We start from the raw sequence: 49722 nt of genomic DNA, 5'->3' as shown, positions 1-49722 counted from the left end.
GCCGCCCGGTTCACGGGCGGCGCCGGCCGGCACGGTGAGTTCTAGTGCCGTAACCGCCTGCCTTTGCCCCGTATTTCGGCGTTCAGACGGGTGGATCGTGGTACCGGCGCCCTGCTGGGCGCTGAAAGACGCGGCGAAGGTAGGCGGTTACGACACTAGGTCCGCACCACTCCCCCGACGATCGGCAGCACGACCTTGCTGACACCGAGCGACACGTCCAGCGCGATACCGGAGGCGCCGGTGTCGGTGGCGACGTAACCGCTGTGGTTGGTCACGATCACGATGCCGATGCGGTGCCCGGCCGGGATCAACGCGTCACGGGCGTGCATCCGCCAGCTGACGTCAGCGGTTCCGTTGGTGGGCAACGGGGTTGACGTCTCCAGCGACGCGCGGTTCTTCGCGTCGATGGAGCCCCGGGTCAGCATGGTCGCGGTGACCGCCTGCACCGAGACGTCCGGCGGACGGGCGCAACCGGTGCGCTGCCGCAGGTCCGTTCGCGTGCAGGTCTCGGTGGAGAGCTGGATCGGCGAACGGTCGGTCAGCACGGCCTGGGTGCTCGGGCCGTAGTCCACGAGCAGCGCGGTGAGCGGGGTCGAGGGCCGGTTCGAGGCGATGCGGGCGGTGATGTGCACCTCGCCGGACAGCCGGGCGGGTTCCGTGAGCGGTGGCGTCACGTAGACGAGCCGGCGGGAGTCGGCCGTCTCCGGGTTGGCCATCATCATCGACTCGCTGAGGTTCGCGTTGTCCCGCAACGGTTGCGTCCCACCGGCGGCCGGCGTGGTGGTCAGCGAGCCCGCGAAGCCACCGGCCGCCGGACCGAAGTGCAGCGTGGTGTCCTGCGTGCCGGGCTGCGGCCAGGCGGCGTGCCGTTCCCAGCTGCCGTCGGGCCTCTGGACGTCGGCCATGGGCTCTTTCATGATCCCGTTGTCGACGCCCTTGAGCCAGTGGTCCATCCACAGGCCCATGACGCGCTGCCACTCGGCCTGGCGGAACGAGATCGGGTCCAGGTGCCCGCCGCGGTGCAGCCAGATCTTGCGCTGGACGCCCCGGTCGGCCAGCTCCTGCCACCAGCGGCCGAACTGCGACGGCTTGACGTTCCAGTCGGACTGGCCGTGCACCACGAACACCGACGCGGACACGTTCTGCGCTGTCTGGCGGTAGTCGCGGGCCTTCCAGAACGACGTGTAGTCGTAGGTCTCGTCGCCGTCCTCGCGGGAGAGCCGGTCGCGGACCGCCTGGCATTTGGCCTTCTGCGCGGCGCTGACCACGTAGTTGGCGAGGTACGTCGGGTAGTTGTTGGAGTGCGCGCCCCGGTAGGCGATGCCCTGGTCGCGGGAGTACTCGTACCAGCTGGAGATCGCCGCGATCGGCACGATCGTCTTGACGCCGGGGATGTTCGCCGCCGCCGCGGCGTTGGGCAGGGTCCCGTTGTAGGACACGCCGAGCATGCCGACGTTGCCGGTGCTCCAGCCGGCGGTCGCGGGGCTGCCGTCGGCGTAGAACGCCTTGGCGCGACCGTTGAGCCAGTCGACGACGGCGCGGACGCTCGCGGTGTCCTCCGGGCCGCCGGTGGTCGGGCAACCGGTCGAGCGCGAGGTGCCTTGCATCTCCATCTCGACGACGGCGTACCCGCGCGGCACGAAGTACTCGTCGTACCAGCGCTTGAAGCCGCGTGGCACGTTCGTCGCCATCTCCGCGCCCAGCCCGTAGTACGGACTGGCCTCCATGACGATCGGCACCTTCTCGGCGGTGTCCGGCCGCATGACGTCGGCGGCGATCCGGTCGAGCTTGCCGTCCGCGTCACTGTCGATCGTGGACTCGACGTACACCGTCTCGGTGACCGCGGCAGGGGCTGCGTCCGAGACTGGCGTGATGATCGTTCCGGTCGCGAGCAGTATCGCCACGACCACGTTGACCCTTCGCATGAGCTCCTCCGTTTGAGGGCCCGTTCACCAGCAGGGGTGGCGAATCGGGCCCTTCAACGGATCTCACCGAATGCGGCGATGTCACCGGTACGGCCGAAAGGTCTGGACAATTACCAGTTTCAGGCGGCGACGAGCTCCTTGTCGCGGCTGGGCGTCTTCACCTTGGGCTTCTTGTTCGGCAGCGAGAGCCGGAAGACCTTGCGCCACGCCGAGAACACCTGCTTGGGCAGCGGTCCGGTGACGTACTCCAGCTCGTACTTCTCGAACAGCGCGCGCACCTTCACCGCGACCTCGGCGTAGCGGTTGCTCGGCAGGTCCGGGAACAGGTGGTGCTCGATCTGGTGCGACAGGTTGCCGGTCATGAAGTGCATGGCCTTGCTGCCGCTGATGTTCGCGGAGCCCATCATCTGGCGCAGGTACCACTGGCCGCGCGTCTCGCCCTTGATGGACCGGCGCTCGAAGACCTGCACGCCCTCGGGGAAGTGCCCGCACATGATCACCGAGTGCGACCAGAGGTTGCGGATCAGGTTCGCCGTGAACGTGGCGGCGAGCGTGGTGAGGAACGACGGGCCGGACAGCAGCGGGTGGATCACGTAGTCCTTGAGCACCTGCTTGCGGATCTTGCGGCCGACCGCGCGAGCACGCGCGCGGAACTCGGGGTTCTTGCGGCGGCGCTTGTGCAGGTTCTTGCCGAGCTCCAGGTCGTACGCGGCGATGCCGTACTCGAAGAAGCACGCGTTGATGAAGTTCCACAGCGGCTGGCCGAGGTGGATCGGGTGCCACTTCTGGTCCTCGTCGACGCGCATGATGCCGTAGCCGAGGTCGTTGTCCTTGCCGATCACGTTGGTGTACTTGTGGTGCAGCTCGTTGTGCGAGTGCTTCCACTGCTCGGCGGGCGAGACGTGGTCCCAGTCCCAGGTGGAGGAGTGGATCTTCGGGTCGCGCATCCAGTCCCACTGGCCGTGCAGGATGTTGTGGCCGATCTCCATGTTGTCCATGATCTTCGCCACGGACAGGCCGGCGGTGCCGACGATCCACGCGGGCGGGAAGATCGAGAACAGCAGGATGCCGCGGCTCACCAGCTCGAGCTTGCGCTGCGCCGAGATCACCTTGCGGATGTAGGCGGCGTCCTTCTCACCTCGGCTGGCGATCACCTCGTCGCGGATCGCGTCGAGCTCGCGGCCGAGCTCCTCGATCTGCTCCTCGGTGAGGTGAGCGGTGGGGTCGATGGCGGTCATGTGGCTCGCTTTCGGGGGGACAGTGGCTGGGGGCTGGCCACTTCGCGGGAGGAGGAAGGTCTGTGGTGGTGGCTAGCGTTCGAGCTCGCACGGGCCGGCCGCGGCGGAGACGCAGGTCTGCACCAGCACTCCCGGCTCGGCCTCGGTGATCTCACCGGTGCGCAGGTCGCGGACCGCGCCTGCCTTGAGCGGCGTGCTGCAGCCGAAGCAGATGCCCATGCGGCACCCGGACGGCATGAGCACGCCTGCCTCCTCGCCGACGTCCAGCAACGGCGTGGCGCCGTCCGCGTCGACGGTCTTGCCGGTGGTGCCGAACGTGACCTGCCCGCCGTCGCCGACCACGACGACGGTGGGGCGGAAGCGTTCGGTGTGCAGGCGCTCGGCGACGCCGTGCTCGGCCCAGTGCGCTTCGGCGGCGTCGAGCAGGCCCGTGGGACCGCAGGCCCAGGTCTCGCGCTCGGCCCAGTCGGGCACCAGCTCGTCGAGACGGGTGATGTCGAGCATGCCGTCGGTGTCGGTGTGCAGCTCGGTGAGCCGCAGCTTCTTGTCCGCGACCAGGTCGTGGAGGTCGTTGCGGAAGATGACGTCCTTGGACTGCGGCGCGGAGTGCACCATGACGACGTCCTGGAACTCGGTGTCGCGCAGCATGCCCATCACGGGCGTGATGCCGCTGCCGGCCGTCAGGTAGAGCACCTTGGCGGGCTTGGTCGTCGGCAGCACGAAGTCGCCGGTGGCCTGGTCGAGCTGGATCAGCGTGCCCGGTTTCGCCCTGCGGACCAGGTAGTTGCTGACCTTGCCGTCCGGGATGGCCTTCACGGTGATCGTGATGCGACCGTCCTGGCGGTTCGTCGGCGATGTCACCGAGTAGGCGCGCCACAGACGCACACCGTCGACGTCGACGCCGACGCGGATGTACTGACCGGCCACGTGGCCTCGCCAGCCCTTGCCCGGCCTGATCACGATGGTCGCGGCGTCAGGGGTCTCCTGGTGCACGGCCTCGATGCGTCCTCGCAGGTCGGCACCTGCACGAAGCGGGCTGACCAGGTCGAGGTAGTCCGACGGCAGCAGCGGCGTCGTGACCATCTCCAGCAGTTTCCACGCCCTGCTGCGAAGGGCGGCACTCGTCATGACTCCAGCTTGATGCGCCTCAGGGCGTAAAGTCCTGTCCGCAGGACGTGAATCTGATCGACTAATTTGTTCGCGGGGAACAAAACGTGAGCCACGCAATCCGGAGAGCCACCGAACTGGCCCTCGACGAGACGACGGTCACCGCGCTGCGGGCCGCATTGAAGACCACCGCAGACGAGGTCGTCGAGGCCATCATCGACGAGGTCCCTTCCTACGCCAACGCCCTGTCCGGGCGCATGGGCGGCACCATCCGCCGGGCCGTCCGCACGGCGCTGGGACACTACCTCGACCTGGCCAGCGGCATCGCCACGGGCGGCGACGCCGGCGACGCAGCCTACGAGCTCGGCCGGGGCGAGGTGCGCGACGGCCGCTCGATGGACGCCCTGCTCAGCGCCTACCGCGTGGGCGCCCGCGTGGCCTGGCGAGGCCTGGCCGCCGGCGCCGTACCGGCCGGTCTGCCCGCCGCAGAGGTGGCGAAGTTCGCCGAGCTGACCTTCGCCTACATCGACGAGCTCTCGGCCGCCAGCGCCGCGGGCCACGCCGACGAACTGGCCGCGCGGGGCCTCGCGCACGAGCGCCACCTGGAACAACTGGCCCGTGACCTGCTCTCCGGTGCCGGCACCGACGTCCTGCTGGCCTCCGCCCAACGCGCCGGCTGGCAGCCGCCCGTCTCGCTGACCGCGGTCCTGCTGCCCGCCGCCCAGGCCCGTCCCGCATATCGGCTCTTGGATCCGAGCACCCTGGTCCTGGACGACCTGCCGGACGCCGTTGGCGTGCTGCTCGTGCCCGACGCCGACCGTGCACATCTCTTGCGGCAGTTGACCGACCGTGACGCCGTCGTCGGCCCAGCCCGGCCGTGGGCCCGTGCGTCCGCTTCCTACGCACGTGCCGTACGCGCGCGTTCGCTCTCCCCCGACATCCGCGACACCGAGGAGCACCTCGCCGAGTTGGTGCTGACCGCTGACGTGGACGCCTACTCCGACCTGCGCACGCGCGCGCTCGCACCGTTGCGGACGCTGCCGGCCGGCACGGCGCGGCGACTGGAGGAGACGCTGCGCGCGTGGCTGCTGCACCAGGGCAGGAGGGATGAGGTCGCGACGACGTTGTTCGTGCACCCGCAGACCGTTCGCTACCGGATGTCGCAGCTGCGCGAGCTGTTCCCGGATCTCGGTTCACCGCAACGGGTTCTCGAACTCACGCTCGCGGTCGGACTGCGTCCCTAGCTGACCAGGCCGTTGCGGTAGGCGTAGACGACGGCCTGCACCCGGTCCCGCAAGTCGAGCTTGGTCAGGATGCGCGACACGTACGTCTTCACCGTTTCCTGGCTGATCACCAGCGCGGCGGCGATCTCGCTGTTGGACAGGCCTTCCGCGATGAGCCGGAGCACCTCGAGCTCGCGCGGTGCGAGCGGGCCCGCCACCCCTGGCTCGGCGGGCCGGATGCGCGCCGCGTACCGGCCGACGAGCTGGCGGGTCACCTCGGGCGCGAGCAGGGCGGCCCCGCTCGCGACGGTCCTGATGCCGTGCAGCAACTGCGCCGGTGGGGCGTCCTTGAGCAGGAAGCCGCTGGCACCGGCGCGCAACGCCTCGTAGACGTACTCGTCGAGGTTGAACGTCGTCACCACGAGCACCTTGACCGGGTCGGCCACGCCGGCGCCCGCCAGCAGCCTGGTCGCCTCGATGCCGTCGAGCACCGGCATCCGCACGTCCATGACCACCACGTCCGGTGCGAGCCGGGCCGCGAGGTCGACCGCGGCCCGGCCGTCGGCGCACTCCCCCACCACGGTGAGGTCGGGCTGCGCGTCGATGATCGTGGCGAACCCGGTGCGGATGAGCGCCTGGTCGTCGCAGACCAGCACGCGGACCGGTGCGGTCACGCCGGGTTTCCCGCGGGGATGCGGGCGCGGACCACGAAGCCGCCGTTCTGCTGTCCCGCGGAGAACTCGCCGCCCAGCACGTCGACCCGCTCGCGCAACCCGGCCAGGCCCCTGCCGCTGCCACCGGACGCCGCGGACGCCCGGACGCCTTCCGTGCCGACCTCCACGGTGATCTCCTTCTCGCCGTACCGCACGCGAACGGTCGTCGGACTGCCGTGCGCGTACTTGAGGGCGTTCGTCAACGCCTCCTGCACCACGCGGTAGGCGACGGCCTCGGCACTGCCCGCGTCCCGCGCCGCCGTTCCCTCCTCGGCGAACTCCACCGGCTGACCTGCCTGCCTCGTCTGCTCGACGAGGGTGGTCAGCGAACCGATCGAGAAGGTGCTGTGATCGGGGTTCAGCAGGTCCAGCAGGTGCCGCAGGTCGGTGAGCGAGCGCCGCCCGGTGTCCGTGATCGTCTGCAACGTCTGGTCCAGCCGGTCCGGCGACGCGGTCAGGTACCGCGCCGCCTCCGCCTGCACCACCATCGCGGTCACGTGGTGGGTCACCACGTCGTGCAGCTCGCGGGCGATCGAGGTCCGCTCCGCGACGCGGGTGGCCTCGGCGACGTGCCGGCGGCGTTCGGCCTCCGCCTTGCGGGACAACCGCAGCCAGGCGCCGATGCCCCACGCCGCGGCCAGCGCCAGGTAGAACGTGACGAACCCGGCCACCCCCTCGGTCGACCCCTCGCGGTCCAGTGCGACGGCCAGCACCGCGTACGCGACCGTCGCCGTGATCACCGTGGTGCGCCGGTGGTGCGCCAGGTGCAGGCCGGTGCTGATCAGCGCGATCGGCAGGGCCGTACCGGCGACGGTGTGGTAGCCGCGCAGCTGGTCGACCGCGAACGCGACCGACACCAGCGCGAGGCAGACCAACGGCCAGCGCCGGCGCACGACCAGCGGCAGGCATTCGAGCGCGATCACCGCGGCGGCCAGCGCGTCCATCGGCCGGCCAGGCAGCTCGCCGAGCTGGGTGCCACGGTTGTGCAGCGCGGGGATCAGCGAGGCGAGCACCAACGCCAGCGCGAGCGGGGCGTCCTGGACCGTGACGTCCCAGCGGCGCCACCGGCTGATCACGCGGCTCACCCGGCGAGCGTAGCGGCCGGCGTCGCGCGACCCCGGCGCGGTACGACGTTGCCCCTGCGCTTGGCCAGCCACAGGAAGACCGCCGTCAGCACCACACCGGCCAGCAGCGAGTAGATGCTCGCCTCCGGGCCGAACGCCCCGCCGCTGACGAGGGAGGGTCCGGACGTCGCGGCGTCCAGCAGACCCTGCGGAGCGTCCGTGCCGGAGACGCTCGTGCTGAAGAGACCGCCCTGGGCGAAGTTCCAGCCGAAGTGCACCCCGATCGGCACCCACAGGTTGCGCGTGGCGGCGTAGACCGCGGCGAGCAGGAAGCCCGCCTCGACCGCGATGGCCAGGGCGCTCCACAGCGTGGCGTTCGGGTTGAACACGTGCGCCAGCCCGAACAGCAACCCGGTGAGCGCCAACGAGATCCACGTGCCGAGACGTTCCTCGGCGATGCGGAAGAGGACGCCGCGGAACAACACTTCCTCCGTCACCGAGGCGGCCGCCGCGAAACCGAAGATCGCGACGGCGCCCCCGACCGAACCCCAGCCGCGCACCTCGTAGCCGCCGAGGAAGTAGATGTTCACGAGCACGGCCACGAACATCGCGAGTCCGATGAGGACACCCCGGCCGAGAGCGGCCGGGGCACCCTTCAGCGCGACCTCGACCGGCTCCCGGCGTTCGGTCCGGCGCACCACCCAGGCGTACGCCACGAGCGTCAGTGCCGCCGTGGCGAGGCCGAGGACCAGCGTGGGCACCGGTGTCCAGCCCATCGCCTGGACACCGGCACTGCCGGCCAGTGCCACCAACACGACCACTACGAGCTGCTTCACGAATCGCATGACCAGGAACGCTAGGGATTTCGCGGTCTCGCGACGTCACCGCTCGGTGGACATCTGCACGTAGCTCGCACGGGGGACATCAGCAGTACTGCGCCTCCTTCCCGATGGCCTCGTACGGACAGTCGGCGCGGTCCAGCAGCTGCAGCACCGCCTCCTTGTTGCGGGCGGTCTGCGCCGGAATCACCTCGTCGGGCGGGTAGAACCCACCCCCGCCGCCGGAAGAGCCCGGATACATCTCGAACGTGTACGAGAACACGCCCTGCGAACCCCACAACCAGTCCCGGATCGAGCCGTCGGTGATGTAGAGATCGCTGGCCTGCTGCGGCGTGTACCCGTTGGTGCCTGCCATGGACTGGCCGATCGTGGCGAACGTGTCGCGTTGATCCTTCGTCATGCCGGGCGCGACGTCGTCGTAGGTCCACCCGAACGGCCACATGACGAGCTCGCTGTAGGTGTGGAAGTCGATCGACGCCTTGATCTGCTGCTTGCCGCCGACGACGCGGCTGCGCACGAAGTCGGCGACGACCTTCACCTCCGGCGCCGACTCGGCTCGCGCGCCGCGGTACGTGTCACTGCTCGGGCTCCCGGACGAACCACCGCAGCAGCCCCACTTGAACGACCAGTTGCGGTTGAGGTCCGTGCCGATCGCCGTGGAACCGGTGTTGGGCTGCCGGTTCTTGCGCCAGCTGCGGTAGCTGCCGGTCGCGATGTCGTACTCGCCGCCATCAGGGTTGACGTCGGGCACGATCCAGATCTCGCGCGAGTCGACCAGGGCCCGCACTCGCGGCTCGGTCGACTCGGTGAACAGCTTCACCAGGTACAGCGCCATTTCGACGGTCAGGTGCTCGCGCGCGTGCTGGTGCGCGGTGAACAGCACCTCCGGCTCGTTCTCGTCCACGGCCACGTTGTCGCTGATCTTCAACGCGACGATCTCGCGGTTCTGGTACGAGCGGCCGATGACCCGCTTGCTCAGCACGCCGGGATAGCGGGCGACCGCCTGGTCGATCTCGGCGGTCATCTCGGCGTAGTTGTGGTAGTTCGCGTCTCTCGCCGGGAAGTCGAACGGCCCGACCGCCGCGCCGTCCTCGGTCCGCGTGGGCACCTCCTCGACGCCGAAACCTTGTGCTCTCATGGCACGGACCTCGGCCTTGGTCGCCGTGACCACGACCGTGCCGTGCTCCTCGACCTCGTCAATCGCAGCACCGATGCGGGCGATCTGGCTGCGCTGCTCGACAGTGCGCACACCGCTGACGGCGTAGGCAGCTGTGCCGTTCTCGGCTGGTGCCGCGAGCGACGGGGTGGCGATGGTCGCGAGGGCGATGGTGAAGACCAGGACTCTTCGTTTACCCATGCCTCAGCACGGTCCCAGGAACGCGCGGTGGCGGGCAGGGCCGTTCGGGCGGACCCGAACGGCCCACGCCGCGGTGATCAGTAGGCCTTGATCTCGGTCAGCCCGGTCTTGAAGCCCGCAGCGTGCGTCATCACCACCCGCAGCCGCTGGGTGTTCACGGGGTTGAACTTCACGAGGTTGTAGTTGGCGCGCGGAACCGCAGGTGTCCTGGTCTGCGCACCAACGTCCGCCCACGCACTGCCGTTCCACTGCTGGACCGCGTACGAGGCAGGCGCCCGGTACCGGTTTCCCGCCCGGTCGTCGCGGAAGTACAGCCGCACCTCGCTGACCGAGCGCACCTGGCCGAAGTTCAGCTCGTACCAGTCGGATCCGTTGGGCGAGCCGGACGAGCCCCAGATCGGTTCGTTGGTCGGGAACCCGTCCACCGCGGCGCCGACCGAGGTGCCGGACGCGGTGTAGGAGGCCGACGGACCGGTGGCCAGGTTCGGCCGGGAAGAGGTCAAGTCCACGCCGGCCTTGGCGAACACATCGACCACTCGCGGGCTGTTCTGCACGACGTCACGTGGCGCGCGCACGCCGGGAGCCGCCGACTGGTAGACCACGGAACCGCCGGACGGCAGCGTAACGGAACCGGAAACCGGGTCGTAGAGCACGCGCGTCAGCCGGTCCACGGTGAAGGCGCGCGTTCCGTTCAGGTATACGGAATAGCCCTGCGGGACACCGTTGTAGCGGGGCACGCCGTCGGCCGGGTCGTCCCACACGACGCTGAGGTCCGCGTTGCGGTGCCGCAGGTTGTTGACCGCGAAGTGCGACCAGCCGATGTTGATCGGCGAGAGCTCGATCAGGCCGTCGGTGCGCGGACGCAGGCCGGCGGCATCCTCGATGACGGTCCAGTTGCTGCTGCCGAGGATGTTGTGGTGGATCCACGACCGGTACTGGATCGTGCTGCCGTTCCAGTCCGCCCAGAACTCGTTGGCGTCCGGCCACTGCGTGTTGCCGCCCACGTACTGCGCCCAGGCGTTCCAGTACAGCAGCTTCTTGTAGTCCTCCGCCGTCATCCACTGGTTCGGGTAGTTGCGCAGCACCGAGGAGTACAGCCGGAACTGCACGGTCGAGTTGATCGTGGAGAAGTTGTTCGAGCCGGGATGTCCCGCGTTCGCCGCTTCCTGCTTGTCCTTCTGGTTGGCCGTGTAGAACGGGAACACCGGGTACTCGGCCGGCTGGGCGAAGAGCCGCAGCGCCTGCTTGTACTGGTCGGTCGAAGGCATCAGGCCGACGGAGAACGGGTAGTAGTTGTTGATCTCCTTCCACGGCACGTGCGCGTTCGTGGGCACGTGCTTGTGCTCCAGCAGCTGCCGCGACGGGTTCCACAGAGTGTTGATCACGCCGGAACGGATTCGGTCGGCGAGCGCCTGCATCTCGGCGGCTTTGGCGGAGTTCCCCGCCAACGTGTAGGCCTGTTGTGCGGCAACGGTTCCGGACCACACATACGCGGTCTCCGCGCGGTCCATCCTGCCCGGCCGCCAGTGGAACGACACCGCGTCGGCGTCGTTGCCGGTGAGCGCGCCCCAGTCGTACTCGATCACGCCGTTGTTGTTGGTGTCGTAGTAGGACAGTTGGCCCTTGGCGTCGCCTTCCGCGTAACGCGCCAGCTGCGCGGCGATGGAGGGCTGGCCGCCATGGATCTGGTAGCTGCGCCACGCCGCCTCGGACACGTACTGGGTGTAGGAGTTCGACCAGTTCTCCGGATCGCCGGGGTTGTCCATGAACCGGCCACCACGGGACGTCTGGCCGATCGAGAGCCACGGGCCGTACGAGTAGACGGGATCCCGCAGGTACTTCAGATCGTCGATGTGCATCGGCTGGGTCAGCACAATCGCGTTGTTGTAGCCCGTGACACCCTCGATCGACACGGGGAACTGGTAGTCCTGACCGGGGATGTCGACGTCGAGGTGGTTGAAGCGCATCAGCCACCAGCGGTAGTAGATGCTCTTCTTGATCGCCGGGTCCGGCACGTCGATGTACGGGATGTTGTCGGCCCACCAACGGTTGTACGCGCGCACGTGTGTCGCGAACGCGGAAGACGGCGAGTAGCCCCGGTACGCCTCGTACTCAGCCGAGGCCTCCGGGATCTCGGTCGTCGGGAAGCCCATGACCACCTTGGTGGACACGGTCTGCCCGGCGCCGACCGTCACCGAACGGTCCAGGCCGCCGTTGTTGACGTTGAAGCCGTCACCGGCGAGGCGCGGCCGGATCGTGGTGAGGTTGTTCTTCACTGGCCGGCTGCCGGTGAGTTCACTCCCGGAAGCTGTTGTCGCGTAGGGCGAGGTGGCCCGCAGTTGCAACGTCGCTGACGCGCCGCCGGTGTTGACGACGGACAGGTTGGTGACCGCGACGTTGTTGTGGGTGATGAACTTCGTCATCTCCACCCGGATCGAGCCGCTGGTGAAGACGCTCTTGTAGTGGCTGGGTTTCTGCACTCGCGAGGAGACCTGCTCGGTGAAGGTGCCGGGCGACACCGCGACCTGGTAGGCGTTCTGGCCGCTGATGTCGTCCCAGTACGCGGACCGGCCGCCGAAGCCGATCACGCCGGGGTTGTGCGTGTACATGAACAGCCCGCGGCCGCGCGTCATCAGGAAGTTCCCGGACGGGTCGTTGCCGGGACGAGCGAGCAGCCGGTCCATCCAGAAGTCGGTGCCGCCGCTCTCGGCGTCGTAGATCGCGCGCATGGTGCTGCCGGTGTTGTACTCGACCGGAGGCGCGGGGATCGACGGGCCGGTGAACGCCGGATAACCGATCATCTGCGCGGCCGAGGCCGGACCGAGCCCGGCAGCGACCAGCACCACGGCCAGCACGGGTGCCGTCAGGCGGCGAAGGCTTGCCATTCCAGGACTCCCGTCGAGAGGCCGGTCTTCGCGGTGATGTCCAGCCGCAACCGGGTGGTGGACACGGTGGAGAAGGTGCTGGTGTTGAAGGTGTTCGCGGCCGTCCCGCACCCGCCGGGCAGGTCGGCGTAGGCGCTGCCGGTCCAGTACTGCAGGCGGCAGGAGGCGGGCAGGTCGATGCCCTGGTCGTCGTCGAACCAGTAGACGGCCGAACGGTTGACCGAACGCGCGGACGGCCAGGTGTACTCGAGCCACTGCGTGCCCTGCTCCGGCCAGTTGCCGTAGACGAGGTTCGAGCGGTCCGCTGAACTCGACGGCGTCGCACCGTTGTTGACGGCGGCGAGGTTCTCCCAGGGCGACACGTACGACGTGCTCGCCGTGGCGCTCAACGCGATATTGCCGCCTCCCCCACCACCAGGATTCGGCGGTGGACCGGCAACCGTCTGGACGACCCGCTGCATCGTGCCGTCGGCGTTGAAGTGCAACAGATCCACGGCCACGGACCGGCGGAAGTTGCCACCACCGGGCGCCTGAGCGTTGTGGTAGACCATGTACCACTGGCCGTTGAACTGCGCGACGCCCGCGTGGTTGGTGGTCGACGAGACCTGGCCGAGCACCACACCGCGGTGCGTCCACGGCCCCATCGGGTTCGTGGCGGTGGCGTAGCGCTGGCAGGCGTAGCTGGACGACGTGACACAGCCACCGGTGTCGTTGGCCGCGTAGATCATGTAGTAGAGACCGTTGCGCTTGAACATGAACGGCGCTTCCCAGAAGTTCGCGAGCCCCTGCGGCGTCACGGCAGGGCCGTCCAGCTCGATCATGTTCGGCTTGAGCTTCGCCGCCCGCGCGCCCCAGTAGCTGCCCCAGTAGAGGTAGGCCTGGCCGTCGTCGTCGGTGAAGACCGTCGGGTCGATGTTGAGCCCGGACGAGTTGGGCGTGCTGTCGCTGATCAGCGGCGCGCCCTTGGCGTCGGTGAACGGCCCGAGCGGGCTGTCGCCGACCGCCACGCCGATGTCCATCCAGCCGGCGCCGTTGCCGTTGACCGAGGTGTACCAGTAGTACTTGCCGTTCCTGGGTTCCACCTCGCTGGCCCAGGCGTCCGCACCGGCCCAGCGGAACGTGCCGATGTTCGCCCTGGCACCGTGGTCGGTCCAGGTAGCGGCGTCGGTCGAGGACAGCACCCGCCACTCGCGCATCAGGAAGTTCTGCTGGCCCGCCGCGGCTTCGTCGCGGCCGGCGTGGATGTACATCGTGTTGCCGACGACCAGCGGAGCCGGGTCGGCGGTGTAGACCGAGGTGATGATCGGGTTGGCCGCTTGCGCGGGCGTTGCCGCGACTACGAGTGCGATCGCGGCCCCGAGCAGGGGTAGGGCGCGCATCGATCCTCCTTATGTACCGGTGGAGTGGAGGTTCGCGACCTCTGCGGCGGTGAGGGCGCGGCCGTAGACGCGGAAGGAGTCCACGGCGCCGTCGAGATACGGGTCGTTCGCGTACTGGGAGCGCCCGATCCAGTTCTGCGTGGTGCTGCCGATCCGCGACGTCAGCGCGGAGTTGCGCGCGACCTCGGCGCCGTTGACGTACAGCACGCCGAGATCGCCGTTCTGCGTCACCGCAACGTGCGTCCACACGCCCTGCGGAAGCGCGGCCGATGCGTTGATCTGCTGCTCAGCGCCCGCACCGCCACTAGTGATCGCGAACCGCGCACCACCGGCTGAACTGCGCGGCGTCAGGAAGGCGTACGTCCCGGTGCCGGACCCGAAGTCGAACACCCGCGACCAGGTCGTCACGGCGTCCAGCCGCACCCAGGTGGCGACGCTGAACGAGAGCGCACCGGCGAGCAACCCCGACGGCAGCGCGACGTGCGCACCCGAGCCGGACAGGTCGACCGCCTGCCCGTTCCGGCCGGTCGTGAAGGCCGCACCACCCGCGAGCGTGGCAGTCAAGCCGTTGCCCGTGGCGTCGTTCGCATTGCCGTCGAACGGGTAGTGCGCGATGAACGGTGACGTCTCGGCGACGGTCCAATAGACGGTGTAGCGCTGCCCGTGGACCTTGTAGAACGGCAGCAGCGTCACCTGGCCGGTGCTCGCCGAAGCCGTGTACTGCAACGGTGTCGAGGTCGCCCTCAAAGAAGAAGGTTGCAGCACTGGCATCGACGACAGGTTGTTCGTGCCGTAGGCGCCCGCCAGCACGATCGGCCCGTGCCGGACCGCCTGCACCGCGCGGTTGTCCGGAGCGGACTCGCGGTGCAGCGCCATCGGCAGACTGAGCTCCACGACGTCGCCGTTCGACCAAGTTCGGTTGATCGAGGCGTACGAACCCGGCGTGACCGACGGCTGCGGTGTCCCGTTGACGCGGATCTGCGCGTCCGCGGCCCAGCTGGGGATGCGCATGCGCAGCTCGAACGTCCCGGACCCGGTGATCGTCAGTTTCGTGGCCGCGGTCTCCGGGAAGGAGGTGTCCTGTCGCACGGTGAATCCTCGCCAGTTCACCGTCGAGGCGATGAACAGGTTGACGTATAAAGTGGTGCCGGAGTGGGCGTAGATGCGGCCGGTGTGGCAGGTGTTCGTCTCCATCCCAGTGTCGTGGCAGCAGGTGAAGTTGTCGTAGTCGTTGCTGTACGTGCGGATCCCGCCGGGCCGCAACGGCGTGTAGTAGCTGTGGTGGCCGTGCGACGAGTTCGGGTTCTGCGCGCCCAGCAGATGGTTGTAGAGCGTCTTCTCGTAGAAGTCGAAGTACCGCGCGTCGGCGGGGTTGCCGCGGAACAGCTGCGCGGTGAGCTTCAACATGTTGTAGGAGTTGCACGACTCGCAGGTGGTGTCGGACAGTTCGGACGCGATCCGGCCGGGCGCCTTGAAGTACTCGCCGTTGGAGTTGCCGCCGATCGCGTAGCTGTGCGCGCCGACGACGAACTCCCAGAAGTTGCTCGCGATGTCGCGGTAGCGGGCCGTGCCCGTCGCGTGGTACTCGCGGATCGCCCCGATCGCCTTCGGGATCTGGGTGTTGGCGTGATAACCGTTCAACGCGTCCCGGTTCTGCGCCAGCGGGTCGAAGATCTCCGCGTGGTCGAAGTACTGGGCGGTGGTGAGGTGCTGGGGATCGCTGCTGAGCTGGTAAAGGTTGGCCAGCACCTCGTTCATGCCGCCGAACTCGGTGCGCAGCATGCTCTGCCGCTGGGCGTAGGTCAGCCTGCCGTTGCGCGTGGCCGCCCACGCCGCCATGCGGTTCAGCACGGTGAGCGCCTGGGCGTTGCCCGCCAGCAGGTGCATGTCCAGCAGCCCGGCGAAGACCTTGTGCAGGGTGTAGTAGGGCGCCCACACCTGCTGACCGGTCTCGACCCGCTGGATGAAGCTCTCCGGGAACGCCGAGAGGTAACCGGCGGTGTAGCCCGCGGTCGTGGCCCGGTCCTGGCAGATCGCCAGCTGCGCGACGAGCTGGTCGCCTTTGGTCTTGAACGCGGTGTCGCCGGTGCTCGCGTACGCCTGGGCCAGCGCGGTCAGCAGGTGCCCGGTGGAGTGCCCGCGCAGCTCGGTCGTGGGCGACTCCCACCCTCCACAGGGGACGGCCGTGGAGTTCAGCCCGACGTTGAGCCGGAACGTGTGCAGCAGCCGGTCGAGGTTGAGGAACCGGAGGTAGGCGTGGGTGCGGAGGGTGTTGTCCCGGAACGGTCCTGGCAGCAGGGACACCGACCCGAGAGGGAAGAGCTCGGCGGACACCCCGAAGTCGGGGCGGGCCGCGGCGAGCGCGCGTGCGGGCAACGCCGCCGCCGCAACGGCGAACGCGCCCGCACGCAACACAGTGCGTCGAGAGGGGGTGATCACGGCTTAGTACCCGTACCGGTTCTTCAGGTGCCGCCACCAGTCGCGCAGCATCCACCGGTCGAACTCGGTGATCACCGTGGAGCTGCCGGCCTTCATGATGAACCCGCCGACCCCGCTGGGTGTCCAGTCGTAGAAGTCGTCCAGCCCGAACGTGTGGCCGACCTCGTGCAGGAAGATGTGCACGTCCGACGAGTTCAGGTTGTTCATGAAGTACTCGCTGCCGACCCGCTGGCCCCAGTCACCGCCGGCCCCGCCGCCGAAGCCGGCCGTGAGCCACAACGACTGGTCGTAGTGCCGCGCGACGCCACCGGGGCAGCGCGGGTACGTGCCGTTGCGGTTGAAGAACCTGCCGCAGCCTTCCGCGCACTGCGGGGCGTTCTCCCGGATGTCGTTGACGTAGATGTCGACTGAGTTGTCGTTCCACTTCAACTGGTTGCGGTCGCGGACGGCCCAGCCGACCACCTTGATCGGCACGGACGCGTACGGGAAGTGGTTGTGGCCCGCCATCGCGTCCATCCACTTCTTGTACTGCCGGGCGAGCTGGGCGTGCACGGCGTCGCGTTGCTGCGCCGTCACCGGCTGGGGCGAGTCCCAGCGCACGCAGAAGTTCAGGTAGCCCTTGTTCACGAAGAGCTGGTCCCACCCGTAGTTGCGGAAGCCGTAGAGGTTGCCGTAGGTGCTCTCCACGTGCTGCCAGACCTGGTTCAGCGGGGTCACCAGGTTCGCGGGCGGGGTCCAGCCGTGGTCCGCTCTCGCGGGAGACGCCACGCTCGCCGTCATCACCGCCGCGAACACCGCGGCCGTAAATCCTTTCCAGAATCGGCTCATGCCGACCTCCTCAACCTTTCAGGGCACCTGAGGTGAACCCTCGGACGTAGCTGCGTTGCATGAACGCGAAGAGCACCAGGCAGGGCACCGCCATGAAGACCACACCGGCTTCCAGTGCGGCGTAGTCGATCGAGCCGTGGCTCGCGGTCCGCATGTTGACCACGGCGACGATCGCGGTGAACTTGCTGGTCGAGTTGAGCAGGATCAACGGGGCGAAGAACTCGCTCCACGACGAGAGGAACGCGAACAGCCCCACGGTGACCAGACCGGGCCGCACGGCGGGCAGCATGATCCGCACCAGCGTGCCGAAGCTGGAACACCCGTCGACGCGGGCCGACTCCTCCAGTTCGATCGGCACGGCCTCGAAGCTGTTGCGCATCATGAAGACCGAGAACGGCAGCTGGAAGACGATCAGCACCAGGCTGAGGCCGATCAGCGAGTCCTCCAGCCCGAGCCAGCCCAGCAGCACGTACAGCGCGATCAGGATCGTCGCGTACGGCACCATCAGGATCGCGAGCGTGAGCAGGAACAGCAGGTTCCGGCCGGGAAAGCGGAACCGGCCGAACGCGTAGCCCGCGAACGTCGACACGACCAGCGTGCCGGCCACGGTCAGCGCGCTCACGATCACGCTGTTCAGCACGTGCACCGGGCGGATTCCGTTGGCGGAGCTGAAGAGCCGCGCGTAGTTCTCCAGGCCGAACCCGGTGTCCGTGCGCACGGACGCCCAGCCGCTCCACACCAGCGGGAACAGGAACAGGATCGCGAGGGCGGTGCCCGTGAAGTAGTAGGAGGTCCTCATGCCGACCTCCTGCGCAGCACAGCGAGCTGAACCGAGCTCACGACGGCCAGCAACACCAGCAGCACCACCGAGATCCCGGCCGCCGACCCGAGGTCCAACCGCACGAACGCCTCCCGGTAGATCACCATCACCAGCGACGTCGTGCTGTTGTCCGGCCCGCCGCGGGTCAGGATCCAGAACTGGTCGAACGCGAGCAGGGAACCGGTGATCATCATCGTGAGCACCAGCGCGATCGTCGGCCGCATCAACGGCACGGTGATCCGCCCGAACAGCTGCCACCGGGTCGCGCCGTCGATCCGCGCGGCCTCGTAGACGTCGAGCGGGATGGCCTGCAGCCCCGTGAGCAGGATCAGCATGTTGAACCCCGCGAACCGCCACAGCACGAGCAACACGGCCGAACCGAGGGCCGGGCTGTCACCGCCCGACGGCACCGGGCCGATCTCGTCGCTCAGCAGGCCGAGGAACAGCAGCGAGGCGCTGGCGAACCCCACCGCCATCGGCAGGAAGAACGCGGTGCGGAAGAACCCGACGCCCGGCCTGCGGTTCTGCACCAGCAACGCGAGCCCGAACGCGATGGCGAGCAGCAACACCGTGATGAGCACCGTGTACTGCACGGTGAACCAGGCCGCGTCGCGCAACAGGGCGTTGTCCCCGATCGCGGTGTAGTTGGCCGGTGCGTTGAACCGGGGCTTGCCGAGCAACGGCCAGCGGTGCAGCGACATCCACGCGACGAGCAGCAGCGGAACCACGAAGAACAACCCCACCAGCAGCGCCGCCGGCGTGGCGTAGAGGGCTCCGCTGACCGCTCGCCTGCGCACGGTTCACTCCTGCCGCAACGACTTGGTGATCGCCTCGTTGCCCGCCATGAGCGCCGCCGACGCGTCACCGAAGAACGCGCCGCGCACCGTCGTCAGCCACGGGCCCTGCGGGTCGTTGAAGGTGGCGTTGAAGTTGCGGGCGTACGGGGTCTTCCCCTTGGCCACCAACCCGTTCGCGGTGACGAGCCGCGGATCGGCCGACGAGTACTTGTTCGCGGCCAGGTCGGTGCGCACCGGCACGCCCTTGCGCTTCGCGATCACCTCGACCTGGGCCTCGTCCGACATCGTCCAGGCCAGGAAGTCCCACGCCTGCTGGGTTTTCGAGCTGGTGGCACCGATGCCGATCGCGTCGCCGCCGACGAACGTGGACTCGCCCCCGTTCACACCGGGGATCGGCGCGAGACCGGTTTTGACGCCCTTGCCCTCGATCGCGTCGAGCCACACCGACGGGCCGGGCGCGATGCCGACCTTCCCGCCCTGCAACGCCCCGAGCCACGTCGGGCCCGCCTCGCCCTTCGACGCCGGTGCGGCGGCCCCCTGGTCGTAGAGCTCGCGGTACAGCGCGAACACCTCGGCCATCTCGGGCGAGTCGACCCGTGCGCTGCGGCCCTCGGCGTCCAGGACGTCACCCCCGGCGGCCCACACCGACGGCCACAGCGTGAACTCGATGCACCCGCCGCAGTTGCCGCCGAAGTAGGTGCCGTTGACGTCACCGCCGAGCTGGTCGATCTTGCGGGCGTGCTCGGCGAACTCGCGCAACGTGCGCGGCGGCTGCTCCGGGTCGAGACCGGCCTTGGCGTAGAGGTCCTTGTTGTACAGCAGCACCGACAGGTCGATCGTGTGCGGCACCGCGAAGTTGAGGCCCTCCCACGTTCCCGCACGGACGTGGGAGGGTGCCACGGAGTCCTTGACCGGCAAGGACTTGAACTGCTCCGAGAGGTCGGCCCACAGTCCCTGCGCGGCGTACTGCGGTGCGAAGACCACGTCCGCGGCGAACAGGTCGGGCAGCGACTTGGCGCCCGCCGCCGAGGCGAGCTTCGCCGGGTACTCCTCGTTGGGGTACGCGGTGACCTCGATCTTGTTGCGGTGCGAGGCGTTGTACGCGTCGGCGTACGCCTTGGACACCGACTCGGTCGCCGCCCGAGTCCACAGCGTGAGGGTCGCGCCGTCGTCGGCGGCGCCCTGTTCGTCCGCACCGCACGCCGCGGTGGCCAGCAGCAGCACGACTGCCGCGAGCATCGCTTTCACGGTCTCTCCTTTGACACGTGTGATCAAGTGGTGGGCAGCCAGATCCGCATCGTGGACGGGCCACGGCGGGCCCAGCGGTGGTAGGGGGTCAGGTGCAGCGGCACCGGAGTGCCCGGCCGGGCCGACGGTTCGCCGTACGGCCACGGGGACTCCAGCGGGGCTTCGACCAGCGCCCGCACCACCGCGCCGTCCCCTGCCTGCTCCGGTTCGGTGCCGGTGCAGACCCTCACCGCGTCGAGGTCGTGCTCTCCCAACGACTCGGCGCACATCACGAGTGGACCGCGTTCGACCGCCACACAACCGCGCACGGCGTCGATGCGCGGATCCGGCCAGACGAACCTGGGCCGCATCGGCAGCTCCAGCCGGATCTCCTGGCCCACGGCCCACTCGCGGGTCAGGACGACGTCTCCTGGTGCGACCGGGCGGCGCTCGTCATCCACGACGAGCACCGCCCCGGTCGCCCAGTCCGGGACGCGCAAGGTGATGGACCAGGGCCCGCCGCTCCTGGTCACCCTCACGGTCACGTCTCCTCCGTCCGGGTACGACGTGCGCACCCGCAGGCCGATCGGCAGGCCGTCGACCAGCCGGGTGTCGACGTCGCAGTCGGCGTACTGGCGCACGTGCAGCCCGGTGTCGTCAGCGGTGACGAGATACGACGAGAGGCTCGCCAGCAGCCGGGCGAGGTTGGGCAGGCAGCACGACACCTCGAACCACGGCGCCCGCAGTCCACCGCCGACGTCGAGCCGTTCGCCGTCACCGTTGAGCTGGGCGGGCACGCGCTGGTGCAACGTGTTGGCGTAGAAGAAACTCCGGCCGTCGTCGCCGATCGCCGTCGCGATCATGTTGTGCAGCACGCGATCCGCTCGGTCAGCGAAACGACTGTCGCCGGTCGCGAGCAGCAGTCGTTGCGCGAGCATGACCGTGGCCACCGACGCGCACGTCTCCGCGTACGCCCGGTCTGCGGGCAACACGAAGTCGTCGCCGAACGCCTCGTCCTGGTGCCGCGAGCCCATGCCGCCGGTGATGTGCGTGCGCCGGGCCCAGGTGCGGTCGAACTGGGCGGCCACCGCTTCCAGCAGGTCGTCATCGCCGGTCTCGACCGCGACGTCCACGGCACCGCACGCCAGGTACAGCGCCCGCACGGCATGTCCGCGCAGCACGGTCGCCTTGCGCACCGGGACGTCGTCGTTGAAGTAGGCCCAGCCGAACTCGTGCGCGGGCAGGCTGCGGTGGCCGCGCCGGTCCACGAACAACGCCGCCTGGTCGAGGTAGCGCTGCTCCCCCGTCAGCCGGGCGAGTTCCACCAGCCCGGTCTCGATCTCCGGGTGCCCGCAGATGCCCGTGCTGTCCGGGCCGAACGTGTCGCACACGTGGTCTGCGGCGCGCCGGGCGACGTGCAGCAACTGTCCGTCGCCCGCTGTTCTCGTGCGGGCCACCGCCGCCTGCAGGAGGTGCCCGACGCAGTAGAGCTCGTGGCCCCAGGCGAGGTCGCCGTAGCGCGGCCGCTGCCAGTCCCGGCCGAACGCCGTGTGGAGGTAGCCGTCGTCATCTTGCGCCGCGGCGATCATGGTCGTGAGTGCGTTGATTTGAGCGTTCAGTTCGTCGTTCGGGGCCCTGCCGTGTTCCCAGGACATCGCCTCGACGAGTTTGTAGACCTCCGAGTCGGAGAACTCCCGTCCTTTTCGCTCACGTGATCCCGTGCCGTTCGCGGCGGTCGCGAAATTGCCGGTCCAGCCGAGCCGGTCCATCCACTCGAGCGCGTGGCCCAGCGTCGTCTCGCCGTTGACCCGTTGCCGAGTTGCCCAGAAGCCACCGGCGATGCGCACCTCGTCCGTCCCGAGTGGACGGACGGGACCGCGGGACGGGACCACCGGACCGCGGACCGAATGGGTGTTGCGCATCATTGCCACCTCACGCACTCTGGTGACCGAAAACGATTTCGACAATGCGCCATCAGGAGCAGAAGTCGTCGAATACGCAGTCGAATTGCATTCGAAAGGTTTTCGATGGGCAGGCGGCGGTCGGAAGCAGTGACACTCGGGGACGTGGCGAAGCGGGCGGGCGTGTCGATCGCCACCGCGTCCAAGGCGATCAACGACCGCGGCGAGGTCGCGGTGGGCACCAGAGCGCGCGTGCTGCGGGCGGCGGCCGAACTGTCGTTCCAGCCCAACGTCCTGGCGCAGGGCCTGGTGGCGGGCAGGACACGAGCGATCGGGCTGCTCACCGACGAGTTCGACGGCCGGTTCGCCATCCCGATCCTGCTCGGCGCCGAGAACGCGTTGTCGGACCAGGAGATGTCGGTGCTGCTGTGCGACACACGCGGCGACGCGATCCGCCGCAACCACTACATCCGCACGCTGCTGGCCCGCCAGGTCGACGGGTTCATCGTGGTGGGCGACAGCAACGACGTCCGCGCGTCGCTGACCGCCGACCTCCCGGTGCCCGCGGTGTACGTGTACTGCCGGTCGACCAATCCGGGCGACCTGAGCCTGGTCTCCGACGACGAGGGCGGCGCACGGCTCGCGATCGAGCACCTGATCACGTTGCGGCGCAAGCACATCGCGCACATCACGGGCCCGCAGCACTACCGCGCCGCCCGCGATCGCGTCGCCGCCGTGCACGCCGTCCTCGCCGAACACGACCTGCCGCTCGCCGGAGGTCAGCCGTTGCACGGCGAGTGGTCGCAGCGCTGGGGCAGGCACGCGGCCCGGCTGCTGATGGCCGCCGCACCCGAGGTCGACGCGATCTTCTGCGGCAACGACCAGATCGCGAGCGGGGTGGCGCAGGCGCTCACCGCACTCGGCCGGCGCGTACCCGACGACGTCGCCGTCGTCGGGTACGACAACTGGGAGATCTTCGCCGCGGACTGCAAACCGCCGCTGACCACGATCGACCTCAACCTGCAGCAGCTGGGCACGACCGCCGTCGCACACCTGTTCGCCGCACTCTCAGGTGCGCCCGCCTCCGGTGTCGTGCGGCAGCCGTGCCGGTTGGTGGTCCGCGAATCCACTGCCTAGGAGTGATCGAACAGCGTTACCACGCTCTGTGGCGCTGCCCGGCCGAAGAAGATCTCCAGGTTCCGCGCCGAGCGGCCGGCGGAGTCACTGCCGCGCCGGAACAACTGCTCTTCGTAGGCGGTCAGCGCGCGCTCGACGTCAGGTTCCCCGACCAGCTTGCTCGCCAGGTCCGCACCGTCGTACATGGCGAGGTTCGCTCCCTCGCCGGCGAAGGGCGACATCAGGTGCGCGGCGTCGCCGACGAGCGTCACGCCGGGCACCCTGTCCCAGGTGAGCCCGACCGGAAGGACGTGGATGGGCCGGAGCCACGGCTCCGCGTCGCTCTGCGTCACAAAGGTGGTGAGCAGCGGAGACCAGCCGTCGAACTCATCGGCGAGGTGCCGGAGGCCCGCGGACCGGTCGCCGAAGTCGATCGACCTCAGCCACTCCTCGGGCTTGTTCAACGCCACGTAGCCGCGCACCTGCCCGTCGGCGTAGCGATGGGCGATGATGCCTTTGCCCGGCGCGACGGCCATCAGCGTGCCGCTGCCGATCGCCCGGCGGTCCTGGTCACCTGAGGTGAAAGCGATCTCGATGAAGCAGGTTCCGCTGTACCGAGGCTCGGCTGGGGTGAGCAGCGGACGCACCTTCGACCAGGCGCCGTCCGCGCCGATGACGATGTCTGCGCTCGTGGTGGAACCGTCCGCGAAGGTGACGTCGTAGCCGCCCTCGGCACGGTGCCGGATCGAGGTGAGCTTGTGACCCCACCTGATCGTGCCGGGCGCCAGCGAGTCGATCAGCAGGCGCCTGAGTTCGCCGCGGTCCACCTCGGGTCGGGCCGAACCGGGGTCCGCAGGCCGGTCGAACAGAACCGTGCCGTGGCGGTCGACCACGCGCTTGGCGTCCTCGCCGGGGCGGACCAGAGCGAGGAACTCGTCGTGGAGACCGGCTGCGCGCAGTGCGACCTGGCCGGTCTCGTCATGGATGTCGAGCAGGCCGCCCTGCGCACGGGTCGTCGCCGAAGCCTCACCCTCGTAGATCGTCGCGGCGACGCCGTGCGCCTGAAGCACCCTGGCGAGCGTCAGCCCGCCCAGTCCAGCTCCGACAATTGCGATGGTCTTCTGCATGCAGCGCTCCACTGTTACGCCGGCACGCGCCGGCGATGGTCATCAGGAGCCGCTCACCGATCAGAACCATCTGCGTCGATGTGTGCGCGATGTCCCGCGGGTGGATCCGCGGAACATCGTTTTTCGCGACACTTCGGACTGTACACCTAGGACAGGAAGCCGCCGCGCCAACGGTTCATCGGGCATTCCTGAAAAGTATTCTTCGAATATTCCTTCGGCGAATATTGAATTGTTTCGGCGGCTGGCGGACAAGTGTCCGCTACGCTGGCGGCATGCCTGCTCGCCCCGACACCGGCCCCGACTTCATCGAGGCGCTCGCCCGCGGGCTGGACGTGATCCGCGCGTTCCAGCCGCGGCGTCCGGTGCTGCCGTTGAGCGAGGTCGCCACCCTGACCGGACTGGCGCGGCCGACGGCGCGGCGCATTCTGCTCACCCTGGTCGAGCTCGGGTACGTGCGGCAGAGCGAGAACGGCTTCGCGCTCACGCCTCGAGTGCTCGAACTGGGTGTCGCCTATGTGCGGTCGACCGGGCTGTGGGAGGTCGCGCGGCCGCACATGGAACAGCTCGGCGCGCGGACGAACGAGTCCGTGTCGATCGCGCAGCTCGACGGGTCGGACATCGTCTACGTGGCACGGGTGGCGGTGCCGAAGATCGTCACGTTGTCCGTGCAGATCGGCACGAAGTTCCCGGCCCTGCAGACGTCCCTGGGCAAGGTCCAGCTCGCGGCACTGGCTCCGGCCGAGCTGGAGGCGGTGCTCGCGCAACCGACGCGATCGGGGCTGACGCCCAAGTGGCAGCCCGACCCGGCCGAGCGGGACGTCGAGCTGCGGGACGTGCGGGCCCGCGGGTGGGCGATGACCGACCAGCAGCTCGCGCCGGGGATCAGGTCCATTGCGGCGCCGTTGCGGGACGGGAACGGCACGGTCATCGCCGGTCTCAACGTCAACTGCCACGCCTCTGAGACGTCGGTCGAGGTCATGGTCGAGCACCACCTGCCGCTCCTGCTGCAGGCCGCCGGCGACATCAGCGCCGACTTCGCGCGCCTCGACACCGTGCCGCACATCGTCGTCGCTTGACGCCTGGCCGACGAAGGTTGAGGATTCAACGGACACTTGTCCGCATGCCGGTCGAGGAGGTCCCCGATGGTCGGCCAACGACGTCCAGTTGTCCTGCGAAACGGCACCGTTCTGACGATGAACGGCGCGCACGACGTGCTTTTGGATCACGACGTCCTCGTCGTGGACGACCGGATCGCCGCAATCGGCCCTCGATTGGACGTCCCGGCAGGCACGGAAGAGGTCGACGCGTCCGGCGGGATCGTCATGCCGGGCATGATCGACACCCACCGGCACATGTGGCAGACCGCGATGCGCGGCTACGGCGCCGACTGGACCCTCACGCAGTACTTCGTCTGGTACTACCTGGAGTGGGGCAAGGTCTTCCGGCCGGAGGACATCCACGCCGGCAACCTCCTCGCCGCGGCTGAAGCACTCGACGCGGGCGTCACCACGACGGTCGACTGGTCGCACGGACTCCAGACGCCCGACCACGCCGACGCCGCGGTCGACGCGTTGCAGGCGGTGCCCGGCCGGTTCGTGCTGGCGTACGGGAACATCCAGGACGCCCCCGCGTCCTGGACGGCCAAGCCCGAGTTCCTGGACTTCGTGCGCCGTCGCATGTCCAACGACGACATGCTCGGCTTCCAGCTCGCGTTCGACGTCACCGGCGACCCGGCGTTCCCCGAGAAGCCGGCGTTCGAGGTGGCGCGAGACCTGGGCGTCGCCGTCACCACGCACGCGGGCGTGTGGGGCGCGACGAACGACGACGGCATCAGACTGATGTACGACAACGGTTTCATGACGCCGCAGTCGATCTATGTGCACGCCGCGACGCTGTCCGCCGACTCGTACCACCGCATCGCCGCGACCGGCGGCTCGATCTCGGTGTCGACCGAGAGCGAGCAGAGCGCGGGCCAGGGTTACCCGCCCACCTGGGCGATCCGGGCGCACGGCATCCCGGTGTCGCTGTCGATGGACACCTCGGTGTGGTGGAGCGGAGACCTGTTCTCGGCGATGCGCTCCACGCTGGGCGCCGACCGCGCCCGCGAACACATGGCCGCGCACGCCCGCAACGACACCGTCACGCACTCCGCGTTGCGCGCCGAGCACGTTGTCGAGTGGGCGACCACGGGCGGCGCGCGGGCGTTGGGACGCGATGATCTGGGCAGCCTTGAAGTCGGTAAGAAAGCCGATGTCGTCCTGCTGCGCAACCCCGACTCGCCCGCGATGTTCCCGGTGCTGAATCCCTACGGACACGTCGCTTTCCAGGCGCAACGGTGCGATGTGGACACCGTGATCGTGGACGGCCGGATCGTGAAACGGGACCGCCGGCTCGTCGGCGTCGACCTCGCGGGGATCCGGACGTCGGTCGAGCAAACCGTCGAGCACCTGCGCTCGCAGCTCGGTGAGGAGGCCTGGGCGAAGGGCATGAACCCGGACATCCCCGAGTCGAAGGTCCTCGACAACCCCTACACGTACACGGAGTACCGCGGCGACACCAGGACGTCGGTCTGATGGGCCCACTCGACGGTCTGCTCGTCGCCGACTTCTCCCGCGTGCTGGCCGGCCCGTACGCGACCATGCTGCTCGCCGACATGGGCGCGTCGGTCGTGAAGGTCGAGGGCCCTGCCGGGGACGAGACCCGCACGTGGATGCCACCCGTGCGGGACGACGTCTCGACCTACTACCTCGGCATCAACCGCGGCAAGCGCTCGATCGCCCTGGACCTGCGCGACCCGGAGGACGCCGAGGTCGCCCGCTCGTTGGCCCGGCGTGCGGACGTGCTGATCGAGAACTTCAAACCAGGCGGACTCGCGAAGTACGACCTGGACTACTCCTCGGTGGCTTCGTCGAACCCGCGGGTGATCTACGCGTCGATCACCGGCTTCGGCTCGGGCGACGGCAGCCACGTCCCCGGCTACGACCTGATGGTGCAGGCGATCTCCGGCCTGATGAGCCTCACCGGCGACCCGTCCGGCCCGCCGTACCGCGCGGGCATCTCGGTGTTCGACGTCATGGCGGGCAACCACGCGGTGATCGGGATCTTGGCGGCCTTGCGGCACCGCGACGCCACCGGTCAGGGCCAGCTCGTGGAGGTGAACCTGCTGTCGTCGGCCTTGACCGGCCTGGTGAACCACAGCTCGGCGTACGTCGCGGGCGGCGTCGTACCGTTCCGGATGGGCAACGCGCACCCCAGCGTGTTCCCGTACGAGCCGCTGCCCACCGCCGACAACGACCTGATCGTCGCGGCGGCCAACGACGGCCAGTTCCGCAAGCTGTGCGAGGTGCTCGGGTTGCCGGACGTGCCGGACGACCCGCGGTTCGCCCGCAACGCCGACCGCACCCGCAACCGCGAGGAGCTGCGACCGGTGTTGGTGGAGCGGCTGCGCACCCGTGGCGCGGTGGAGTGGTTCGACCTGCTCGTGGCGGCCGGGGTGCCGTGCGGACCGATCAACACGATCGACGGCGGGTTCGCGATGGCCGAGCGGTTCGGGCTCGATCCGGTCGTCGAGGTCGGGGGCATGCCCACCACCCGGCATCCGATCCGGTTCTCGGAGACGCCTGCGGTGTACGAGCTGCCACCGCCGGGGCTCGATGAGCACGGGAAGGAGCTGCGGGCGTGGCTGAAGGAGGAGCAGAGTGACTGACACCTACGACACCGCGCTCGGCGCCTCCACTCCCGACACGATCACCCTCCTGGGCCAGGACCTCGCCAACGACGTCATGGGCAACGTCGGTTTCGGCGAGCTCGCGTTCTGGCTCGCCACCCAACGCCGACCGAGCACCGGCGAGACCCGCCTCTTCGAAGCCGTGCTGGCCGCGCTCGCCGACCACGGCTTCACCCCGACCGCGATCGTCACCCGCCTCACCTACCTCTCCGCCCCCGACTCCGTGCAGGGCGCGCTGGCAGCAGGCCTCCTCGGCGGCGGCTCCCGGTTCCTCGGCGTCACCGAGGACTGCGGCCGGTTCCTGCACGAGGTCGTGAGCACCACCGAACTACCCACCACCGAAGCCGAGTGGGACGCCCTCGCACTGGAAACCGTGCGCGCACAAGGCAAAGCCCGCATCCCCGGCCTGGGTCACCACCTGCACAAGAACGGCGACCCGCGCACCCCGCGCCTGTTCCGGATCGCCGCAGAGGAAGGCCTCACCGGACCGCACCTGAAGCTGTTCGCCGCGATCGGACGCGTCCACCCGCAGGTGCTCGGGAAGACGTTGCCGCTCAACGGCGCCGGCACGTGCGGCGCCGTGCTCGCCGATCTCGGGCTGCCGCTGGAGCTCCTGCGCGGCTTCGCGTTGCTCGCCCGCACGGCCGGGCTGATCGGCCAGCTCGCCGAGGAGCTGCGGAACCCCGTCGCCAACCAGATCTTCCTGTCCGTGGACTCGAACACGCGGTCCGTCGCGCCGCTGGAGGAATGAGCCATGCAGCTGGTCACCGAGGACAACATCACCGAGCTGGCGCAACAGCGCTGGGCGACCGCGAAGGACCCGCGCACCGCCCAGCTCGTCACCGCGCTCGTGCGGCACCTGCACGACTTCGCGCGCGAGGTCCGGCTCACCGAGGACGAGTGGATGGCCGCGATCGGGTGGCTCACCGCGACCGGGCAGATCAGCGACGACAAGCGCGAGGAGTTCATCCTGGCGTCGGACGTGCTCGGGCTGAGCATGCTGGTCGTGCAGATGAACCACCGCTTCGACCCGAGCGCGACGCCCGCAACCGTGCTCGGCCCGTTCCACATCGACGGCTCGCCCGAGCTCGGGTTCGGCGGTGACATGTCCGACGGCGTCGCGGGAACTCCGTTGTACATCACCGGAACCGTCCGCTCGCTCGACGGCACGCCGGTGCCCGCCGTGCTCGACGTCTGGCAGGCCGACGCCGACGGCGCCTACGAGGCTCAACTGGAGGTCGACGAGGCACGGCTCCGTGCGAAGTACCAGGCACGCGAGGACGGCTCGTACTGCGTGCGCACGATCGCACCGAAGGGTTACTCGATTCCGATGGACGGCCCGGTCGGCGCGTTGATCGGCCAGACCGAGATCAGCCACTTCCGGCCGGCGCACGTGCACTTCCTGGTCACCGCGGCCGGACACGAACCGCTGATCACGCACCTGTTCGAGGAAGGCGCCGAGTACCTCGACAGCGACGTCGTGTTCGGCACCAAGCAGGAACTGGTCGTCGACTTCGCACCGCACGAGCCCGGCCTCGCCCCGGACGGCGGGACGTGCGAGGTCCCGTGGCTCGAGGCCCGCTACGACTTCGTGTTGCAGCCATGCGCGCCGCACTGATCACGCAGCTCGGCGAGCCGCCCTCGACTGCCGACCGGGACAAGCCGGTCGTTCAACCGGACCACGTGGTCGTCGACGTGCTCGCCGCCCCGATCACACCGCTCGACCTGTTGTGCGCGAGCGGAACCTCGTACTTCGGCGCCCCCGCGACGCCGTACATCCCAGGCGTGCAGGGGATCGGCACGGTCGGCGGGCGCGCGGTGTGGTTCCCCACCTCCGCGGGCATGGCCGCGGGCAACGGCAGCATGGCGGAGAAAGCGTTGGTGCGGCAGGAGGATCTGGTCTTCCTGCCGGACGACGTGCCACCGGTCGCCATGGCCGCGCTCGGCCTGTCCGCCGTCGCCGCGCACATGGCGCTGACGTGGCGCGGCGAGCTGAAGCCGGACGAGTGCGTGATCGTGCTCGGCTGCGGCGCCGTCGGGCAGGCCGCGATCCAGCTCGCCCGAGCGGCCGGTGCCGGACGTGTGGTCGCCGCGGCACGGTCCGCGAAAGGCCGCGAACGCGCCGTGCGAGCAGGTGCCGACGCCGTGCTCGCACTGGACGCCGACGATCTCGCCGAGCAGTTCCGCGGCGAAAGCGCAGACCTGCTGCTGGACCCGTTGTTCGGACCGCCTGCCGCCGCAGCCGCCCAGGCACTGCGGCCAGGCGGACGATGGGTGAACCTCGGCGGCTCGGCGGGCGAAACCTGCCCGATCACGTCGTCGACCTTGCGCAGCCGTTCACTCAAGTTGTCCGGCTACACCAACAACGAGCTCAGCACGCAGCAACGAGCGGAGGCCATCTCGACCATCGCCCACCTCGCCGCGCAGGGTCAGCTGAGCGTCGACCACGAGGTGGTGCCCCTGGCGGACGTCACCGAAGCCTGGAACCGCCAAGGGCACGGCAGGATCGTGCTCGTCCCCTAACGGCAGAGCCAGCGCACCACCTTGGTCCCGGCGTACCCGGCGATCACACCACCCTCGCCGACGACGTCACCACGGCCCGACGCCGCGTCCAACGGCAACGTGCTCAGGAACTTGGTGCCCTGCCACACGGCCGGGGTGCGGTTCCCGTCGTCGAGGTGGCCGACGGCGAGCCCGTCCTCGTTCACCGACTCGATCACGCCGGGGGCGGAGAACGCCTCCACCACGCCCGTCGCCTCGTACCACTTCCACGAACCGCGGGAGCTCGCGAAGATCACGCCGTCCCTGGCCAGGGCACGCGGGTCCGCTGCGGAGTCAGGACTCGGCACCTTGGTGAGCGCTCCGGCGCGCCACAACCACGCCCCCGCGGACGAGTTGAGCAGCACGGCACCGTCCTCGCCCAGCGCGATCGCACGCAGGAACCGCACCTGGGCCGGTGCGACGATCTCCGGCGCACTGCCGTCCGCACGCCACACCACCGCGCTCGACTCGAACGAGCCGGGCCGCCGTGCCCGGCCGAGCACGTCACCGCGGTCGTTGATGTCGTCGACGATCCAGACCTCGTAGCCGGCCGGCGCCGGCAGCTCGCGATAGCCCACACCGGGTGCGTGGGTCAGCACCGCCAGGCTGCCGTCCGCTCGGTCTGCATAGGCGACGACCACCCCCGAGGCGTTCCCCGCCACGGTGACGAACTTCGTGATGCCGTCCGGTCGCGGCACGAGCTCCACGCCGGCGGCGGTCCACCGCGCGAGCACGTGGTCCTTCTGGCTCGGGATGTGGAAGCCCGAGACGTTGCCCTGCCCGTCCACGCCGGTGATCCGGAGGTTGCTCCAGCTCATGCCGTCCTGGACGGGCAGGTGCTCCAGCTGCCACGTGCAGTCCGCGGCGGCCGACGCCGCGGGTGCGAGCAGAGCGGTCACGACCGTCGTCGCGGTCAACGCGATGAGCGCACGACGGAACAAGGTTTTGCGACGCACCAGAATTCCCCCTTGGAGTCCCCATTCTCCTGGCCGCCACCATGCCGGTCGTGATCAGTTCGCGCCAGGGTCTGTGTCGAGGTCCGGGGTCGATGAGAGTCGCGCCTGAGGTGGTTCCTGGTGGTGCGGCCGAACGGCGCTCATACCGGTGTTGTATGTGGGTCGTTCGGCCGTGCCGCCAGGGGCCGCCTCAGGCTCGGCTATCGCGGCCTCGGACCTCGACACAGACCCTATGGGGTTCGCGTCCGCCGCCACGCGATCACGATGAACGTGATCAATCCGAACAACGGGATCGTGCTGATGGCCCACGACAGGCCCATCGGCGGCCCCGGCTGCTCCATCACCTGGAGGTTCTTCAGCTCACCGGAAGCGCGCCCGGCCGGTCCGTCGACGTCGAACTTCAACGTCCACGTGCCCGGCTCGGGCAGCGCGTAGATGTCCAGGCCCCAGACCTCGCGCTTGCGCGGATGGCGGGCCAGCGGCGAGTCGTCCATCTCCTCCTGGCCGTACAACAGCGTCAGGGTGCCCTTCTTGCCGTCGATGCCGTCCTCCGGCACGAAGGTGAAGTCCAGTGACTGCATGGCTTTCACCGGCCACGTGCTGAAGCCGACGGTCAGGTCGTAGGGCCCCGCCTGCACTTTCTCGGTGTGGACGACGTTCACCGGCTCGAAGGCCAGCGCCGGGGTGGCGACGCCGAGCAGCAGCGCGAGCGTGCCCAGCAGGCCCAGCAACGTCTTACGCATGGCTGTTTTCCTTTGCTGGTGCGAGGTGGCGCAACATGTGGCCGAACCGGCGGCCGAGCACGGCGGCGAGTGCGCCGAAGGCGGCGGCGAGGACGATGGTGGTGAGGTACCTGGCGTTGATCGGGAAGGGACCGCCGTACGTGAGAACGCGCTGCAGCGGCGCGCACACGGCGATCATCGCGCCGCCGACCGCACCGGGGATCCACGCGGGCACCTTGTGCAGCAGTTCGACGACCACCGCAACCAGCACCAGGCACATCGGGATCATGTTGGGCATGCCGGGGATGCCGTCGGTGTAGTCGCGCAGGGGCAGTCCGATGGCGTTCGCGTAGACCTCGGCTGCCCACGGGGAGAACCACCAGAACACGGCCTGCAGCACCGCGACCGCCACACCGACGGCGAATGCGCCGCCGCGCCGGCTCAGCGCGTGGGCGGCCATGAACAGGATCATCACCGAGAAGAACGCGGTGCCCACGGAGACCGGGTTGAACAACGCGCCCGGCACCGCGCGCAGGCCGAGTGAGGTCACCATGCTGAACACGAGCAGCGCGGCGGCGGCGATGATCACGCCGTAGGTTCCCCAGCGCTGGTCGCGCGCCACCGCGAAGACCATGACCGCGCCGACCATCGTGATCGAGATCGACAGCAGCAGCCCGATGTGCGGGGGCGAGTCGATCACCGCGTCGAACCCGTACAGGCCGTGCCACCACTGGTCCCACAGGCCGTACACGAGGAACAGCGCGGCGCCGGTGCCGGAGATCAGGTAGCCGACGGGCGCGGCGAACGTGCGCCCGAAGACGCCGACCGCGCGGCCGCCGACGATCGGGTCGACGTCCTTGTCGCGCTTGGCGTTCGCCGTCGTCATCAGCACGACGACGAGGCTCGCGAGGCCCGAGAACGCGCTGCCCGCGTACAGGAACAGGTGCGGCAGGGTGAAGAACGTGTCCGGCCCGACGTCAGAGTGCCATTGGATGTCCCAGGTCAGGCCGATGAGCGAGATCAGGGTGCCGCCGAGCACGAAGCCCGCCGGGACCAACCCCCTCGGCACCGTCCTGGTGGCCGGTGCGACCGCCGTGATGTCCACTGATCATCCTCCCCCTTCAGGTGAGCAGCAGCGGGATGACCACCCGCTCCGCACTGAGTGACACGGTGATTTCCCATTGCCCGGCCATGAAGAGGCCGACGTCGCCGACCCGGTAGTGGCCTGGTTCCAGCGGTCCCGCGGTGAGCGGGGCGATCGCGTGGCCCATCTGCGGCATCGCCGGTTCGACGACCACCTCGTCGCCCGGCGCGGGGTTGCCCTCGCGGTCGGTGATCCGCAGGTCGAACGCGTTGACGCCGCTCTTGGTGCTCGCGGGCGTGAGCACGAACCTCAGCTGCGCGCTCTCGGCCAGATGTGGTTGTGCCTCAACGGTTCGGGGCCACAGCACGACCAACGCGCCGGTGATCGCGATCACGCCCGCCAAGGCGCCCAGCACATACCGCTTCACTTCCCGGCCACCCCCTTCACCGGCACTTCGACAACCGTGGGCACGGTGACGACCGAGTAGTCCCGTTCCACCTGGATCCACACGAGGTACTTGCCCGGCAACGGGAACGAGTAGGTGAACGGCACCTTCGGCCCGTACGCGGCAACGCTCTCGTCCGGCTGGTCGGGCAGGCCCGGCGTCGGCGGGATCATCGAGTGCACGTGCGCCCAGATCGGCGCGTTCACCGGGCCGTCGGTGACCGGGCCGACGACGATCATGTGCCCGAGCATGCCCAGCCACGGCTGCAGATCGCGCTTCCCCAAGTCCGCGGTGATCGTGCTCGGCCTGCCCACCTCCCGGATCTCCTTGACCAGACCGGCTGTTCCGTCGTTCGGCTTGGCGGCAACACCGGACACGTCGACGCTGGACCGCAGCAGCTGCACTCCCCCGCCGCGTCTGGCGATCTCCGCGGCGATCGCGTGCGTGCCCTGTTCGGGAGCTTGCAGGCGGGCGCGGTACTCACCGGGCGCCGTGCGGATCGGGTGCAGGTGGCGGAGGTTCCCGGCCGGCGACACGACCACGAGGTGGATGAACGCGCTGTCGTGCACCAGCAGGTCGTCCACCGGGCGGCCGGACGACCCGTCCGTCAGGCTGAGCACGAGGTCCTCGCCGCGCATGCTCGGCACCAGGTTCACCGGCGGCCGCGAAAAGTCCACTGTGGATGTTCGCTGGTACGGGTCGTTCACGTTGTCGAACGTCGGGTCGAGCTGCGTCCCCGGCGCCGCGACCGGGGGAATGCTCGGCGACAGCAACGCCGCCGTCGCCGCGACGGCCACCGCCGCGACCACGCCCGCGGTGGGCACGAGCGCGAGACCGGGCCTGCCGGACACCGCGAACAGCAGCGCGACGAACAACAACACCCCGGCGGCGATGAACCCGCCGTACGTCGCGTTCTCCCAGGGCGACGGCACGAGCGCCGGAACGACGAACGGAATCGTCGCCTCGTCGACGGCCAGCTCCCACGGCCCGCCCCGGTCCACCCGCACGACACCCGAGTAGAAGCCGGCCTTGTCACCGAGCACGACCTTGGCCGAACTGGTGGCAGCACCGGCAGCGCGTGCCGTCAGGGTGATCTCACCCGGCGGCGAACCGGCGTGCGTCACCACGTCGACGTGCACCGGGCCGGGCACCTCCGCGACCCGCCGGATGATCACCGTGAGGTCGCGGTCCCCGAGGGTCTGCGCCACGTGGATGTCCGCCCCGGCCTGGGCACCGTCGGCCAGCGCCGGTGCCACGATCCCGAGGATCGCCCCCAGCACGAGCAGCAAGATCGCACCACTTCGCTTCATCGTGACCGAAGGTAGCGATCATGGCCCCGCCGACGCGTCACTGCGCAGACGGAAATCGGGTCCCCCGCGCGGGGGACGTCCGACCCCTGTCAAGACGGACGTGCTCAGGGTTGCGATACGGCAAGATTCTCGAACGATGTACCCGATCAAGCTGTCACTGAAGCACCAGTCGTGGCTGGTCGCGGCCACGTGCATGGTCGCGGACGGCGGCTTCGTGCTGTTCTCCCGCTGTCCGCCGGGGCAGACCGCGATCGTCCTGACGATCACCCTGGCGGTGAACGCGATGCTGGCCGGCCCGGCCAGGCTGTCCGGCTGGGTCGCGGCGGTGCAGGCGGCGGTCCCGCTGATCCTGCTCGTCACCACGGACGGCCGGATCTACGCCAACGAGGCGGGCCTGCTGATCGCCGGTTACCGCGCCGGGGCGTGGCTGCGCGGCATGCCCGCGTGGGCCTCACTCGGTGTGCTCGCGGCGAGCGGGTTCACCTGTGCGTTCGTGATGAGCGACGACCTGGTGCGGTCGTTGCTCGTGGTGGCCAAGATCGCCGTCTTGCCGTGGCTCGTCGGCCGGTACACCACCGCCCGCCGCTCCTACCTCGCCGAGCTGGAGAAGCGTTCCGAGATCGAGAAGGCGGACGCCAAGGCCGCGGTCACCAAGGCGATCACCGAGGAGCGCAGCGCGATCGCCCGCGACCTGCACGACGTGATCGTGCACCACGTGAGCGCGATCGGCCTGCACGCCGGAGCCGCCCGGCTGAGCCTTCCGGGCGGAGACGCCAAACTCGCCACCTCGCTGCGATCGGTCGAGACGTCCAGCCGCGCGGCGATGGTCGACCTGCGGCACCTGCTCGACCTGCTGCACGGCGACAAGTCCGAGGGCGCCCGACAACCGGGCCTGGACAACCTCGACGAGCTCTTCGACGGCGTGCGCGCGGCCGGCACTCCCGCACGGCTGGAAGTGCGCGGGCAACAACGCGACGTGCCGGAGTCGTTGGACATCACGATCTACCGGATCATCCAGGAAATGCTGACCAACGCCCTGCGGCACGGCGACGCGTCCGGCGTGACGGTGACCCTGGAGTACGCGCCGGACTCGCTCACGATCACCGCGGCCAACACGACGGGCGCCGGCAACGGCCACTCCGGTGCGGTGCGTCGCGGCCTGGTCGGCATCCGCAACCGCGCGGGCATGTTCGCGGGGACGACCCGGTCCGGCCTCGAACCGGACGGGCGGACCTGGCGCACCGTCGTCAAGTTCCCGCTGGAGGTGTCATGACGCTGACGGTGCTGGTGGCCGACGACCACGCGATGCTGCGGTCCGGCATGCGCGCGATCTTCGAGACGCAGGCCGACCTCCGGTGCGTGGCCGAGGTCGCCGACGGCCGCGCCGCCGTGGCCGAGGTCGCACGACTGCGCCCGGACGTCGCCGTGCTCGACATCCGCATGCCCAAGCTGGACGGCCTCGGCGCGACCGAGATGATCCTCGCCGACCCCGCGAACCGCACCAAGGTCCTGCTGCTGACGACCTACGACAGCGACGAGTACGTCTACCGCGCGCTGAACGCCGGTGCCAGCGGCTTCCTGCTGAAGTCCCTGCCGCCGGAGGAACTGATCTCCGCGGTGCGGGTGGCGGCCCGCGGCGACGCGCTGATCGACCCGTCCGTGACGCAACGGCTGATCGCGCGGTTCGCCGTGAGCCTCGCCCCTCCCCCGATGCCACCGGAGCTCGAGCTGCTGACCGCGCGTGAACGCGAGGTGCTGCAGTTGGTGGCGGCCGCGTACAGCAACGCGGAGATCGCGGCCCAGCTGCACGTCGGCGACGAGACCGTGAAGACGCACGTCTCGCGCGTGCTCGCCAAGCTGGGACTGCGGGATCGCGTGCACGCGGTTGCCTACGCGCACGTGAACGGACTGGTGCAGCCGAGGTGAGTCAGCGCTGCTCGTTGACCATGTCGAGCACGGCCTGCGGAGCGTCCTCCCCGAACAGGCTCTTCAGCAGCGCCTCGTCCTCCATCGGCGTTTCCATGCGGGTGAACATGGCCTGCTCGTAGTCGGCGAGAGCGGCTTCGACGTCGGCATGCCTGGCCAGGGCCTGCGCGAGCTCCGCACCGTCCAACATGGCGTGGTTCGCGCCTTCCCCGTCCGGCGCCTTGACGTGCGCGGCGTCGCCGACCAGCGTCACGCCCGGCACGCGCTCCCACCGAAGTCCGAGCGGCAACGCGTAGTGCGACCGCAGGACCGGCGTCGTGTCGCTGTCGCTGATCAGCTCCAGGAGCTCGGGAGCCCAGCCGGCGAACTCCCGCGCGACGGCTGCGGGGTCGGTGACGTCGATCGAGGCGAACCACTCCAGGGGTTCGTTGAAGACCAGGTAGGCGTGCAGGGTGTCGCCGGCCTCCCGGTGGGCGGTGATCCCCTTGCCCGGCGCCGAGACGATCATCATGCCGCCACCGACCGCCTTCGCGGCGGCGGGATGGCGGGTGTCGGCGTCGAACAGGTAGGTCTCGACGAACGACGTGCCCGCGTACTCGGGTGTGGCTGCTGTCAGCAGCGGCCGGATCCGCGACCACGTGCCGTCCGCGCCGACCAGCAGGCTCGTGACGGTCCTCGCGCCGTTGGTGAACTCCACCTCGTGCAGGCCTTCGGCGATCGTGCGTGCACGGCTCACCTTGTGACCCCAACGGACCGTTCCGGGCGGGAGTGAGTCGAGCAGCATCTGGCGCAGGTCGCCGCGCTGGATCTCGGGACGTCCGCCGGTGCCGTCGTCGGCCTTGTCGAACAGGACGGTGCCGTCGCTGCCGACGATGCGCAGCGCCTCCCGGCCTTCGAGGACCAGGCCGCGGAACTCGTTCATCAGGCCGGCGGCCTCGACGGCGAGCTGACCGTTGTAGTCGTGGATGTCGAGCATGCCGCCCTGCAGCCGGGCCTGCGGGGACGACTCCGCCTCGTAGACGGTGGCGTCGATGCCGTGGACGTGCAGCACGCGGGCGAGGGTGAGACCGCCGAGCCCGGCGCCGATGATCGTGACTGGACTGTGCATGATCGCAAGACTGGAGTGGTCCGCTGGCAAGGGACGCACACGGCGCTGCCATCGGCTGGCAGTCGCTGTCAGCGGCGGAAGATCGTGATGGAGTGGCCGACCTCGTCGATCGGCGTGCTGGACGCGAGCAACGCCGCCAGCCGGTCGTCGGCCTTCGCGATGGCGGTGTCCGACACGACGAGCAGCCCGCGCACGTCACCCGGCGGCACCACGCGCGGGTCAGCGGCCTTGATGCCGTAGTACTCCGGCACGCCCGCTCCCTTGTAGACGAGCCAGATCCGTTCGCCCGGATGGCGTTCTCGCAGCCGGTCCGCCAGCCGTCCGAGATCCTGTCCCCAGTCGACGTTCGAGTCGTGCAGGTGCTGGTGCGTCCTCGCCGGCCCACCGAACGCCTCGTTGGAGTACGGCAGGTAGTAAGGAAACGTCCGCAATGAACTGACGGCGACGAACGCGACGAGGACCGCCACCACGACGTGCGCCCACCGTCGACGAACGACGACCAGGCAACCAGCCGCGACCGCCAGGAACATGGGCACGAAGATCGCGTACCGGACGCCCAGGTCGCGGTTGCCCATCATCGCCGTGACCAGCAGAACAGCCGTGGGAGCGAGCACGTAGAGCGCCGCCGCACGCATGCGTCGCACCAGCACGACCGCACCGGCGAGCCACAGGACCAACGCGCCGAGTGGAGTCTTCACGAGCAGCGCGGCCGGCAAGTAGTACCAGCGCGAACCCTCGTAGTGCGTGCCGAACAGGAAGCCGCCCCACACCCGGTTCTCCATGCCGAACTGCATTCCCATGCCATGCAGGTACAACGACGGAAACGCCAGCGGCTGCACGACGACATACGACGCCCACACAACGATGATCGCGGTGAGCCCGACGATGGCAGCCGCCTTCGCCCGTGAGCGTTGCACGGACAGCGCGACCAGCAACAACGCCACCGGAACCGCGGCCAGCGCGCTCATCTTCGTGGCAACCGCGGCGCCGAGGGCAAGTCCCGCAAGCGGTAGGTAGGAGACGCTTGATCTGGCCCTCCACAAGAGCCACACCGAAGTGAGCAGGAAACCGGCCGCAGGCACGTCGAGCGTTGCCAACGACCCGTGCGCGATCACGTCCGGTGAGAACGCGTACAAGGCGAGCGCCACCAGCCCGGCAACGGGTCCGGCCAGGTCGCGCGCGAACAGGAACACGACCAGCCCGAACAGCAACGTGAGCACGATCATCGGCAGGCGCGCCAGCAACAACAGCCGCGCCGGGTCGTTGCCCGACTCGTACAGCACGTGCCGCCCGAGCTCGGTCTGGTCGCCCGCGAACGACGGATCGAGGTGCACGTCCGCGAAGGCCAGTCCGGTCGCCATGATCAGCTTGCCGAGCGGCGGGTGCTCCGGGTTGTACCGCAGGCTGTGCTGCTCGAGCTGAACCACCGCCGCGCCCACGTAGACCGGCTCGTCGATGGTCGGCGTCTGCTGGACGGCGGCGGTGACCAGCGCAAACGCCATCTGGGCGAGCAGCACGACCACTACCCAGTGGGTCTTGGTGGTCGCCTCGCGACGGGTTTCGAGCAACACACCCATGGAACGGGAGTGCCCGCCATTTTGGTTGTCATGCGCGCCAGAGCTCGAGGAACCGGTCCCCGAAAGCCTATGCAACTGAAACGTGTTCTAGTTATGCTTCCGACATGATCGCCACAGTGGTGTGGGGCACGGGAAACGTCGGTCGCGCCGCGATCCGGGCCGTCGAGGCCCATCCGGCGCTCAAGCTCGCGGCCGTGGTCGTCCACAACCCCGACAAGGTCGGCCGGGACGCGGGCGCACTCGCCGGGCTCGACGTCGAACTCGGGATCACCGCGACGAATGACGTCGACGCGGCACTGGCCGCGAGCCCTGGTGCCGTCGTGTACGCGGCGTCCGGCGACATCCGCCCGGACGACGCCCTCGCCGACATCACCAAGGTGATCAGGACCGGCGCGGTCGTCGTCACGCCCTCGCTGTACGCGCTCTACGACCACCGCAGCGCACCGCCAGAGTTACGAGAACCGGTTCTAGCTGCCATCGCGGCGGGCGGCGGTTCCCTCTTCGTCTCGGGCGTCGACCCCGGCTGGGGCAACGACGTGCTGCCGTTGCTGGTCAGCGGCCTGGGCAGCGAGATCGACGCGATCCGCTGCCAGGAGATCTTCGACTACTCCACCTACGACCAGCCCGACGCCGTGCGGTGGCTGATCGGCATGGGCCAGCCGCTCGACTACCAGGCGCCGATGCTCATGCCGACGGTGCCGACCATGGTCTGGGGCGGGCAGATCCGGCTGATGGCCCGCGCGCTGGGCGTGGAGATCGACGAGATCCGCGAGACGGTCGACCGGCGCGCGCTCGACGCCACGGTGACGACGCGGACCATGGGCGAGTTCGAGGCGGGCACGCAGGGCGCGATCCGGTTCGAGGTGCAGGGCATCGCCGGCGGCGAACCGCTCATCGTCATCGAGCACGTCACGCGCATCCACGCGTCGTGCGCGACGGACTGGCCGATGCCGCCGTCCGGGGACGGCGCGCACAAGGTGATCATCGAAGGCCGCCCGCGCATCGAGGTCTCGGTCGAGGCCACCGACGAGGGCGAGAACCGGTCCGCCGGCGGCAACGCGACCGCGGTCGGCCGGCTGGTGAACTCGATCGACTGGCTCGTCGAAGCAGCACCCGGCCTCTACGACGCGCTCGACGTCCCGCTGCGACCCGCCGCCGGCAAGCTCGGAAGGACCGCACGATGAACATCGACATCCCGGAGGGCAAGGACCCGATCGCGTACGTGTGGGGCGAGATGGTGCCCGGCATCGGCGTCGCCGCGGCGAACTTCTCGCTGGCGGTGTACCAGCACACGACGCTCGGGCTGCGCGAGTTCGAGGCGGCGCGGCTGCGGATCGCGCAGATCAACGGCTGCATGTTCTGCATGGACTGGCGGACCGAGCGGGACGGCCAGAAGGTCGAGGAGGGCTTCCTCGACGCGGTGACCCAGTGGCGCACCACCGACGCCTTCGACGACCGCGCGAGGCTGGCCGCGGAGTACGCCGAGCGGTACGCACTGGATCACCACGGTCTCGACGACGAGTTCTGGTCTCGCATGACCGCGCACTACAGCCAGGTGGAGATCGCGGAGCTGAGCATGTGCGTCGGTTCCTGGCTCGCCTTCGGCAGGTTGAACCACGTCCTCGGGCTCGACGCGATATGCGTGCTGCCGAAGTTCTGAGCCACCTACAGATCCGTGGCGATGATCTTCTCGATGTTCCGCTCGGCCAGCGCGGTGATGGTCACGAACGGGTTCACGGTGGTGTTGCCGGGAATCAGCGCACCGTCCATCACGTACAGACCGCTGTACCCGCGCAGTCGCCCGTAGTTGTCAGTGGCCTTGTTCAGCACGGCGCCGCCGAGCGGGTGGTACGTGAGGTGGTCGCCCCAGGTCTTGTAGACGCCGAAGAGGTCGGTCCGGTAGATCGTCCCCTCCTTCGCGTTGATCTTGTCGAAGATGGTCTTGGCGGCGTTGATGGACGTCTGCTTCCACGCCGTCTGCCAGTTGAGGTCGACCTTGCCCGCGGCCGCGTTCCAGGAGAACTGGGCCCTGCTCGGCGTCCTGGTGATCGACAGGTAGAACGACGCGTACGTCTCGATCCCCGTCGGCAGCGGGGCCACCTCGGCGAACGCGCCGCCCGCCGCCCAGTTGTCGATGCCCGCGGTCGGGATGGACGACTGCAGCGCGCCGGTCGGGTCCCACATGTGGTTGGCGCGGCCGACCATCACGTTGCCGTTGTCGCCCCAGCCCTGGCCGACCTCGCCGTTCAGGTTCGGCAGCGCTCCGGTGGACTTGAGCTTCACCAGCAGCTTGCTGGTGCCGACGCTGCCCGCCGCGAAGAACACCTTCGCCGCCGTGACCGCCTTGGTCGCGATCGTGGCGCCCGTGGTGTTGAGCTGCTCCATCGTGACCGTGTAGCCGCCGCCGGACGCCGGCACGACCGAGGTGACGCGGTGCAGCGGGGAGATCGTGACCCGGCCGGTCGCCCTGATCTTCGGCAGGTAGGTCTGCTGCAGGGACTTCTTGCCGTGGTTGTTGCCGTAGAGGATCTCGCCGGCCAGCGCCGACTTGGGGACGGTTCCGGCCTCCTCCGCCTTCATGTAGTTCCAGTCGTACACGTTGGGCACGTAGACGAACGGGAAACCGGACCGCTGCGCGTGTTTCCGGCCGACCCGCGCGTACTGGTAGGCCGGGGTGGCGTCGAACCAGGCCTGGTCGATGTGCGTGACGCCGAGCTCGGCGTTGGCGCGCGGGTAGTAGACGTTGTACATCTCGTCGGCGTTGACCGTCGGCAGGACCTCGCCGAAGAACTCGCGCCGCGGCGTGACGGCCATGCCGCCGTTGACGAGTGACCCACCGCCGACGCCGCGGCCTTGGTAGACGGTGATGCCACCGAACTCCTCCGCGTCCAGGATGCCCGTGTAGCGCGGGATGTCCTTGTCGATCGGGAAGCCGAGGAAGTTGCTCAGCGGCTGTTTCGTCCTGGTGCGCAGCCAGAACGACCGCTGGTCGGGGGTCGTGGTGTTGGCGAAGATCTTGCCGTCCGCGCCGGGGGTGTCCCAGGCCATGCCCAGCTCCACCACGTGCACGTCGACACCGGCCTGGGCGAGCCGCAGGGCGGTCACGCAGCCGGCGTAACCCGAGCCGATCACGAGGGCGGGCACGGTGGCGGCATCGGCGATCGATGCTTGGGCCGGTGCGGACAGGCCACCGAGGGCGACCGCCCCCAGAATAGAACCTGTTCCAGTAATGAACGTGCGTCGAGTCGGACCTTTGGAAGCGTTGTCACACCTCATTGTGTGGGCCATGTGATCTTCCTCACTCTAGCCGTATGAGAACAAGTTATACCTGCGCCTGCCAGGCAAGTCACTACCTGGCCGTACCGGTTCTCTCGGCCGGTGAGGTGAAGGCGGTCCTGCGGTGGGCGGATTCGGCCGGGGTCCTACGGCCCGACACCGGACTGCTCCCGGCTGATCCACTTCTGGAAACTCTTTGCACCACAAGGGACTTTCGGTCTTGATGTGGTCTAGAGCTTTTCCCGGGCCCGACCATTTCCGAGCCGCAGTTTGACGAAATGCGTGCGACCCTGGGTGATGTGCGCGTCGTGGTTCTCCTGGGATGCCTGGCGATCCTGAACGTGCCGCCGGACGCGATCAGCCCGGCGGCACCCGACGTGATCTTCCACAACGGTGTGGTGCTCACGATGGAGACTTCACGGCCACGCGCCGAGGCGGTCGCGATTCTCCGTGACCGCATCACGGCCGTCGGTGACGACGAAGACGTTGTGCCGCTGGCAAGTCGCACGACCCGTCTGATCGATCTCCGTGGCCGCACGGTGATGCCGGGCTTCATCGACTCGCACGCCCATTGGATCGGTGACGGCGAGATGGTCGGCTACCTGCCGGAGCAGGCGATCGACGCGGCGTTGCGGCGCGGGTGGACGAGCATCAACGAACAGTTCGTCGACGATGAGCGGCTGAGCCGGCTGCGTGCCCTGGACCGGGAGGGTGCGCTTCGGCTGCGGGTCAACGCCTACCTGCCGGTCAACTACGAGGACGACAAGTTCGGCGGCTGGTACCTCGGACTGGAGCCGCGCCGCTCGTACAGCCCGCACCTGCGCCTGGCCGGGATCAAGCTGTTCCTCGACCACGACTGGGGCACGACGTTCCACTGGGACCAGGCGGAGCTGAACAGGTACGTCCTGGTCGCCCACCGCAACGGCTGGCAGGTGAGCGCGCACGCGGTCAGTGCCGAGGCCCACGACCAGTACCTGACCGCGGTCGCCGAGGCACTCACCGCGCACCCCAACGCGGACGCGCGCCACCGCGTGGAGCACGTCGTGCAGCTGCGTGACGACCAGCTCGCACGGATGCGCTCACTCGGCCTGGTCGCGTCGATCCAACCCGGACTGCCCGGTGACTCGTTGCGGGAGATCGGTTTTCCGGAACTCGTGGCGCGCGGCGAGACCCGGTGGATCGCGCGGTGGCGGGACCTCGTGGACAGCGGCGTCCGCACGATCGGGAGCACGGACATGCCGTGGCTCGTGCTCGTCCTGGGCGGCCACGCCACCGCTCTGCCGCACGGGTCACCGCTCGAGGCCGTCCACCAGGCCGTGACGCGGCAGAGCTACCTCGGCCGCGCGCCGGAGGACTGGCAGCTGGCGCAGCGGCTGACGGTCGAGCAGGCGCTGCGGTTGTTCACGATCGACGCCGCGCACGGCACGTTCGAGGAGGACGTGAAGGGCAGCCTGGCGCCGGGCAAGTACGCCGACCTCGTGGTTCTTTCCGACAACCCGCTGTCCGCGGACCTGCTCGCCGTCGAGGTGCTCGCGACCGTCGTCGGTGGACGAATCGAACACTGTGCTGAACGAGTGAAGGATGCGAACATGTGTTCGTGAGCACGCCGATCCTGCACGCCGACCTGGACGCGTTCTACGCCTCCGTCGAGCAACGGGACGACCCGCGCCTGCGCGGCCGTCCGGTGATCGTGGGCGGCGGCGTGGTGCTCGCCGCCAGCTACGAGGCCAAGAGGTTCGGCGTCCGCACGGCGATGGGCGGCGCACGGGCGTTGCGGCTCTGTCCACATGCGATCGTCGTGCCGCCGCGGATGTCCGCGTACTCGGCGGCGAGCAAGGCGGTGTTCGAGGTCTTCCGCGACACCACCCCGCTCGTCGAGGGCCTGTCGATCGACGAGGCGTTCCTGGACGTCGGCGGCCTGCACAAGATCGTCGGCTCGCCGGAGCTCATCGCTCGCCGGTTGCGTGCGCAGGTGCTCGCGCAGGTGGGCCTGCCGATCACGGTGGGGGTGGCGCGGACGAAGTTCCTGGCGAAGGTCGCGAGCGCGGTGGCCAAACCGGACGGACTGCTGGTCGTACCGGCGGACCGCGAGCTCGAGTTCCTGCACCCGCTGCCGGTCGAGCGACTCTGGGGCGTCGGCAAGGTGACCGCCGCCAAGCTGCACAACGTCAACATCCGCACGGTCGCCCAGGTCGCCGCGCTCGACGTGAGCGACCTGGTCTCGTTGCTGGGCAAGGCGGCCGGTCGGCACCTGCACGCGTTGGCGCACAACCGGGACCCGCGTCCGGTGCAGGTGGGCAGGCGCCGCCGCTCGATCGGCTCCCAACGCGCGCTGGGCCGCCGGGAGCACGACCTGGACGCCATCCTCGCCTCGCTCATCGACGGCGTCTCCCGCCGCCTCCGCTCCGGCCACCGCGCGTGCCGGACCGTGGTGCTGCGCCTGCGTTTCGCCGACTTCACGCGAGCCACGCGCTCGCACACGTTGATCCACCCCACCGCGGACACGTCGGTGTTGCTGTCGACCGCTCGGATGCTGCTGAACGCCGCGATGCCGGAGATCCGCGAGCGCGGCATCACGTTGCTGGGCGTGTCGCTGACCAACCTGGGCAACGAGGACACGATCCAGCTGATGCTGCCGTTCGACGACCAGTCGCCCGGTGCGCTGGACGCCACGCTGGACCGGCTGCGCGACCGCTTCGGGGGTTCGTCCGTGACGCGAGCGACGCTGCTCGGGCGCGATCCCGGGCTCTCGGTGCCGTTGCTGCCGGACCCGGACTGAACATCCGGACCGGTTGGCCACCAGGAGATGATTCAGGCATGAGCAGCGACAGGCGCGACACGACGTCCTCCGAGGTGCACACCGCAAACACTTCAGCGACACCAACAGGATCAGGTTCGCATCGTGGCCCGCTGCAGCCACTGCCGGGCAGGATCATCGCTCTCGTCGCGACCGGTATCACGGTGGTCACCACCGTCTTGGTCGTCGTGCTGTGGTGGGCAGGCACAGCGGGTCTGTCGGGTGCGGCACTCGTCACCGCGAGGTTCGACGCGCTGCGCACCGGCTTGAGCATCGGTCTCGGCGGCGGCGGGATCTTCGCGCTGTACTTGGCCTGGCGCCGCCAGCACGCCACCGAGGTCGGCCTGGTGCAAAAGGAGCGCGACCAGGCAGACGTCGGCCGGGCGTACGAGCTTCAACGTGAAGTCGCAGAGCACGCACGCGAGGATGCCGCCTCACGCCGCGTCACCGATCTGTACGCGAAGGCGGTCGAGCAGCTCGGCTCGGACAAGGCCCCTGTGCGGTTGGGAGGGCTGTACGCCTTGGAGCGCCTTGCCCAGGACAACGAGCCCCAACGGCAGACCGTGGTCAACGTCTTGTGCGCATACCTGCGCATGCCCTACGTCATGCCTGGCGATCCGCCAGAGGACCACTCCGACAAGGCGGCACTGGCCGAATACCACGAACAGGTGCAGGAGCGGGAGGTTCGTCTCACCGCACAGCGCTTGCTCTCCGTTCACCTCAGACCTGTACACAGCAAGCCCGAGGCGTTCTGGCCGCACATCGATCTCGACCTCACGGGCGCCCTGCTGATCGAGTTCGATCTCGCTCACTGCCAACCGCACCACGTGTTGTTCACTCGCGCGATCTTCACGGGGAACGCCCGGTTCGAGCGCACCACCTTCTCCGGTGATGTCAGCTTCGAGAGCACGTCGTTCACCTGCGGGGCCAGCTTCAGGCAGGCCAAGTTCGAGGGCCGTGCGAGTTTCCAGAAGGCCAACTTCTCGGCGCATGCCTCGTTCTACTGGACCAGGTTCGACCGGAAGTCCGACTTCACCACGACGAGGTTCCACACGACCGCAAGTTTCGATGAGACGACGTTCAAATCGGAAGTCCACTTCCTCGAGGCGAAGTTCGATGGCCGCGTCACGTTCTGTGCGGCCAGGTTCCTCAGCTACTCAGAGTTCAAGCGCGCAACGTTTCACGAGGAAGCACTGTTCAACCACGTCACGTTCACGGCAACCGGCTTCATCGACGCGGTGTTCCACGGCGACGCGAGTTTCGCCGAGGAAGGCCACCACCTCGTACCTGAAACGAGTTTCTCCTACACCACAGAACCCATGAGAGGAGCGACGTTCGGGGTCGACGCCAACTTCACCGGGACGACCTTCAGCGGCGGCATCCGCCTCGAAGGCGCACTGGCCGCGCATCCGATATCTCATCGCACGTCCTGGCCGATCGGGTGGACCACGGCCGACGAGCACAAGGCAGTCGATCATCTCGACGGCGAGTGGCACGAACTGGTCAAGCTGCAGCTCAGCTGAGCCGCTGCGGGATCGGTGCCAGCGGGTACTGGCGCCAGAAGAACGCGTCGGCGGCGTGCTGGTCCGCCGCGAAGTTGACCGCTTCGACGATCTTCCGGTCGCGAATCCGGTACGCCAGCGCCCAGGTGATGTCCAGCCCGGCCGGTGTCGTGCTCCAGCCGCGGTGCAGGTCGACCACCCACTCACCGTCGGCGGCCAGGAACAGGATCTCGGCGCGGAACCCCGATTTGGCCAGCTGCGCGAAGAAGGCCAGCACCTCGCTCGCGCCGACCTTGGTGCCGGCGAGCGGGTGGTGGCCGGGAATCGTCCAGCGGATGTCGGGTGCGAAGAACTGGCGCAGCGACTCCAGGTTCCCGGACCCGTACGCCTCGTAGTAGCGGCGGATCAGCGCGACGTTGGGGTGTTCGCGGGCAGCGGCTGCTCCTGGTGCCGCAAGCGCGGTGACGGCCAGGCCCGCCGCGCCTGCTCGGATCAGGGTGGATCGGCGAAGTTCCATGGCTGCCAGGCAATCAGCGGTGGTTCACGGTGGTCCAATACCCGTGCCCATACGTTTCGGGCATGGACGTCGACACCCGGCTGCTGCGCTACTTCGTCGCCGTCGCCGAGCACCTCAGCTTCACGGCGGCGGCCGAGGAGTTGTACGTCGCGCAGCCCTCGCTGAGCCGGCAGATCAAGCAACTGGAGGAACGGCTGGGCGTGGAGTTGTTCGTCCGGACCAGTTCCTCGGTCGCGCTGACGGCTGCGGGCCGGGCGCTGCTGCCGATCGCGCGCAACCACATCGCGTCGTGGCGGCAAGCCGTGCAGCTCGTGCGCACGACGGCGGCGGCCGAGCGGAACGTGCTCCGGATCGGGTTCACGGCCACCGGCGGCGGGCCGTTGGCGCGCCGCGCCCGCAAGGTCTTCACCGAGCGATTTCCTGGCGTGACCGTTGAGCCGAAACGGTTCGACTGGGGCGGGGAGCCACAGGCGCTCAGGGACGGGCTGGCGGATGTGGCGTTCGCCTGGTTGCCCGCAGATCTGTCCGGGTTGCAGGCGGAGGTGGTGGCCACCGAACCGCGGTGGGTGGCGGTGCGGTCGACGCATCCCTTGTCGCAGCAGGACACCGTCAGCATCGACGACCTGCGCGACGAACCTCTCATGTGGACTCGGGTGGCGCCGCGGGAGTGGGTCGACTGGTGGGCGGTCAACCCGCGGCCGGACGGGTCGGCGCCGGTGTGGGGGCCCGCCAACGAGAACGTCGAGGAGATGCTGGAACACGTCGCGACCACGTCCGGAGTGTGCATCGGCCCCGAGTCGATGAAGAGCTTCTACGTGCATCCGGATCTTGCGTGGCGCCCGATCGTCGACATCGAGCCGCTCCGGATCGCGCTGGCCTGGCCCGAGCACGCCCCCAACCCGTTGGTCCCGGCGTTCGTCGGTGTGGTGCGCGAACTGGCGTAACGAGTGGGCGGCATCTGGCCTCTTGATCGCTCCACACCAGCGCGGAATGGTGAGAAGGGTTCAGGTATCTGAACGACCCTCGGAAGCCGATGGCGTCAGACGAGGAGTACGGATGCGCGTGATACCTCTCTTGGCCCTGCTGAGCCTCATCCTTCCCGTTCCTGCCACCGCCCAGCCGACCGGTGTCGTCACGTCCGGGCAGGCCAGGTTCCAGATCCTCTCCCCCACCCTGATGCGGACCGAGTACGCGGCGGACCGCAGATTTGAGCAGGCGCCCACTTACAACGTTGTAAATCGCACGTTCCCCCGCACGGCGTACCGGTCGCGGGTCGAGAGCGGGTGGCTGGTCATCACCACGTCGGCGATGACCTTGCGCTACCGCGTCGGGTCCGGGCCGTTCCGGGCCGACAACCTCGAAGTCAGGACCGGCAGCACGACCGCGTCCCCGTGGCGGCGGGTGGTCTGTGCGACCGGGCAGCTGTGCGAGGCCGAAGACCAGCAGCGGGAAGGGATGCTCGTCGCGAACGAGCACCCCGGCCACACCGGTGCGGGCTTCGTCGCCGGATTCTCCTATCTCAACCACGGAATCACCGCGACTCTGAACGCGACCAGCGCCGGTCGGCACCGGGTGGTCGTCCGGTACGCCAACGGGCGCGGCGGTGACGGCAAGCACGAGAACCGCACGCTCAGCGTCAGCGTTGACGGACGGTCGCAGCAGATCACGTTGCCGGTGACCGCGGACTGGCGTGACTGGAGGCTCGTCGATACCGAGGTCGACCTGAGCGCCGGCGAACACCGGGTCGCGCTGACCAAGGGTGTGGCCGACTCGGGCAATGTCAACGTTGACAGCGTGGCGTTGGTGGCTCCCGGCCAGTCGTACCCGGATCAGCGGGCGATCGACGACTGCCGGTTCGGCACCACCTGCGAGGCCGAGAACGGGGTCACCACCGCCAAGATCGCCGACGAGCACGTCGGTCATGCGGGGACCGGGTTCGTCGCCGAGCTCGTCGGCGGAACTCGGCTCAGCCAGCGGATCAGCGGGGTACCGGCGGCGGGCACCTACGCGGTGACCCTGCGCTATGCCAACGGGGTTGGCGGCGATGGCAAGCACGAGCCGCGGACCGTGCTGCTCAACGGGCAGCCGATCACGTTGCCGGTCACGGCGAACTGGACCACGTGGGCCACTGCATCCGCGCGGATTTCGTTGCCCGCAGGCAGTTCGGACGTCGCTGTGACGTGTCCGGACGGTGGCTGCCACGTCAACCTGGACACCATCGGGATCAACTCGACGCAGCAGCACCTGGC

The 49722-nt window shown here is 69.0% G+C and carries 42 protein-coding genes (1 of these 42 cut by a window edge); 17 read left to right on the top strand and 25 right to left on the bottom strand.

Annotated features, from left to right (window positions below):
• Positions 1-155 precede the first annotated feature (155 nt).
• The 3 genes from DI276_RS41725 to DI276_RS41715 form a co-directional block, all read right to left on the bottom strand.
• Complete coding sequence (locus DI276_RS41725) at positions 156-1925, bottom strand: CocE/NonD family hydrolase (RefSeq protein WP_112274341.1); 1770 nt, start codon at positions 1923-1925, stop codon at positions 156-158.
• A 119-nt stretch (positions 1926-2044) separates the two neighbouring features.
• A complete protein-coding gene (locus DI276_RS41720; protein ID WP_112274339.1) occupies positions 2045-3163 on the bottom strand; it encodes a fatty acid desaturase family protein in 1119 nt (372 codons plus the stop codon).
• A 72-nt stretch (positions 3164-3235) separates the two neighbouring features.
• The gene (locus DI276_RS41715; protein ID WP_112274337.1) at positions 3236-4291 is read right to left on the bottom strand and encodes a ferredoxin reductase; all 1056 of its coding nucleotides are present in this window, start codon (positions 4289-4291) and stop codon (positions 3236-3238) included.
• A gap of 86 nt (positions 4292-4377) precedes the next feature.
• Between DI276_RS41715 and DI276_RS41710 the strand changes: the two genes are divergently transcribed.
• Positions 4378-5514, top strand: a complete 1137-nt coding sequence (locus DI276_RS41710) for a helix-turn-helix domain-containing protein (protein ID WP_112274326.1) — start codon at positions 4378-4380, stop codon at positions 5512-5514.
• On the opposite strand, the gene DI276_RS41705 is transcribed toward DI276_RS41710, so the two are convergent.
• The 12 genes from DI276_RS41705 to DI276_RS41650 all read right to left on the bottom strand — a co-directional run bounded on the left by DI276_RS41705 (position 5511) and on the right by DI276_RS41650 (position 21781).
• Positions 5511-6167: a response regulator gene (locus tag DI276_RS41705; RefSeq protein ID WP_112274324.1), complete on the bottom strand. Its 657-nt coding sequence runs from the start codon at positions 6165-6167 to the stop codon at positions 5511-5513. The two genes, DI276_RS41710 and DI276_RS41705, sit on opposite strands and share 4 nt — an antisense overlap.
• The gene (locus DI276_RS41700) at positions 6164-7291 is read right to left on the bottom strand and encodes a sensor histidine kinase (RefSeq protein ID WP_198681241.1); all 1128 of its coding nucleotides are present in this window, start codon (positions 7289-7291) and stop codon (positions 6164-6166) included. The genes DI276_RS41705 and DI276_RS41700 overlap by 4 nt, the downstream gene beginning before the upstream one ends.
• Positions 7288-8115, bottom strand: a complete 828-nt coding sequence (locus DI276_RS41695) for a CPBP family intramembrane glutamic endopeptidase (RefSeq protein ID WP_112274322.1) — start codon at positions 8113-8115, stop codon at positions 7288-7290. The genes DI276_RS41700 and DI276_RS41695 overlap by 4 nt, the downstream gene beginning before the upstream one ends.
• 79 nt (positions 8116-8194) lie before the next feature.
• Positions 8195-9466, bottom strand: coding sequence for a M14 family metallopeptidase (locus DI276_RS41690; RefSeq protein ID WP_112274320.1), 1272 nt, complete (start codon positions 9464-9466; stop codon positions 8195-8197).
• 77 nt (positions 9467-9543) lie between these two features.
• A complete protein-coding gene (locus tag DI276_RS41685) occupies positions 9544-12351 on the bottom strand; it encodes a discoidin domain-containing protein (protein ID WP_112274318.1) in 2808 nt (935 codons plus the stop codon).
• Positions 12330-13730, bottom strand: coding sequence for a glycoside hydrolase family 43 protein (locus tag DI276_RS41680; protein WP_112274316.1), 1401 nt, complete (start codon positions 13728-13730; stop codon positions 12330-12332). Before DI276_RS41680 ends, DI276_RS41685 begins: the two co-directional genes overlap by 22 nt.
• Before the next feature lie 9 nt (positions 13731-13739).
• Complete coding sequence (locus DI276_RS41675; protein WP_198681240.1) at positions 13740-16169, bottom strand: glycoside hydrolase family 127 protein; 2430 nt, start codon at positions 16167-16169, stop codon at positions 13740-13742.
• Between the two features lie 3 nt (positions 16170-16172).
• Positions 16173-16997: a hypothetical protein gene (locus DI276_RS41670; RefSeq protein WP_112274314.1), complete on the bottom strand. Its 825-nt coding sequence runs from the start codon at positions 16995-16997 to the stop codon at positions 16173-16175.
• 10 nt (positions 16998-17007) lie between these two features.
• Positions 17008-17796: a carbohydrate ABC transporter permease gene (locus DI276_RS41665; protein WP_112274312.1), complete on the bottom strand. Its 789-nt coding sequence runs from the start codon at positions 17794-17796 to the stop codon at positions 17008-17010.
• Complete coding sequence (locus tag DI276_RS41660; protein ID WP_112274310.1) at positions 17793-18614, bottom strand: carbohydrate ABC transporter permease; 822 nt, start codon at positions 18612-18614, stop codon at positions 17793-17795. The genes DI276_RS41665 and DI276_RS41660 overlap by 4 nt, the downstream gene beginning before the upstream one ends.
• A gap of 3 nt (positions 18615-18617) precedes the next feature.
• The gene (locus tag DI276_RS41655; RefSeq protein WP_112274308.1) at positions 18618-19853 is read right to left on the bottom strand and encodes an ABC transporter substrate-binding protein; all 1236 of its coding nucleotides are present in this window, start codon (positions 19851-19853) and stop codon (positions 18618-18620) included.
• Positions 19854-19885: 32 nt separating this feature from the next.
• On the bottom strand, positions 19886-21781 hold the full coding sequence (locus tag DI276_RS41650; protein WP_232837284.1) for a glycoside hydrolase family 127 protein: 1896 nt from the start codon (positions 21779-21781) through the stop codon (positions 19886-19888).
• A gap of 126 nt (positions 21782-21907) precedes the next feature.
• On the opposite strand from DI276_RS41650, the gene DI276_RS41645 reads away from it, so the two are divergent.
• Complete coding sequence (locus tag DI276_RS41645; RefSeq protein ID WP_232837283.1) at positions 21908-22879, top strand: LacI family DNA-binding transcriptional regulator; 972 nt, start codon at positions 21908-21910, stop codon at positions 22877-22879.
• Here DI276_RS41645 and DI276_RS41640 read toward each other — a convergent pair.
• A complete protein-coding gene (locus DI276_RS41640) occupies positions 22876-23985 on the bottom strand; it encodes an FAD-dependent oxidoreductase (protein WP_112274304.1) in 1110 nt (369 codons plus the stop codon). The two genes, DI276_RS41645 and DI276_RS41640, sit on opposite strands and share 4 nt — an antisense overlap.
• A gap of 272 nt (positions 23986-24257) precedes the next feature.
• Between DI276_RS41640 and DI276_RS41635 the strand changes: the two genes are divergently transcribed.
• The 6 genes from DI276_RS41635 to DI276_RS41610 all read left to right on the top strand — a co-directional run bounded on the left by DI276_RS41635 (position 24258) and on the right by DI276_RS41610 (position 30235).
• Positions 24258-25061 (top strand): IclR family transcriptional regulator domain-containing protein, encoded by an 804-nt coding sequence (locus DI276_RS41635; protein ID WP_112274302.1) that lies wholly within the window; start codon positions 24258-24260, stop codon positions 25059-25061.
• A gap of 66 nt (positions 25062-25127) precedes the next feature.
• A complete protein-coding gene (locus DI276_RS41630) occupies positions 25128-26558 on the top strand; it encodes an amidohydrolase family protein (RefSeq protein WP_112274300.1) in 1431 nt (476 codons plus the stop codon).
• A complete protein-coding gene (locus DI276_RS41625) occupies positions 26558-27691 on the top strand; it encodes a CaiB/BaiF CoA transferase family protein (RefSeq protein ID WP_112274298.1) in 1134 nt (377 codons plus the stop codon). Before DI276_RS41630 ends, DI276_RS41625 begins: the two co-directional genes overlap by 1 nt.
• Positions 27684-28463, top strand: a complete 780-nt coding sequence (locus DI276_RS41620) for a citryl-CoA lyase (protein ID WP_112274296.1) — start codon at positions 27684-27686, stop codon at positions 28461-28463. The genes DI276_RS41625 and DI276_RS41620 overlap by 8 nt, the downstream gene beginning before the upstream one ends.
• A 3-nt stretch (positions 28464-28466) precedes the next feature.
• Entirely contained in the window at positions 28467-29330 is an 864-nt protein-coding gene (locus tag DI276_RS41615) for a dioxygenase family protein (RefSeq protein ID WP_112274293.1), read from the top strand.
• Complete coding sequence (locus DI276_RS41610) at positions 29315-30235, top strand: quinone oxidoreductase family protein (protein WP_112274291.1); 921 nt, start codon at positions 29315-29317, stop codon at positions 30233-30235. Before DI276_RS41615 ends, DI276_RS41610 begins: the two co-directional genes overlap by 16 nt.
• Here DI276_RS41610 and DI276_RS41605 read toward each other — a convergent pair.
• From DI276_RS41605 to DI276_RS41585, 5 genes are all read right to left on the bottom strand, one after another.
• Positions 30232-31209 carry a hypothetical protein gene (locus DI276_RS41605; protein ID WP_112274289.1) on the bottom strand — a complete coding sequence of 326 codons (978 nt, stop codon included), beginning with the start codon at positions 31207-31209 and terminating at the stop codon, positions 30232-30234. The genes DI276_RS41610 and DI276_RS41605 overlap by 4 nt on opposite strands.
• 230 nt (positions 31210-31439) lie before the next feature.
• Entirely contained in the window at positions 31440-31952 is a 513-nt protein-coding gene (locus tag DI276_RS41600; RefSeq protein ID WP_112274286.1) for a hypothetical protein, read from the bottom strand.
• The gene (locus DI276_RS41595; RefSeq protein ID WP_232837282.1) at positions 31945-33036 is read right to left on the bottom strand and encodes a hypothetical protein; all 1092 of its coding nucleotides are present in this window, start codon (positions 33034-33036) and stop codon (positions 31945-31947) included. The genes DI276_RS41600 and DI276_RS41595 overlap by 8 nt, the downstream gene beginning before the upstream one ends.
• Before the next feature lie 16 nt (positions 33037-33052).
• Positions 33053-33442, bottom strand: coding sequence for a FixH family protein (locus tag DI276_RS41590; protein ID WP_112274284.1), 390 nt, complete (start codon positions 33440-33442; stop codon positions 33053-33055).
• On the bottom strand, positions 33439-34770 hold the full coding sequence (locus tag DI276_RS41585) for a hypothetical protein (protein WP_198681239.1): 1332 nt from the start codon (positions 34768-34770) through the stop codon (positions 33439-33441). Before DI276_RS41585 ends, DI276_RS41590 begins: the two co-directional genes overlap by 4 nt.
• A gap of 136 nt (positions 34771-34906) precedes the next feature.
• Between DI276_RS41585 and DI276_RS41580 the strand changes: the two genes are divergently transcribed.
• Together DI276_RS41580 and DI276_RS41575 are read left to right on the top strand one after the other, a co-directional pair.
• Entirely contained in the window at positions 34907-36043 is a 1137-nt protein-coding gene (locus DI276_RS41580) for a sensor histidine kinase (protein WP_112274282.1), read from the top strand.
• The gene (locus tag DI276_RS41575; protein WP_112274280.1) at positions 36040-36696 is read left to right on the top strand and encodes a response regulator; all 657 of its coding nucleotides are present in this window, start codon (positions 36040-36042) and stop codon (positions 36694-36696) included. Before DI276_RS41580 ends, DI276_RS41575 begins: the two co-directional genes overlap by 4 nt.
• A 1-nt stretch (position 36697) precedes the next feature.
• On the opposite strand, the gene DI276_RS41570 is transcribed toward DI276_RS41575, so the two are convergent.
• On the bottom strand, positions 36698-37804 hold the full coding sequence (locus DI276_RS41570; protein WP_112274278.1) for an FAD-dependent oxidoreductase: 1107 nt from the start codon (positions 37802-37804) through the stop codon (positions 36698-36700).
• 68 nt (positions 37805-37872) lie between these two features.
• Entirely contained in the window at positions 37873-39381 is a 1509-nt protein-coding gene (locus DI276_RS41565; RefSeq protein ID WP_112274276.1) for a phospholipid carrier-dependent glycosyltransferase, read from the bottom strand.
• 104 nt (positions 39382-39485) lie between these two features.
• Here DI276_RS41565 and DI276_RS41560 point away from each other — a divergent pair, with 104 nt between their 5' ends.
• Both DI276_RS41560 and DI276_RS41555 read left to right on the top strand, forming a co-directional pair.
• On the top strand, positions 39486-40565 hold the full coding sequence (locus DI276_RS41560) for an NAD(P)H-dependent amine dehydrogenase family protein (protein WP_112274274.1): 1080 nt from the start codon (positions 39486-39488) through the stop codon (positions 40563-40565).
• Entirely contained in the window at positions 40562-41041 is a 480-nt protein-coding gene (locus tag DI276_RS41555; RefSeq protein WP_112274272.1) for a carboxymuconolactone decarboxylase family protein, read from the top strand. The genes DI276_RS41560 and DI276_RS41555 overlap by 4 nt, the downstream gene beginning before the upstream one ends.
• A gap of 5 nt (positions 41042-41046) precedes the next feature.
• Here the strand turns inward: DI276_RS41555 and DI276_RS41550 are convergent, their stop codons facing one another.
• Positions 41047-42525: an FAD-dependent oxidoreductase gene (locus DI276_RS41550; protein WP_456298527.1), complete on the bottom strand. Its 1479-nt coding sequence runs from the start codon at positions 42523-42525 to the stop codon at positions 41047-41049.
• A gap of 410 nt (positions 42526-42935) precedes the next feature.
• Between DI276_RS41550 and DI276_RS41545 the strand changes: the two genes are divergently transcribed.
• From DI276_RS41545 to DI276_RS41535, 3 genes are read left to right on the top strand one after another with little or no spacing between them, the layout of a single operon-like run.
• Positions 42936-44258, top strand: a complete 1323-nt coding sequence (locus DI276_RS41545; RefSeq protein ID WP_112274270.1) for an amidohydrolase — start codon at positions 42936-42938, stop codon at positions 44256-44258.
• Positions 44249-45436, top strand: a complete 1188-nt coding sequence (dinB, locus tag DI276_RS41540) for a DNA polymerase IV (RefSeq protein WP_112274268.1) — start codon at positions 44249-44251, stop codon at positions 45434-45436. Before DI276_RS41545 ends, dinB begins: the two co-directional genes overlap by 10 nt.
• 38 nt (positions 45437-45474) lie before the next feature.
• On the top strand, positions 45475-46977 hold the full coding sequence (locus tag DI276_RS41535; protein ID WP_112274266.1) for a pentapeptide repeat-containing protein: 1503 nt from the start codon (positions 45475-45477) through the stop codon (positions 46975-46977).
• Here the strand turns inward: DI276_RS41535 and DI276_RS41530 are convergent.
• Complete coding sequence (locus DI276_RS41530; RefSeq protein ID WP_112274264.1) at positions 46970-47473, bottom strand: nuclear transport factor 2 family protein; 504 nt, start codon at positions 47471-47473, stop codon at positions 46970-46972. The genes DI276_RS41535 and DI276_RS41530 overlap by 8 nt on opposite strands.
• Before the next feature lie 62 nt (positions 47474-47535).
• On the opposite strand from DI276_RS41530, the gene DI276_RS41525 reads away from it, so the two are divergent.
• A complete protein-coding gene (locus DI276_RS41525; RefSeq protein ID WP_112274262.1) occupies positions 47536-48417 on the top strand; it encodes a LysR family transcriptional regulator in 882 nt (293 codons plus the stop codon).
• A gap of 112 nt (positions 48418-48529) precedes the next feature.
• Positions 48530-49722 carry the 5' end (the start) of a TIM-barrel domain-containing protein gene (locus tag DI276_RS41520; protein ID WP_112274260.1) on the top strand. It continues 1759 nt past the right edge of the window, so the window shows 1193 of its 2952 coding nt (coding positions 1-1193); the start codon lies at positions 48530-48532; its stop codon lies beyond the right edge, outside the window.

It is taken from the genome of Lentzea terrae (assembly GCF_003265345.1).
GTDB classification, from domain to species: Bacteria; Actinomycetota; Actinomycetes; order Mycobacteriales; family Pseudonocardiaceae; genus Lentzea; species Lentzea terrae.
This window is presented reverse-complemented; position numbering and strand designations above follow the sequence as displayed.

Coding starts and splice junctions, on each gene's coding strand:
- DI276_RS41725 (WP_112274341.1), bottom strand. CDS start 1,925: ATGCGAAGGGTCAACGTGGTCGTGGCGATACTGCTCGCGACCGGAACG.
- DI276_RS41720 (WP_112274339.1), bottom strand. CDS start 3,163: ATGACCGCCATCGACCCCACCGCTCACCTCACCGAGGAGCAGATCGAG.
- DI276_RS41715 (WP_112274337.1), bottom strand. CDS start 4,291: ATGACGAGTGCCGCCCTTCGCAGCAGGGCGTGGAAACTGCTGGAGATG.
- DI276_RS41695 (WP_112274322.1), bottom strand. CDS start 8,115: ATGCGATTCGTGAAGCAGCTCGTAGTGGTCGTGTTGGTGGCACTGGCC.
- DI276_RS41690 (WP_112274320.1), bottom strand. CDS start 9,466: ATGGGTAAACGAAGAGTCCTGGTCTTCACCATCGCCCTCGCGACCATC.
- DI276_RS41685 (WP_112274318.1), bottom strand. CDS start 12,351: ATGGCAAGCCTTCGCCGCCTGACGGCACCCGTGCTGGCCGTGGTGCTG.
- DI276_RS41680 (WP_112274316.1), bottom strand. CDS start 13,730: ATGCGCGCCCTACCCCTGCTCGGGGCCGCGATCGCACTCGTAGTCGCG.
- DI276_RS41670 (WP_112274314.1), bottom strand. CDS start 16,997: ATGAGCCGATTCTGGAAAGGATTTACGGCCGCGGTGTTCGCGGCGGTG.
- DI276_RS41665 (WP_112274312.1), bottom strand. CDS start 17,796: ATGAGGACCTCCTACTACTTCACGGGCACCGCCCTCGCGATCCTGTTC.
- DI276_RS41655 (WP_112274308.1), bottom strand. CDS start 19,853: ATGCTCGCGGCAGTCGTGCTGCTGCTGGCCACCGCGGCGTGCGGTGCG.
- DI276_RS41640 (WP_112274304.1), bottom strand. CDS start 23,985: ATGCAGAAGACCATCGCAATTGTCGGAGCTGGACTGGGCGGGCTGACG.
- DI276_RS41635 (WP_112274302.1), top strand. CDS start 24,258: ATGCCTGCTCGCCCCGACACCGGCCCCGACTTCATCGAGGCGCTCGCC.
- DI276_RS41630 (WP_112274300.1), top strand. CDS start 25,128: ATGGTCGGCCAACGACGTCCAGTTGTCCTGCGAAACGGCACCGTTCTG.
- DI276_RS41625 (WP_112274298.1), top strand. CDS start 26,558: ATGGGCCCACTCGACGGTCTGCTCGTCGCCGACTTCTCCCGCGTGCTG.
- DI276_RS41615 (WP_112274293.1), top strand. CDS start 28,467: ATGCAGCTGGTCACCGAGGACAACATCACCGAGCTGGCGCAACAGCGC.
- DI276_RS41610 (WP_112274291.1), top strand. CDS start 29,315: ATGCGCGCCGCACTGATCACGCAGCTCGGCGAGCCGCCCTCGACTGCC.
- DI276_RS41600 (WP_112274286.1), bottom strand. CDS start 31,952: ATGCGTAAGACGTTGCTGGGCCTGCTGGGCACGCTCGCGCTGCTGCTC.
- DI276_RS41585 (WP_198681239.1), bottom strand. CDS start 34,770: ATGAAGCGAAGTGGTGCGATCTTGCTGCTCGTGCTGGGGGCGATCCTC.
- DI276_RS41580 (WP_112274282.1), top strand. CDS start 34,907: ATGTACCCGATCAAGCTGTCACTGAAGCACCAGTCGTGGCTGGTCGCG.
- DI276_RS41575 (WP_112274280.1), top strand. CDS start 36,040: ATGACGCTGACGGTGCTGGTGGCCGACGACCACGCGATGCTGCGGTCC.
- DI276_RS41570 (WP_112274278.1), bottom strand. CDS start 37,804: ATGCACAGTCCAGTCACGATCATCGGCGCCGGGCTCGGCGGTCTCACC.
- DI276_RS41565 (WP_112274276.1), bottom strand. CDS start 39,381: ATGGGTGTGTTGCTCGAAACCCGTCGCGAGGCGACCACCAAGACCCAC.
- DI276_RS41560 (WP_112274274.1), top strand. CDS start 39,486: ATGATCGCCACAGTGGTGTGGGGCACGGGAAACGTCGGTCGCGCCGCG.
- DI276_RS41555 (WP_112274272.1), top strand. CDS start 40,562: ATGAACATCGACATCCCGGAGGGCAAGGACCCGATCGCGTACGTGTGG.
- DI276_RS41545 (WP_112274270.1), top strand. CDS start 42,936: ATGCGTGCGACCCTGGGTGATGTGCGCGTCGTGGTTCTCCTGGGATGC.
- DI276_RS41535 (WP_112274266.1), top strand. CDS start 45,475: ATGAGCAGCGACAGGCGCGACACGACGTCCTCCGAGGTGCACACCGCA.
- DI276_RS41530 (WP_112274264.1), bottom strand. CDS start 47,473: ATGGAACTTCGCCGATCCACCCTGATCCGAGCAGGCGCGGCGGGCCTG.
- DI276_RS41525 (WP_112274262.1), top strand. CDS start 47,536: ATGGACGTCGACACCCGGCTGCTGCGCTACTTCGTCGCCGTCGCCGAG.